Here is a 57671-nt window from a genome sequence, read left to right as displayed (position 1 = left end):
GACAATTTCATTGATAAAAGCTTTACGGTCATGGCAGACCTGATTCTTAAAGTTCTGCCAGCCAGCAAAAGCGCGAAAGAAGCTTTTGCCTATTACCGAGACGGCATGTCCGCCCAAGCAGATGGTGAATATGCCGAAGCACTGGCAAACTACGAAGAAGCATTGGGGCTTGAAGAAGACCCCTACGACCGCAGCTACATTCTCTATAACGTAGGACTGATTCATGCCAGCAACGGCGAGCACGAGCGAGCGCTAGGACACTACAGGGAAGCACTGGAGCTAAACCCCCGAATGCCTCAGGCTCTCAACAACGTTGCGGTAATTTATCACTATCTGGGCGAACGCCAGGAAGAAGCAGGCAACTCTGAAGCGGCCGAAGAATATTATGATCAGGCTGCTGAATATTGGCAGCGCGCCATCCGAATGGCTCCCAACAACTACATCGAAGCTCAAAACTGGCTGAAAACCACTGGGCGGTCAAAAATGGACGTGTATTTTTAGTAAGGATAAAGCATGATTGACCGCGAACAAGTTCAAAAAGTCGCCCATTTAGCCCGACTGAATCTAACTTCTGAAGAGGAAACTCAGTTTACTGGACAGCTCAGCGATATTTTGGAATATTTTGAGCAACTGAGTGAGCTAGATACGAGTGAAGTGGCACCAACCACACGGGCGATCGATATGAGCAATGTCTCTCGCCCTGATCAGCTACAGCCTTGTGAAGACCGAGAGATTATTCTCGAAAGTGCCCCTGATCGGGATGGTGAGTTCTTCAAAGTGCCGAAAATTGTCAATGCTGAGTAAAACCCAGCTAGTGCAAACCACCTAGCCTATTCATCAGTGAAAGGGGCTTCAGCCCCTTTGTGGCTAGCGGCATTAGTTGCGGTGATTGTTGCTGTAACGTACTAGGGCTCCAGCCCATTGCAGCTTTTCGCGCAGCGTTTGGTAATAGGAATAGTTCTCTCGCAAAACAATGAAGTTGGCAGAGCAATCTGCCATGCGAATATCAACTCGCTGCCCTGGCCAAATTGAAGTTGCCAAAACGCCATCCATCCATAGCTTCGTCGTCAGTTCTCGGTCTGCCAAAGGCCAGATACTGACGACTGAGCGAGGAGGCAGCACAATTGGGCGACTGGAAAGACTCAGAGGGCAGATAGGAGTAACGGCGATCGCCTCCATACCAGGATGCAAAATCGGCCCATTTGCAGCAACGGTATAGCAGGTTGAGCCAGTAGGAGTTGCCACGATCAGTCCATCCCCCTGGTACTGGTCAACGACTTCTCCGTCGATTTCCATTTCCAGGATGGAGGTAATCATGCGATCGGCGGAACCAGGTTTAACGCACATCTCGTTCAGAGCGTAGTAGCGATCGCTCATTGGCTCCTGATTTTCACGCCCGCCTTCAAAGGTGCAGGCTTGCAGCATCATTCGTCGCTGCACTGCAAACCGATCTTCTAGCAGCCGATCCCAAAGCTGGTCAGAGTCTTTCAGGTGATCTGAAGACTCGGTTAAAAAGCCTAAATGTCCGCCAATATTGATGGCGAGAATTGGAATGCCTTCGGGCGCGAGGTGTCTGGCGGCTGCCAGAGTCGTTCCATCCCCACCAAACACCAGACCCAGATCTATCTTCTGCTGTACCGATGCCAGAAAAACCGGATAGGGGTTGTCCTTGGCACCGCTTGGGCCGACCAGGACGCGACACTTCCGGTTTTCCAACTGCTCAGCACACTGCTCTGCCCGGCGTTGGCTGAAGGAGTCTCCTGCTTTGTAGGCAATAATGACCTGATTTAGCTCCAAACCTTCACCACACTAGAAGCACTACCACTTGAGCAAATTAAACTGCTCCATATCTACCGTATCGCGGTTGCGATAGATCGAAAGCACGATCGCCAAACCGACAGCCGCCTCAGCAGCGGCGATCGTAATCACAAATACCGTGAACACCTGTCCCTTGATTCCGCTGGGGTCGAGGTAGTTAGAAAACGCCATTAAGTTGATATTAACGGCATTTAGCAGTAGCTCAATTGACATCAGCACCCGAATCGCATTGCGGCTTGTCACCAAACCATAGATTCCGATACAAAACAGGGCAGCTGCCAGGAGAAGAAAGTATTGAAGTTCCATAGAGTTTTGTCAATTTCAAATTTGCAGCAATTTCCAGGGAGCTACCTAAACATTGCGTTGTGTTGGAGAAGTTCCAAGGGTTCTGTCGGGGCTACCGGGTGCCGCTGAAGCCAGTTCACGAGGACGTTCGGGCAATGTCAACACAGGTTGTTGAGTCTCCTCTCGCTCAAGCGCATCGGGCAGAAACTCACGTCGTGCTAGAACGATCGCCCCAATCAGCGCCATCAGCAGCAACACCGAGGCTAGCTCAAACGGCAGCAAAAAGTCGCTAAAGAAATGCATACCAATCACAACAGTAGAGGTATCTCCTGCCACCGGAGCCGTAGAAATTGCCCAGGGAGTTGCTAGCACCATCGTTCCTAGTAGGGCAAACAAACCCAGGCAAACGGCTGCTGTTGTAATTTTGCCAACCCAGGCATTCCGCAGCGGCACAAAATTCTGACGCTTGTTAACCAGCATGATTCCAAACAGAATCAGTACGTTAACGGCTCCAACATAGATAAGTACCTGAGCCGCAGCAACAAAGCCCGCATTCAGCAGAATGTAAAGCCCAGCAATGCTAATAAACACGCCGCCCAGCAGGAACGCCGAGTAAACGATATTTTCTAACAGCACCACACCCAGTGCTGCACCTAGCATCATCAGCGCCAGCACGCCAAATGAAACAATTTGAACTCCATCCGCTAAGTTCACGTTCGCTAATCTCCATCAAGTTTTTACCACCAGTGGATCAGGCAGAAAAAGCTGAGATCTGCCTACTCCAACCTCCGAGCCTTACTTTGCGCCATTTTCTTCGGCTTCTTCCAAAATTTCTTCTGGTAGCTTACCAGCCCGACGGGAACCAGCAGGTAGCCCATGAGGGTAAAGCACGCCTTTGGGCAAGTACGCTAACTCGCGCATAGGTTGCACCATCGGGTCTTGCGTAACTTTGTAAGGGAGACGGCCCAACGCCACATTATCAAAGTTTAGTTCGTGGCGATCGTAGGTACACAGATCATATTCCTCAGTCATGGAGAGGCAGTTGGTCGGGCAGTATTCGACGCAGTTACCGCAGAAAATGCAAACGCCAAAGTCAATGCTGTAGTGGTTTAGCTTTTTCTTCTTGGTTTCTTTGTTAAATTCCCAATCCACCACAGGGAGGTTAATCGGGCACACCCGAACGCAGACCTCACAGGCAATGCACTTGTCAAACTCAAAGTGAATCCGACCACGGAACCGCTCTGAGGGAATCAGCTTCTCGTAGGGATATTGAACAGTAATCGGGCGACGCTGCATGTGGTCAAAGGTGACAGACAGCCCTTGTCCGATATATCGGGCAGCTTGGACTGCCTCTTTGGTATAGTCAGTAACTTGCTTAAGGAACTTCAACATAGTGTCACCTAACAAGGATCAGGAATGAGGGTTGAAAAGGGAGGATGAGGGGTGGGAACTTTTTGCGGATGAAGAGATTGCTACAAGTGCATTCATTCTTGATTCTCATCCTTGATTCTCATCTTCCAAAAGTCACCCGCCGAAGGCAAAGGGGAAGGTGAGCTTGAGAGCGGCGGTGAGCAGAAGATTTACTAGGGAAACAGGCAATAGGAATTTCCAACCCAGGTCTAGCAGTTGGTCAATGCGAACGCGGGGAAGCGTCCAGCGCAGCAAGATTGCCAGGAAAACAAGCAGATAGGCTTTGAGCAGAGTCATGATGATGCCCAGCGACCCGGTAAGTACCTGGAGCCAAGGGGTAGACTCACTTATGCTTAACCAACCTGCTAAGGATTCGATAGGAATGATGAAATTCCAACCGCCCAGATAGAGAACGGAGACAAATAGAGACGAAAGCACCAAGTTGACGTAGGAGCCAAGGTAGAACAAGCCAAATTTGATGCCCGCGTACTCAGTTTGGTAGCCTGCGACCAATTCTTCTTCTGCCTCGGGGAGGTCAAAGGGGAGACGTTCGCACTCTGCAAGGGCCGCAATCCAAAAAATCAAGAAGCCAATAGGTTGTCGCCAAACGTTCCAGCCAAGGATTCCATAACCAGACTGCTGCTGAACGATGTCGATGGTGCTGAGGGAGTTTGACATCATGACGATCGCCACCACCGACAGCGCCAGCGGAATCTCGTAGCTAATCGATTGTGCAGCAGCTCGCAGCCCACCTAACAGAGAATACTTGTTGTTTGAAGCGTAGCCAGCCATTAGCAAACCGATGGGTGCAATGCTGGAGAGCGAAATCCAGAGAAAAACACCAATACCCAAATCGGTAATCAACAGATTTTGTCCGAAGGGCACGATCAGGAATGACAGGAATACGGGAATGACGACGATCGCTGGTCCGAGCGTAAACAGCAAAGAATCAGCTTTGGCAGGAATAATGTCTTCCTTGACTAGCAGTTTCAGACCGTCGGCGATCGGAATGAGCATCCCCAGGGGACCAGCGAATTCAGGACCAATTCGCTGTTGGGCTGCGGCTGAAATTTTTCGCTCTAACCAAGTTGTGACCAACACCCCTAGAGTCGCGCCAACGAGTACTAACAGCATGGGGAGGGGCAACCAGGCGACCCTAGCTACCTCAGCAGGCAGCCCCAGATCAACGAGGAGCTGAATAAAACTTCCTTGTAAATCAATTCCTGAGTTCATGTTTCCTATTACGGGCAACGATTAGGACAACTTATCTAGCCGTCAAATTACCTTAATTCACTGAACCATTAAGCCAATTCAGCTGCTAGATCAACCGTCAGACTACCGCACAACGTAGTACAACGTCCGTCAGCTTGCAGGCTAAAAAGCCTCGTTAAATTTGTGAAGATTCTTCACGCACTCTATTGCATAGTATATCGCTGCCCGGTTTGCAGAACGGGGCGTATAGCATTCAAATCTGGGGTAAATCATGAGAAGTTCTACTGAACTGGATAAATTGTGCTTAAGTCAGTTCAGAATTTCTTGAAAGCCTCGACTGCTTACTATTTGAACCATAGAGGCTGGGCTATAGCAGCTCTGTCAGGGTAAATAATATAGCGATCGGAGTTATCCGAATGCCGGACCCACATGGTTTGATTCACCTCAAGAACAATTTTGAAAAAATGCCTCAGTTGGGCGTAACAGTTGGGTATAGTGGGAGCTATTCCTGGGAACGCGCTTACCAACCGATAGATTTTCAAATGTTATTCTTTACCAGGTGTATTTTTAGCCCTCTGTAAATCATTAGCCGTGCTAGTTCCAAATTTTCCTGAATGTAGTCACCCTCTCGTGAAATCGCTGTTTCACTACAGCGACCAGGAATTGCTGACGCTGTTTCAACGGCATCCTGATGCAGGGCAGTATTTTACAGCGATCTTTTGCCGATATAGTCCGATTGTGTACACGCTAATTCGACATTCGGCGCGATCGCCCGTTCAGGCAGACTATCTGTTCGCGATTACCTGGAAGCACATCTATCACGAGTTGGGTGGATTGGATCTGCACGCCGCTGCCGCTCCGAGTGCAGCATCCCGATCAGGGCTGTCTTTGCAGAGTTGGCTGATTAATGTAACCGCTGTCTGTATTAATGGAGCTGATTTGCCAGCGGTTGAGTCAATTCACTATTCTCTCAAAGCCGCTTCACCACCGCTGTGGTGCTACATCGAGCAAGCGCTGGATCAGCTTCCGCCTGTCCAACGGTTGATGATTGTAATGGCGCAAACCTTTCACTGGAGCGAAACCCGAATTGCAGCCTACTTGCAGGCAGAAGGCGAGGCAATTTCGGCGGCTGAGGTCAAGACACAGCTTCAAGATGGCTATCAAAAGCTAGAGGCTACCCTACCCGCTGATATCCGCGCTATTTATTTAGAAGGCAAAGGGCTGGCTCAGCCACAGGCAAAACCAGATACTGACCCTGTGCCAATGGAATCAGGGCTGGAATAAGGTTGCTGCAATTAGAGATGTTTAAGACGAAAAGGCACCCACTTCGCGAGGTGTCTTTTCATTTGTGACCCCAATTTATGTAAGAAGCGATCGCTTCTCTGCGAAACCGGCGATCGATTCTCTGCGAAACTGGCGATCGCTTCATCGTGTCGTGGTCAAGATTCGAGTGAATCCAAAGAACTCAGGGGCAACTCCGTTTAGCTACAGTGCTGACGAAGATTCAGCCAAATGTGGCTTCAATTCCCTAAACGATGCTTCTATAACGGTTTTCAAAACGACCTCAGCAATTCAGACCTGCTATCAAGTACGAAGTAACCAACAACGACAGCACTGGCTATGGATTGCTGTGGGACGGGGAAGGGGTCATGTATGCAGTCTTTTCCTCCACTGGAACACAGGGCAAATCCACTCAGGACTTTCGCCGCTTTGCCACTCGCCTCGTCATTACGGCAGATGCCTGGTTTTCTCCTCGTCATGCCAATGCATTGCCCATGACCTGTAGCAGTTCGTCGCCCTTTAGCTATCAGCTCAGATTCACTCCCAACTTACAGCCGTCGATGTTCTTAATGCTGCTTCAGCCAAGCTATTTTGGGTAGTCTTGAGAAAACTTGAGTAATCTTTGGAGAAGTCCATTCGGAAGGCATAATTCCAAACAACACTCCCAGAAACTTTACGGGTAGTGATGTTAATGTCATGAATTTTGGCAGAGCGGTCCAAGGCTGCATTCTCAGAAATCATGGCAAATAGAGGCTACCGACTCGTGAAATACTTTTTTCTCTCAGACGGTTGGACAGTTGGACGGGTATGGGAAATGGGTGGGCTGTGGAATGAGGTCGCCTGGCGACGCAAACCCGACATCCGCCGGATGAATCTGTGTATTGCTGAAAAGGGCGAGAAGCTGTGGCTCTACCGGGTTGAAGATGAAGTGATAATGGTAGAAGTCAAACCCGAAGCAGAATTTAATACTGAGTCTGCTAGTGCGATCGGTCAGGTGGTGCTGAAGCGATTGATCAGTGCTGATCAGGCGATCGAATTACTCTGTGCAGCAGAAGCCTTTTTTGAGCCTGCGTCCTTCGAAGGAGTATAGCCCAGTTATCTGAACCCTTATTCCTGAGAGTTTTAAGGCAACATGGAAAAGTGGATGCAGTACTTAATTCGATGACCCCGAATTTAACTCCGATCGCTTCTCAGTTTAGTTCACTAGAGCAGGCGCTCAAGCACTTTTTTGGCTATGATCGCTTCCGACTAGGGCAACAGCAAATCATTGAGGCGGCACTACAAGATCAAGATTTGCTAGTGATCATGCCCACCGGAGGCGGCAAATCTCTGTGTTTCCAACTTCCGGCACTGCTCAAACCAGGGCTGACGGTCGTGGTTTCGCCGCTGATTGCGCTAATGCAAGATCAGGTCGAGGCACTGCAAGATAACGGCATTGGAGCAACCTTCCTGAATAGCAGCGTAGGTTTAACGGAGGTGCGTCAGCGCGAGGCAGACATTCTGAATGGGCGGATTAAGCTACTCTATGTGGCTCCAGAGCGTTTGTTGGGAGAACGTTTTTTATCGCTGCTTGACCAGATCCAGGCAACAGTCGGGATTGCGGCATTTGCAATCGACGAAGCGCACTGCGTTTCAGAGTGGGGTCATGACTTTCGCCCAGAATATCGGCAGCTTCGCAGTTTGCGCGATCGCTACCTAGATGTGCCCGTGCTGGCACTGACGGCAACAGCAACAGAACGGGTGCGGCAAGATATTGTGCGGCAGTTGGAGTTGCGATCGCCTAACATCCACATCGCTAGTTTCAACCGTCAAAACCTTTACTACGAAGTTCGTCCAAAGCAAAGACATGCCTACGGAGAACTGCTGGAACAGGTGCGACAAACTTCCGGCTCTGGAATTATTTACTGCCTCAGTCGGCGCAAGGTAGATGAACTCACCTATCGACTTCAGCGTGATGGCGTTGAAGCGCTGCCTTATCACGCCGGACTCGGCGATAAGGAGCGATCGCAAAATCAGACCCGCTTCATTCGGGATGACGTGCGCGTCATGGTTGCAACGATCGCCTTCGGCATGGGAATCAACAAGCCAGACGTGCGGTTTGTGGTTCACTATGACTTGCCCCGCAACCTGGAAGGCTATTATCAGGAGTCGGGACGCGCCGGACGAGATGGCGAAGCGGCACAATGCACCCTCTACTTCAGCTATGGCGACATTAAAACGGTTGACTTTCTGATTGAACAGAAGTCTGACCCTGATGAGCAGCAAATTGCCCGCCAGCAGTTGCGCCAGGTGATCGACTATGCGGAGGGAACAGATTGCCGCCGCCGGATTCAACTGGCTTACTTTGGCGAGAGCTTTATTGGCAACTGCGGCAACTGTGACAATTGTTTGCATCCCCGTCCGACGGAAGATTGGACCGTTGAGGCGCAAAAGTTTTTGTCCTGCGTAGCTCGCTGTCGAGAGAGCTTTGGGATGAAGTACATCATCGACGTACTGCGCGGGTCCAAAGACAAGCGAATTCTGAAGAACGGACACGACAAGCTTTCGACTTACGGCATTGGGCGCGATCGCAGTGCCGATGCCTGGAAAGTGTTGGGGCGATCGCTCCTGCATCAAGGCTTACTGGAGGAAAGCTCTGATGGCTACTCAGTCTTAAAGCTGAATGCCGCCAGTTGGGACGTGATGCGGAGCCAACGCACGGTCGAGATTGTGTTGCCGCCACGTCTAGAAAGCCAGGCTGAGGAATCTCAACCCAGAGCAGATTCAGAAATGCTGTTTGAGCGGCTGCGAGTGTTGCGCAAGGCGATCGCCGATGAGCAATCTGTGCCGCCCTACGTCGTCTTTGCTGACTCCAGCTTGCGGCTAATGTCCCAGAAACAGCCCCAAACTCTAAAAGAATTCGCCAAAATTTCAGGTGTGGGTAGCCACAAGCGCGATCGCTACGGCGCTCGATTTACTGCTGAAATTCGGGCTTTTTGTGAGGAGCAGGGAATTCCCACTCGCTCAGAAGACGATAATTTCGGTTCAGAACAGACCGAACCCACTCCCTCTCCCTCACCCGAGGGAATGCTGTCCACCACTCACCTGCACACGCTAGATTTGCACCAGCAGGGCCTGTCTCCAGCCGAAATTGCCGAACAGCGCAACTTTCGCCTCAGTACGATCATTGACCACCTGGGAGTGCTGATGGAAGCCGGACAACGGGTCGATTTAGATTCGCTCGTTCCACCAGAGCGGCAGGCAACGATTGAGCAGGCGATCGCCATTACCGGCGCAGATTCCCTACGGATGATTCGGGATCACTTAGGAGAAACCTACAGCTACCCTGAAATTCGCCTGGTCAGAGCAGCCTGGAAGCGATCGCATTCCGATGACGAATGATTAGACGCTATTCGCCCTTCCAGTCAGGTTGGCAATCACTGCCATAAATTCTGCTGCATCAATCGGTTTGGGAATGTGAATTTGGAAGCCTGCTAACAAAAGCTGGGTGCGATCTTCTGGCCCAGCACAGGCGGTTAGTGCAACTGCGGGCAAAATCAGATTGCGATCGCGGGCGATCGCCCGAACTTGTCGAATCAAAGCATATCCATCTTCTTCTGGCATGTGGATATCGCTGACCAATAAATCGGGGGGTTGGGCGATCGCTCCCGTTAGAAAATCAACCGCCATTCGAGTAGATTCCAGAGCAATCACCGTTGCACCACACTGTTCCAAAAGCGTCTTGAGAAAGTCGCGGGTATCTGCCTCATCATCCACAACCAAAATACGTAATCCGGCTAGCTGGTCTGGCTGGTGACTTGTTTTTTGTCCCAAAACGGTTGGTGAGGTGAGTTCCGCTGCTTCTGCAGCTTCGGGTGGGGCAACCAGCGGCAGGGTAACGGTAAAGGTTGCACCCTGTCCCTCTCCCTCGCTCTCTGCCAACACTGTGCCACCGTGCAACTCTACCAGGTGCCGCACGATCGCCAACCCTAACCCCAACCCACCGTGAGAGCGAGTGATGGAGCTGTCTGCCTGCCGAAATCGATCAAACACATGCGGCAAGAATTTTGGGTTAATGCCTCTGCCGGTGTCGCTGACTTGAATGCTAACGGTACGATTGCTCTGCAATAGCTGCACTTCGACCTTGCCATTTTGCGGCGTAAACTTAATGGCATTAGACAGCAAATTCCAGATAACCTGCTGGATTCGTTCTGGGTCGCCAGAAATTGCCTGACTTCTAGGGTCGTAAAATGCCTGTAAGTCAATCATTTTGGCTTCAGCCGCCGGGCGAACTGAGTCTAGCGCTGCTTCAATCAGAGAAATGGGAGTGACGGATCGAATGTTAAGTCGCACCTTACCGCGAATGATCCGCGAAACATCTAAGATATCTCCAACTAGTTGAGTTTGCGATCGCGCGTTTCGCTCAATCGTTTCGAGTGCCCGGTTAACCGTATCTGGGTCAAACTGGCGAGTACGTAACAGTTGTGCCCACCCCAAAATGGCGTTGAGCGGCGTTCGCAGTTCGTGAGAGAGCGTTGCCAAAAACTCATCCTTCATCCGGTTGGCGGCCTCGGCATCGGCACGGGCAACCTGTTCGCGCACCAGCAATTCGTCCTTAGCCCGGTTGGCGGCTTCTAGCTGAGCAGTGCGTTCAACCACCCGCTGTTCCAGTTCAGCATTGAGCGCACGAATTTGAGCTTCAGCCTGTTTACGCTGGGTGATGTCGTGCATCACGACCACGGCTCCCAGCTTTGTCCCCTGGGGGTCAGCGATCGCCTGTCCGCTAGCTAATACCGTTCGGGCACTTCCCTGTTTCGGCACAATCATCATCTCCCGATTGTGGACATGCTCGCCTTGCAGTGCCCGAAACAACGGAATCTGCTCTTTGGTCAAAGGGGTTTGTCCGTCAGGTGAATACAGACTGTAATATTCTGCCCACTGCTCTGGCGCTAGGGCTTGTTCTGGTAGCCCATGAAATTCTCGGGTTGCCCGGTTGAACAAAGTCAACATGCCATCAGAATCGCAAGCGACAATCCCAGCATTCACATTGTCCAGCACGGCTTTGAGAAATTCCTGCTCGCGCACCAGGGCAGCTTTGGCGTTAGAAAGTTCTGCTGTGCGTTGCTCTACTCGTAGCTCTAACTCATTATGAGCCTGCTTTAGAGCGGACTCCGCCCGTTTCCGCTCCGTGATGTCCAGCACAAAGGAAACTCCGCACTGGTTTGATTCTTCTAGAAACGCTCCACCAATTAAAACCGGCACCCGGCTACCGTCTTTGCGAAAATACTCTTTCTCGAAGGGCGCAAACCTACCGGAATGACGCAACTCAGCGACGGTTTTTTGATCCAGATCATAGAACTCGGCCGGTGTCATATTTTTCCAGCTAATTCTGCCTGCCTGCAAATCTTCTTTGGTGTAGCCGACAGTCTGGAGAAAAGTGTGATTGGCTTCGGTGATGTTGCCCTCTAAATCCCAAAACATGATGCCGATCATGTTTGATTCGGCGACTCGTCTAAACCGAGCTTCGCTCTGCCGCAAAGCGATCAGCGCAGCCTGCAATTCTTGCTGACGGCTCGCAACACTTTCTGACAGCGTGAGTGTGTCCTTACTCTGAACGGCAAGCTCATGTTCCAATACATCTCGAAATTGCTTGACAGCGACTTGGTTAGAAACTCTTGCCCGCAGTTCGTCTACTGAAAAGGGCTTCATTAAATAGTCCTGTGCGCCATGTCGCAACAGATCGATTCTCAGATTGTCATCTGCTTTGGCACTCAACAAAATGATTGGCGTGCTGTTTAACTCTGGATAGGTTCGTAGGGTTTGCACCAGTTGATCGCCACTGATTTGAGGCATCATCAGGTCGGTCAAAATCAGGTCGGGCTGAAGGGCGATCGCCTGTTCTAACCCAGCTTGACCATCGGGAGCCGTGGCAATGCGATATTCCTGCTGTAAGGTTTCGCAGATGAACTGGCTCATATCAGGATTGTCTTCTACAACCAACACGAGCGGACGGGCTTCTTCTTCTGGAGAGTGGGTGAATGAGTCAGGAGTCTTATGACCATTGCCAACTTCTAAGGTTGCTAGCGTTTGTCGGACGATCGCCTCATCTATCTCTTGGATGGCATCTGCATAGTTAGAAGAATTTTCACCATTACTGCCAGCATTGCTATCAACTAACGGCAGGGTAACAATAAAAGAGGCTCCACCTCCTGGCGCATCTTCTACTGCAATCGTGCCTTTGTGTAACTCGACAAACTCCTTGGCGATCGCTAATCCTAACCCCGTTCCACCGTGCTGATTGGACTGGCGATCGCCCTGCTGATAGCGCTCAAAAATGATTTGCCGCAGTTCTGGTGACACTCCCGGTCCGCTATCTTGAACCGTTACGCTAACCTGTCTAGCAACCTCATCTACCCATGTTTCAGCAAAGCTTCCATTGCTCTGAAGCTGCAAAGTACAGCGTACCTCACCCCCCACTGGCACAAACTTAAACGCATTAGCCAGCAAATTTAAGAAAACCCGCTGTAGTTTCTCGGCATCTCCTTGAACCAGCAGCGCAGATGGCGTTTCAACAACAAAGTTAACCTGACGTTCTTCTGCCAATGCGCTGAATTGCGAAGCACTCAGCCGCAAGAGCTGTGCCAGGTCAAGCTGCACACAGCGTAACTCCATCCGATTTGCTTCTAGCTTCGAGATATCCAACAAATCGTTGACATATTTCAGTAAGGTACGAGCGTTGCGGTTGATGTTCTCCAGGCTGTGGCGAAAGGGTTGAGCAGCCTCTTCCCGCAGTAAACGCTCCGTCGGTCCCAATACCAGCGTCAGCGGCGTTCGCAGTTCATGGCTGACGTTGGTAAAAAACTGGGTTTTAGCCTGATCCATCTGCTTAAGCTGGTCATAGAGCGTGGCTAATTCCTGGTTGGCCATCTCCAGTTGCAGTCTACGCTCCTCCGCTAGTTTTGCACTGCGAACCAACTTCTGAACCTGAGGAATTAAAGGAGGCAGGGCAAGGGCTGTGATCACGGAGGCGATCGCCGTTACCAGCTTCACTCCCCCTGCCAACCAGTAAGTGGGGTGCCAGAGCGTCCATACCTCAATAAAATGGGTCGCCCCGCAGGCGGCAATAAACAGCCCAAACGCTAAAAAAATTCCGTGAAAGGGAAGCTGAATTTTACGAACTAGGTGAACCAGCGTTACCGAAATTGCAAAATAGGCGAGCCCAATTGATAGGTCAGAACCCACATGCAGCCCGACCAGTTCTGGCTTCCATAAATAGCAATGTCCGTGTGGAATAAAGCCATTGGAAGCAAACAAACTATTCAAAAATTCAGACATACCGAATCAACCAGGAAGGTTAGAAGTCGCCCGTACTAATACACACTAGGAGGGTTTCTCCCCCGAACCCTATTCCCTTCATTATATTTTCGAGAAACCCTATAAACCTCTTGCTACTGAGGCAACTTGTCATCAGGACTGTAACAATTTATGCCTGAACAAAAAATTTAGCGTAAAGGCAATGCCCTCACGCTAATAAAGTTGTTTGAAAAGTAGCAGACATCTCCGTAGAGGCGTAAATTTGGCAAGTAGACGCTGAAATAAACCGAGAATTTTTGCCCAAATGCCATGCCCCTACAGGCACTTGATATTAGTTAGACTGCACTACTTGTACTCCTATCGCTGAGACTTGTGAATTGGAGTACCACAAGGGTAGGTGGCAATAGGCTCACGCTTTTCGGAGGTTGGTGTACTTGCAACGGACGACACAAGCTCCCGGTCTGCCTGTTGCGCGGTTATGTAATCTTGCCGCAGTTGCTCCAACAGCTCTTCACGGCGATCATAGAGCCGCTTCAGCGGACGGGGAGGACACTGGTTGGTCACATAAGCAGTCAGAATCGGCAGTGCGATCGTGCTGTCGGTGTAGCAGACCACGGTGCTGGGTAGCTCATCGGGGTCAATTTTGCCCCAACTTACCGCCTCGGTAGGCGTTGCACCAGAAAGCCCACCCGTATCAGGACGAGCATCGGTAATCTGAATGAAGTAGTCATGACCGCGCTCTTCCAGACCCAACACCTCATGAATTTGGGGCTGGGTTTGCAGCAGGAAGTTTTTGGGGCTACCACCACCAATGATCACCGCAGCGCTCTTGCCCTCTACACCGGGAAGGTCTGAATTACGAGCACCATAGGCGATCGCCGCTGTCTCATTCACATCGAGCGAGGGGTCAAGCACCAGCTTCGATCCTTCCAATGCCAGTGCAGCTACATTCATTCCAATCGAACTGTCTCCAGGCGAAGAGGTGTAAATCGGTACGCCACATTCGTAAGCAGTTGAGAGCAGGCAGGGATGCTGCACGCCGCGTCTTTTCTCAACTTCACTCACGTATTTACCCAAAAGATAATGAAACTCAGCAGTTCCCATACGTTTCTGAAAGGGTTCAGAACGCAACAACTCACGGATGAAGGCATCGGTTTCTAGCAGCACATCATAGTCAAATACGATGTCATAAATCCGAATCCGGCCTTCCTGGCGGAGCTTCACATCATCCACGAAGGGGTTGCTAGCAAATAGGTCTAGCCCCAAACCGTAATGCATATCGTGATACAGATTTGCCCCGGTGCTGATGATGTAATCAATCATGCCGTTGCGAATCAGCGGTGCCAAAACCGATACGCCAAATCCGGCAGGGGTCATCGCGCCTGATAGGGTCAGCCCAACCGTGACGCCTTCACGCATCACTTCACGGCTAAGCAAGTGACAAATTTCTCTCAAACGCGCAGAGTTGTAGGCAGTGAAGTAGCTGTCGATCAAATCGACCACGCTAATTTCTTTGGGCATCGGAGCAGGTGCGATCTTGTGGCTGAGCGATTTAGACATTGGTACACTCCCAATTGTTAAGCATCAAGTGTGAAACGGTGAGGGTGCGCCTTTGGAGGATGAACCGCGTCTCTGCAAACTGCGGACTTGGGTTAAGTCAAAATTCAGCCTGATCTTGCAGGAGTTTACTGCCTGGACATGTTGCTCACACCAAGCTAGGAATCTAACCTGCAAGAAGTCTGAATGAGTTTTGATGAGTACACGAATGCGATCGCCCCTACTGCTTCAACCCGCGATAGGGCTGAAACTCCGGCAGCAACCATAGCATTCCCAACAATCGCCCTAGCTCAAAGCCTTAGCAATCACCAACTCAAAGCAGGAATAGACATTTCCTGCCTCAAGCTCAAAACTGAATTAACCCAAATTCTTCAAATCTACAGATATCCTGATCGACCCAGTTTGCGAATATGCCAGAGACGGCGCTATATCGTCATGGCTTGTGCAGACATGCACTCCGCAAACCTCTAGTTACAGGTCGATCAGCTTATACTGGGCCCCTCACAGCGGTCTGCCCAAGAGAGAGCTGGGTCACATCGCCGTCTCCGCTTTAGTTTCATTTCTAGATACCACAGGGGCATCCATGGATCCCCGGTGAAAGCAAGGAGTTTCAACGCTCTGTGCAACCTTTCTCAATAAAAGATGACTCTACTTTAACACTTATAGGCCCTCGCGCTATCCCATCAAAGGGGTACTTGGAAGTGCATAAAAGTCTTACCTAGACAAGTTGCTGTAGCATGAATCTAACCAAGCTTTTTTCCCAAGCTTATTTACTATGATCTTTGCTCGGCTCTTGTAAGGTTCAGTCTAGTAAATCCTGATTCAGGAGCTACTCACTTATGCCAGATTACATCTCCTCATCCACACTGAGCTGTGTGCCAAGCTCGACTCAAACTCAAGAGTCAACCTGGCAAACCTTTGAAGGCATCTTGCAACGACTTCACCAAGAAGGAATTTATATTGATGCTGAGCAACTCGCAGTTTTTTTCCTCTCTCACGGTTTACCGGTGCATTTGCGCTATGTACCCGATCGCCTAAAGCAAAGGGCGATCGCGATCAACCAAAATTACCAGGGCGACATGGCGCAACTCGTTGACGAAGTAGAATTTCACACACAAGATTGATGGAAACTAACGCTCCCGATCTCGATCAAAGCCTGGCAGCAGAAACCGCACCCGACCAGTCATCTGACCAGCCCCCCACAGAACTGACGGCTGAGCAATATCAGCGCAAGATGCAGCGACGCAAACAGGTTCAGGAGCAGCGGTTAGCCGACAAAACAAACCAGAAAGGTCTGGTCATTGTGCATACGGGCAACGGCAAAGGCAAGACAACGGCTGCCCTGGGAATGGTGTTGCGATCGCTAGGACACGGCTATCGAGTGGCGATCGTCCAGTTCATCAAAGGAGCCTGGGAGCCTGCTGAAAAAGCAGTCCTTGCCCCCTGGACAGAGCCAAAAGACGGCAGTTTACCTCAGCTAGAATTTCATGCAATGGGAGAAGGGTTTACCTGGGAAACCCAAGACCGCCAGCGAGATATCGAAAAAGCCCAGGCTGCATGGCAAAAAGCCCTGTCATTCATCCATAACTCAGACTTTAGAACCGTACTGTTAGACGAAGTAAACATTGCTCTCAAGCTGGGCTACTTGCAAGTTGAACAAGTATTGACAGGTCTAGAGCAAAAGCCTGAAAACTCTCATGTCATCCTAACTGGACGAGGCGCACCCCCAGCGTTAATTGAACGGGCTGACCTAGTTACTGAGATGACGCTCATCAAGCATCCCTTCAAAGAGCAAGGCGTTAAAGCACAAGCTGGAATTGAGTTCTAGCTCAAGGAGCAGGATTCTTACTCATCATCTGGCTAGGGCTACATATCTTAGTAAAGTTCTCTGCACCTTATAGAACTGAAGTGTAATTCTTATTTGAAGACTCAGTGCTGGTACTGGGCAGTACCAAACAAGAGCGGATAGCCTAGCTTTAACCGAGCTTAAAAACTTTTTGCGAACACCAGGAAGCCCAGGGTGTGCAGCCATCTCTGCAATGCAGAGTAATTTGTGCTGCTTTGAAATCTATCTGCATCATTTCTTTGCACATGAGCAGGGCAAAATCAGTATGTATAGAAAGAGACTCAGCATTCGGACTCGTTCACTTTTTGTGACGACTTCTCTTATCCTGACCCTAGTTTGGCTGCTTGGAGTATTTGCTTCAGCAGTGCTAGCAGCCCAAGAATATGTTCCTCCTGACGTTGGGCTGCCAGACCGTCGAGAATCAGGCGGCGCTCGCTTCTTGATAGAGCGTCAACCCGCCGATTTCTTGCAAGGCACTTCAGAAAGCTTCTACTAATCTGGATCTTGAGTATCGCCACGAACAGATTGAATCAACGGTATCGCTTCGGGTAACTGGCTGTAGCCTAGCCAAAGGGTACTACCCCCCAAAATCGTAATTGCCCCAATCAACAAACCAGTCAGCAACTTAACTTGAGAACGAAGCAGCTTGACTTCCTGTCTACGAGTCTCGGCATCTAGCAAAACAGCTTTAACATCTACAACTTCAGCTTCTAGCTTTTTAACGGCATTGGTTGGCGATCGCCGAAATGAAGCCTTTGAATATAGCCATTTCGTGATCAATTCAGGACAGTTTTTCTTAATCCAACGCATTGCAAAGAATCTGAATGCTGGCTTGGACATTGTTGAAATCCGCCTCATCAAGCCATTCAGAGAACGAGAGCGAAATTTTTGGTTGATCAAGTTTGCTGAACCCACGTCATAAAGACAGCTCAGAATTGCCTTAATCGTTACATCCTCTCGTCGAATCAGGTTATCCAACAACAGCAACACATCGCGCATCCGCTCTGCCTGCAAACGCTCTTCTTCTGCAGATGGCATATTCCGTATCGTGTTTTGGCGAGGAGGGCGCATGAGAAAGCTTTAGAGGCAGTAATTCTATTATTGATTGGGCATAAAGAAAGATGAAACCCACTTTCAGACAGAGATAACGATGTAACTAAGCTTACGTCTTCTAGCAAATTGTACTGCTGCAGAATGCAGCCTCTTAATTAGCGTCTTAATCGCAAACGGTGATTTTTAAACTTCTACTTGTGTTGCTAACTCTTAGTCACTCCCTAAGTTCACACTTTGGAAGACTTTGAGGGGTTTGCAAGCTCCTCAAAATATTTTTTTGGGGCTTTAGAGTACGCCCTAAGCCCCTTATAAACTCCTTATTGGCTTGACAAGCCGTTTACCCTGCTGGGTTAAATTCCATTGTTCACCTCAATGCCAGGTAGGCTGTTGAGTTGAGCGTCGGTGAGCGGATTGCCGCCAAAGTTGCCATACATCCGAGCTAACACACCTGTAAAGGCAGCATTATAATCGAGCGCAACTTCGTTAGAAATGTAATCGGTGCGGGCATCGGTGTAAGCATTGTCATTGGGGGCAGACGGACCACCTACCAGTGCACCATAAAGAATGTTGCGGTTGGCAGTAGGGTCACTGATGTTGGTTGTGCCAGAGGCTCCACGATGATGAGGATTCTTGGGTGACTTGTCCCCAAACCCAACCATGTAGCTCATTTTGTTGGGGTTAACGCCCAAAATGTAATCGACCTGGTCTTCTGTGAAGTTAGAATAGCGCCCTCCTCCGTTGTTGACCGTATCGCTGTAAATTCCTGATAGGAAAGCAGTATTAGCGCTGTAGCGCAGGGAACCCCACTGGTCAAGCCATGCCATGCCGCCTTCTGTATGTTTGACGCTGCCGGTTTTGCTGCTCCAGTTGTTGAGCCAGCCTTCTACATCGTTGCGGTATTTAACATTGCCTGTTTCCTGAGCCAGCAGAATGGCTGCACCGTGAGATTTGTTGTCCCAGTTGTGGGTCCAGCCTGCATTCACGCCCTGATAGTAGCTTTCAGCTTTGTTGAGGTAGTTTTTGTCGCCTGTAGCTTTGTAAAGCCAGGTCGCGCCCCAAACCAGTTCGTCGTTGTAACCGCTCCAGGAGTTATAGTAATTCGCGGCATCAGGAATGGAGTCAGAATATTTGCCCCGATAGGTGTCTGCGAACTGGAATAGCTGAACGGCGTTTTTAAGCAGGCGATCGGCGTAGGCAGGGTCAGATGAGCGGAAGACGATAGAGGCTGAGGCGAGGGCAGCAGCAGCTTCACCCGCTAGATCAGAACCGGGATTTTGGCGATCGATTTTATAGGCAGGGCGTTGCATTGTCATGTTTTCAGCAGATCCCCAATAGGCATGATCGAGGTCACCTCGTCCGACTTGTCCCCAAAATGCTTTAGTGCCGTTGCTGTCGGTGACGTGTGCTTTGAGGATGTAGTCTGTCCCCCAACGGATAGAATCGAGTGCCTCATCAAGCTGCCCGCTTTTTTGGTAAGCCTCGCGGTATTCAATCACACCCCAACTGAGCAGCGTCATTGAACCCGCCATGGGGAAGCCAAATTTGACGTGATCGCCTGCATCATAGTAACCACCCGTGAGATCAACGCCGACATCAGCTCCGTCTTTGAGTCCAGAGTTGCCACGCCATTCAATTCGATTGTCACCAGGAAGCGCTCCAGAGCGCTGAGCTTCGTAAAACAGCAGAGATTTTTGCAGTGCTTCTCCGTAGTTGGGGGCTCCGGAGGTGGGTGGGGGAAGAGGGGCGGGAGTCGGGGTGGGAGCCGGAGTCGGGGTGGGAACTGTGGATACGTCGTCGTTGAGGAGAGTGGCGATCGCCTGTCCATCTCGAATCGTAGCTTTTGTGGAGCTAGCCAGGTTGAGCTTAAAGGTTTCGTTTGCCTCGACCGTATTGTCGCCCTTGATAGTGACAGCAATCTTTTTGGAAGTTTCACCAGGCGCGAAAGTCAGGGTGCCAGAAGTAGCACCGTAATCAGAACCAGAGCTAGCAGTTCCATTGGCGGTGGAGTAATTGACCGACACAGAACTGGTGCTGGCTTGAGAGAGCTTAACGGTGAATGCGGCGTTGGTGTTGGTATTGAGAGTGCCTTCTTTAATGGAAAAGTCGTCAACCGAGAGCGTAGGTAGGGCGATCGGAGCAGGTGCAGGGGTAGGTGTCGGGGCTGGGATAGGGGTAGGTGTGGGTGTAGGCGTTGACGAACCCAACGATTGCCCATTCAAAATGTAATTACTTGGCTTAATGGTCGTTCCACTTGACTTATTGCCATTAAATCCAAAGGAAATATTTTGACCTGGGGAAATGCTGCCATTCCAGCTAACATTTCGGATCACATACCGATTTCCCGTCTTGCTGACGATTTCAGCATTCCAAATATTGGTAATTTCAAAAGGAGCCTCAAATTCTAGTGTCCATTGTTTTAGAGAACTGGTGCCACCGTTCGTGATGGACATTCCCCCAGTGAAGCCGCTACCCCAGTCATTGTTTACGGAAAAGGCGACAGTATTCATTCGTTGTCAATTTCCTTCTGTGAGTAAACAGCAAAAGCTTGGCTATTTTTTTGCTCAAAAAAAATAGTAGGTACTTCATTTCTGCGAGAGAAAATAGAAGCACCTACTGTGTTAATCGCTTTGTATATTTCGGGACTAAATCTGTTTAAAGATTGTTCCCAGTTCCTTAAAGATTAGTCTTTTAGTTCATCTCAAGCAAGGGTTTTAGGAGTAATAAACAGCTTAAAGAACCGGAATCATCAGATGTAAGCTACTTCATCGAATTTGAGGAACAGCATTTTTCCTCACTGCCACTCGTGCACTTATAAATGCCTCCTTTTCGAGCGGGCTGTTCTCGATTCGCGGAACAGCAATCGCTGAAATCTGCGGCTAATTTATCCAGCTCTTCTAGCGCAAACTCGTAGCGATCGGGAAGGCTATAGGGTTTGCCGTTTTGGTCTTTGACGGCAATGTTTAATCTCATAAAAAATCTCCTGCTCTGCTTAAAATGCCTACAATTTCGTATCCCACTAAGGATCACAGAGTAATAGCATCGCAATTGTTTATAGGAGTGAAGCTAGTAGTTGGCAGGTCTTGTGGTGCAATCCATCGTCCTGGCTTTGCCAAATTTGTCAGAATAGTGAGTCAGTGGCATCCAGGTAAAATAGGGCTGCATGGAAATTCTCTCGGTTACATTAAAAAACTTTAAGTCGCACAGCGATCGCCACTTCCAGTTTCAGCCTGGCACCAATGCCATTTGTGGCGAAAACGGGGCGGGGAAAACGAGCATTTTAGAGGCGATCGCCTGGACGCTGTTTAACTACAAGGGTTCGTACAAGAATGAAGACCTGATTCGCAATGGGGCAAATAGTGCTCAAGCGACAGTTGCTTTTGTGTCGAGCCGCGACACCCGCACCTACGAAGTGCAGCGCTGCACGACTAAGGGCTACACCTTGTACGACCCGCAACTGGGTCAGCGGCTCGACTACAAGCATATCGAAGAGGAAGTGATGCCCTGGATGCGACAGCATTTGGGAGTCGCTCCAGGAACCGATTTGGGGCGACTGTTTGCCAATACGATTGGCGTACCTCAAGGAACTTTCACGGCAGACTTTTTGCAAACAGCGGAAAAACGCAAGCCGATTTTTGACGCAATCCTCAAAGTGGAGGAATATCGGCAGACTAATCAGCAAATGCTGTCGCTGGAAAAGTACGGCAAAGCAGAAGTTGAGCGGTTGGAGGGGGCGATCGCCCAGTACGAAGACTCACTCAAAGACTGGGAAGCTTTGCGGCAGAGGCGACAGGAACTCAACCAGGAAATTTCTGCGGCAGAGGCAGCTCTTGAGCAATTGCAGACAGATCTGACAAAGCTGCAAGTTGAGAAGGACGCTTTGGCAGCCCAGGCGCGACAAGTGCAGCAGCTAGAAGCCCAGTTGCACAAGCTAGACGCGCAGCTTGAAAGTAAGCAGCAAGCAAACTGGCTATTGCAGCAGTCTGTCGAGCGATCGCAGCAAGCAGTCCAGACCTGTGAATTGAGTCGCGAGGGCTACCAGGTATTTCTGCAAGCTGAGACAGCCCTGAGAGAATTGGATCAGCAGGGGCGAAACCGTCAGAATTTAATCAAACAGCGGGATGCTCAGCAAAAGATGCTGCTCGATCAGCAAACGGAGTTAACTCGACTCACCGTACAGCTCGAAAATTTAAAGCAGGCTGAACTGGAAGCTGAACAGCTACAGCCGTTAATCCAACAGCAGCTTGACCTGGAGCAACAGCAAACCACAACCGTTGAACTACTCCAGCGGCTTCAAGCTTCTGAAACGGAAGCTAAAAACCTGACGAAGCAGTGGACAAAAATCCAATCCAGCCTGGAGCGGCTGACCCAAGAGATTGTTCAGATTCAGGCGCTAGAAACGGCGCTCAGGCAAATTCCAGAACTGGAGCAGCGGCGCGATCGCCTTCAGGAGAGACTCAGCCGCATTGCTGCTGCAAAACAGTTTGAAGCAGACTTGCGGCAGTTAATAACAGTGGGGACAGAGAAGGGCGATCGTCACCAGCTTCAGGCAGAAGAAGCATTGTCTACACTGGCGCAAATGCAGCAGATAGTACCGCTGTTGGCAACAGCTTCTGTGGATGCAGCTCTAGATGCAATTCGGGCAGGAGTTGAGCTAAACGACGAACTGTTGGATGCGCTGCAACGCATTTTGGCAGATCTGGAACAGCAAACTTCTTTGCCGCAGCTTGAGCAGCAGCTACGCGATGTGAGAAAGCAGCTCGATGAGGTTTACAGACGGCAAGCAGAGTTTGCCACGTTAGAAGCTCGTTTGGCGCAGCAGAGTCAATGGCAGGAGGAAGCTGAGCAAGTTCACAGCCGCATCAGCCAGCTTCAAACTCAACTGACAGCAGAACCAGCTTTAAAGCAACAGCGATCGCAGCTTGCAGCCAAGTTGGAGCAGTTGGGCGATCCGCGTGGACGCAGTCAGCTTCTCGCCCGACAGCTTCAGCAGCAGTCCCAGATTCAATCTGCCTTTGCTCAGCTTCAACAGGCACAGGCAGGCATTCAACAAAAAATTGCCGATTTAGAGGTGACTATCAACCAGTTTGCTGAGCTAGATGAGCAGCTAGATCAGCAAAAACAGTTGCGTCAAACCCATCAACCTGCTTACCTGACCTATCTCCAGCACCAAAAAGATGCTGAAACTCTGCCAGCTTTGCAAGCTGAACTGGAGGGGGCGATCGCCCAACTGCAAACGTTAGAAACCGAGCAGGTTGCCCTCAAAACTAACTACGATCAGACCATTCAAACCTACGATCCAGAACAGTGGCAGCAGGTTGAAGCCGTTTACAACACGACTCGCAGTCAGGCTGACCAAATCATGGGTGGACTGCCTCAGCAGCGCAAACTGTTGGACGAGCTAGATCACCAACTGACTACACTTCGGGCGTTAGCCGAAAAGCGCGATCGCGCCCAAATTGATTTGAAACAGCGAGAGCGAATTCGCCGCTTTATCACCTTTGCCCGCAAAGTTTACAAAGAAGCTGGGCCGCGCATTACCGAACGCTACGTGCAAAGCGTTTCCCAGGAAGCCGACAAGCTGTTTCGGGAATTGATGAACCGCCAAAACTTAGCACTGGAGTGGACGCGAGACTACGAAATCATGGTGCAGGAAGGCGCATTTTCTCGTCGCTTTATCAATCTCTCTGGAGGTGAGCAGATGTGTGCTGCGCTGGCAGTGCGTCTGGCATTATTGCGAGTCCTAGCAGACATCGATATCGCCTTTTTTGACGAACCCACAACCAACATGGATCGTCCTCGGAGAGCAAGTTTGGCAGAGGCGATCGCCAATATCAAAACTTTTCGACAGCTTTTTGTCATTAGCCACGACGACACCTTTGAGCAAGTCACCGAAAACGTCATCCTGGTCGAGCGAGAATAATTGTCGTCTTAGAGCAGGAAGAGCGCACCCTGCAGTGCCGGGTGCGCTCTTCCTAATTTTTAAACGGGAGTCCAGTTTCCCTAACTCCCGTTTGCCGAAGGGGCAGAATCTTGTCTGCCTGGTAGATGCAAGCTCGTTACAACCGCCACCTCATGCTTAGGTTCTTTACTGCAGGTCGGCTTGGCAGGTTGCTAAAATTCGCTCGTCATTTTCGCTCATTTGCTCAATCTGGTGATAGCCCTCTAAACCGACGGGGGCGATCGCATTTCCCGTCGTCGCGACTGATGAATTCTCGTTCAGTGCCACAACGTAGGGATGAGCTGTTTGTTCGTAGCTGTTAATTACAGTTAACTCTAGCTGATTCCTGCCAAACTGACCATTAAAACAGTCAAAGGAGGAATAGGGCATATAAAACGCACCCTCAACCTGGCTGTCGTTTACCTCAAAAACCATGTAAGCAGCACCCACCTGATCGGGTTCTGGAGACTGACCAAATAGGTAAACTCCATCTGGTAAAGCGCGAAGACTTCCAACATCGGCTGCTGCAGTAGCGACTGAGACGCGGCCCTCGCGGGCAGTTTTTGGAGCCTCTGTTGCCACTACAGCACCAGAACTACTAACTGCCAATCCGAGAGCGAGAAACAACCCAGCTAACGGCTGATTGATAACGTGTGTGAGAGTACGCAACGGCGAGAATGCGCGAAGAGATGAATTAAACACCGTAGTTTCCTCCCAAAAAAACTAAAAATCGAAGATCAGGCTGTTGTCAAATTTACTGGAGAAGCTATGTACAGCTATTCAACTAAGGAAAGACTTTGAACAACCGTTGGATAACCGTTAGGATGATTTGGCTTCCTGAGAACAAAGCTCTTGGTGCATAGCTGCAACCGTTACATTGAGCTACAACGGCAAATTTCTTGATTCCAGAAATTAATGTGGCAAATTCTTGGAATTGTCTGGGCGATCGCCCCTCTTCTGTAGCTTGCCCTTAATTTACGCCGAAATGCTGCTTCTTCGCTTCATCCGATTGATTCACCCGATTGATTCATCCAACTGATTCATGTGATGGACTGATCGGACTAGGATTCAACTGAAACAGCACCCGCAAAAGGTGCCTTCAGATCGCGAGGACAAGCCTTTGGGGTGCTGCGGAAGCTATTCGTCATAATTAAAATTGCCTCTCGTCAGGGGCACCGGGGATCAGCAAGCCAGAAGCCTGCTGCAACCTCGGTTAGCTTGCCAGGTAGCCTCCCACGCTGGCTTTGCGGCGACGCAGATGGTCAAGTGCCTGACGCTCAAGCTGGCGTACCCGCTCTCGGCTAATGTTCATCCGTTGACCGACTTTGGCGAGAGATAGCTCATTGCCATCTTCCAAACCAAAGCGCAGGACGAGAACTTCGCGCTGTTGGGGTGTGAGTTCAGCTAGCAGACCTTCCAGGTCTTGGCGCAGGGACTTCTGAGCAGCATAGGTTTCAGGCGACGCACCTTCGTCTTCTAGCAGATCCTGTAGCTCGGTGTCTTGGTTATCTCCAACCTTAAGGTCGAGAGAGACAGGTTGCCGCGCCATGATCAGGTATTCCCGAATTTGAGCGGGCTCCAGCTCCAATGCTTTGGCAATCTCGGCTGGGCTAGGGCTATGTCCCAATTCCTGAGTTAGCTCGCGCTGAACTTTTTTGATCTTGTTCAGCTTTTCGGTGATGTGAATGGGCAGACGAATGGTACGAGCTTGTTGAGCGATCGCCCGCGTGATGGCTTGACGAATCCACCAGTAAGCATAGGTGGAAAACTTATAGCCCCGCATGGGATCAAACTTCTCGACGCCGCGCTCTAACCCTAGCGTTCCTTCTTGAATCAGATCCAGGAACTCCAGATTTCGCTTTTGGTACTTTTTGGCGATCGCTACCACCAAGCGCAGGTTCGCTTCAATCATTTTCTGCTTAGCCCGCTGTCCCTGACGGACGACCTGATGCAGCTCAGACTCGCTCAGGTTGACTCGATTCGACCACTCTGTATCAGTGGGATCACGGTCTAGCTCCTGAGCTAGCGCTTCCTTAGAATCTAGAAGCGCCATCATTTGCTGCACTTGCTTACCGTAAACAATCTCTTGCTCGTGAGTCAGCAGGGGCACACGACCGATCTCATGCAAATATGTGCGTACCATATCTGCGGTAAACATGGGCTTAGCAGCAGCCTTGGTTTTAGTGTTTGCAGTTGGCATGGGTGATACGGTAAACTCCGTCAGATGAAACGTGGAACACAATCTAAAGAAAATAGAAAGAGGGTTAGGCTTTCAAAGGAAAGACTGTTTGGGAAATGGGCTAGATGAACCCAGATGCTCTAGCAAAAATCAAGCCTTCGAATGCCTATCCCAAATGAGGAGCAAAGGACAGGTAAATAGCCAGGTTAGCTGAGGCTTTAACTTTCCTCAGCCAATACCAGAATCAATTACAAACCCAACTAAGCGACGTACTTTGAGGACGCAGACTCAATCTCAACAACAAGCAAACAATTAGAATCGACCAGCTTTGGATCAACTAACAGCTTCTACCGGCACTCAAACTCCAAAATTAAACTCGGAGTCATTATGAGTTTGACTTAATTAAATAGTAGTACAAGTTTAGACTCCAGTAAATAGATGGCGATTCATCCTTTTGGATGAAATTGAAGACGGCTTTTGTAAACGCCGTGCACCTTCTAGGTAGACGATGTTTACAGTTAGACTAGATTTGTAAGCAGTTCAGGGAAGGGCATACAGACGTTCTCTACTTCTATAAGCATGGACTAAATTCCTATTGCAGAGGTAGTGAAAACCCAGAGTAATAACCGAACTGAGAACTAAGCTTAAGACTTTTTTAATATCTTGCTCAGATCGAGCTCAACTAAAACCCTAAATCTGCCTTTGCAGACTCAGCAGCCTTAAAAACACTCGCACTCGGCATTTCTTCCCAGGGGGTATCCCCGATCTCGGCGTAGAAGGTTTCGTCATAGGGGCGGGTGCGAACCACGACAGGCATCGGTACGGCATGACCCAAAATCAGCGCTTGCTGCTTGGAATCTAGCTTTGCCAACACCGATCGCAGGCTTTGCCCACCAGAAACCCCCGTAAAGATGGCATCAATGTCCTTCTCATCGTTGAGCAGAGCAGTGATGCGGGTACCGACCTGAGACATGACTTCATTGTCAATACCAGAGGGGCGCTGATCGACTACCAATAGGGTGACAAAATACTTTCGCATTTCGCGAGCAATCGTCCCAAAGATGGTTTGACGTACTGTACTAGGGTCGAGGAATCGATGGGCTTCTTCGATCGTGATCACGAGTTGGTGGGGGCGATCGCTTACATTCTTGGTCTGCAAAAACTTTTCCGCTTTATGCACATAGCTAGCGTGGATGCGGCGAGCAATGACGTTGGTTGCCAGCATGTAAGACAGCAGATTGGACTGAGAGCCAAACTCTACTACCACATGCTTTCCCGCTTCTAAAGACTCCAAAATTTGTCCAACATAGTTATGAGGGCAACTATTGCGGATGTATTTCAGCTCGTCCAAGCGGGTCAGCTTTCGCTGTAATGCCATGATTGACGACTTGCTGCCCATCTTGGTTTCGCAAAATTCCTGGATCTCCTCATTGGTCATTGCCAACAAGCGAGTAATCCAGGCTTTGCCAAACTCGTTGCGAAGAATAATCGCGTTTTCCAAACTGGCTTCTGAAAGGTTTAGCTCTCCTCTCACCAGCATCAAATCTTCTACGTCAATCTGATCGTAGCCAATGTAAAGTTCCTGCGCGTCTCGCACGCCTCGTCGTTTCGTCGATTCAGGATCAAGCGTGTAGATCTGCACCTGTCCGGGGAAAAGCTGGCGCAGTCCTTTCACGGTGCTGAAGCGTTTGCCCTCACTGGCTGCCTCCCAGCCATACTCAGAGTGCATGTCAAAAATCAGGTTAACGGCTGCTCGTTTGCGAATGATCCCAGACAGTAGCAGTCGCGTCAAAAAGGATTTGCCCGTACCAGATTTGCCAAAGATGCCGTTACTGCGTTCAACGAAGCGATCGAGGTCAAGGCAAATCGGCACATCCATGTCGATCGGTTGCCCAATCGCAAAGTTGCGCCGATGTGGGTCGTCTTCCCAACCAAACACGGCGCGAAAGTCCCGTTCGCTGGCATCAAATACTTGACTGAAGTGGCTGGGGATCGTTTTAACGGGCAGCAGTTCAATGTTGGCACTGCTTTGAGCTTGATGAGAGGCGATCGCCCTTCCTCCGCCGTTCCCCTCTAAGCTAACCCCATAGCTACCAGACTGCTTGGATTTACCTCTGCCATTCTCATCCTGCATTACCTCTTCTGGGGTAAACATCAGCATCGGGGTTAGGTTAATCGTGCCGTAAGTTCCAGTTCCAGCCAGCACTTCTTGCAAAAACGTGTTGCCGGGATCAGGGGGGTTCGCCATAATCCGCTGGCTGGCAGTTCCCAGAGCTACGTCCGTCAACATGCAGAAAAAGCGCGATCGCACCCCCTGCACCACCAAAAATTTACCAACCCGCATGTCTTCTACCAACACATCGGGATGCAGCCGTACTTCCAATCCTTGGCTGAGAGAACCCTGAATGACTGAACCCAAAGGTTTCTCTGTCATGGTATTTATCCCACAATCGCTCAATCCTTTGAGCTATCGTAACTTGAATATCCCTTAATTAATACATTCGTTCTCAATACATTCGTTCTGCTAACAGTTCTGAACTGAATTAGAGAAAAGTCACAGTGCATTTATCACACCTAATAATTGATAGATAATTGATAGTCAATGACTTTTAACCGAATGTTGACTTCTGATATTGTCTCAACAAAATGGTTTAGAGATGGAAAGGCACTCCGCGACGCGGAGTGCCTTTCCATCTCTAACTCAAACTCTTGGAGTTGGTGTTACTCAATGTTGATTGAGGTTGGGGCAGACGAAGAAGGAGGAACCGTTGAAACCGAAGATTTACGGTAGTCAGCATAGAGGCGATCGCGCCACTTAAAGAACGGCTCAAAGGTGCCAACATCGGCAATGCCGGGAACCCCTTTGCCCTTCAGATTCTCAGGAATATCAAGATAAGAACCCGAAGGAAACTTGACGTACATTGTTAATCCGGCAACAGCAAAATCTGCCAGGGTAGGAGAATCACCCAGTAAATAAGGCTGATCCATCAGAATGAAACAGAGCGAGGCTAGATCCCGCTTCATGGCATCCTGAGCAGTTTTGAGAGCCTCTGGGCCTAAACCTACACCCAAACCTAAAACACTAAAAATTTCATTGGGCACTGAACCGACTAACCCTCTGAGCAAATCAGGAGTCGTTGCAGGCAGAAAGGCTTTACGGAAAGACTGGTCTTGCCCCAATGCTCCTAACATTACTTTGCGGGCGTTCAGACCAATTGATTCGTCTGCCCACTGCTCCATTAGCAAGCACAACCCTCGCTGCTTGGAATCGGCTGGAATGATGGGGCGATTGGGATATTTACGGTCGAGGTATTCGGCGATCGCTGTTGAGTCTGCAATGACCTCACTGCCATCCTTCAACACAGGCACCTGGCGCTGCCCCGACAACCTGAATAGCTCTAGCTGTCCAATTCCTGGCGTAACTTCAATCTTGCGGTAGGCTAGCCCCTTGTAGTCCAGGATTAGCCGCACCTTTTCAACGTAATGCGATAGCTCAAATTGGTACAGTTCCAGCATGATTTACCTCCTGTAATGACTTTAATATCAGCGATGTTTACCTGGAGGACAATTGCACGATGGTTCTAATCAATAGACATACTGATGCCTATTTCCATCAGAAATGCTTCGCCACACAACTTAACGCTTCTTATATCTACCGAAGGGTGGAAAGTAATCGGCTCAATTTTGCTATTTCTGACCGAAATCATCCTCACCCATCCACAATTCTGATAATTGCGCCTGGAACCGGGACTTTAAGGAAACGTCATATTACTCAATAATGCTTTACAAAAACTTGGCATAAAGGAGAATAGTTTCCATGAGTACACGGGTCTCAGTCAAAAAAATCCTCGGCTTTGCAGGCATCAGTGCTGCTAGTGTCCTGGTTGCGCTGCCCGCACTGGCGCAGACGGCTAATCCACGTCCTAGCATCTTTAACGAAGCACCTTATAACCAGACTGGGGCAACCCCCACTGCACCTGCTGATCTTAGCCAACCTGCTCCGACAGAAATGGAAGCTCCAGCAGGAATGGAGACAGAAGCTCCGGCAGGAATGGAAACGCCCGCAGAACCGACCGCAGCGGCTGAAGCTGGCACTATCGTTGATGTAGCTACTGCCAACGGTTCTTTTGGAACGCTAATTGCTGCCCTAACTGCGGCTGAGTTGGATCAGGTGCTTCAAGGCGAAGGTCCTTTCACCGTGTTTGCGCCTACCGATGAAGCGTTTGCGGCTTTGCCTGAAGGAACTGTAGAACAGTTGCTACTGCCTGAGAATCGGGACTTGCTAGTACAAATTCTCTCTTACCACGTCGTTCCTGGTGAACTCACTTCTAGCGAGCTCACGTCAGGAGAAGTGCAAACCGTAGCAAATGAGCCTGTGACTGTTGAAGTTAGTGCAGATGGCGTAACGGTGAACGAAGTAACGGTCGTTCAGCCGGACGTAACGGCTAGCAATGGTGTGATCCATGTAGTCAATCAGGTGATCCTACCTCCAAGCCTGTAAGACTTTTGCCCCTCCTAGTTCACGTTTCCTTGGACATTTCCCCGTGCCGACTTACTCCGACACGGGGTTTTCTTTATACAGACCAGCGCTGTAATACTGGTTAGGTTGAGTTCTATCTTTTGCTTGTGAGTGAATTGGTGCAAACGATCAACTCAAGTCTGTTGCGGTTGGTTGCTCAGGCGGTTGAGTTTTTGCCTTCATTTATTCTGGCGATCGCCATTCTAATCATTACTCGATACGCGGTGAGACCGATTCGCGCAATCACCCAAACTGCCACAGATAAAGTCGTTAAAAGCCCTTCGCTGCGATCGCTGATTCTTCAAATCGCCTACGTCACCACCTGGATCGCCGGAATTTTGTTGGCTTGCGTTATTGCCTTCCCCGATTTGGGACTGGGTGACATTATCGGGCTACTCGGTTTGGGTTCTGTGGCGATCGGTTTTGCCTTTCAGGATATCTTTAAGAATTTTCTAGCAGGGGTTTTGCTGCTACTCAACGAGCCATTTAGGTTGAACGATCAAATTGTGGTGAACGACTACGAAGGAACTGTAGAGCAAATCAATATTCGTTCAATAGAAATTCGCACCTACCAAGGGGAGCGGGTTGTCATTCCCAATGCGACCGTATTTACCAGTTCCATCCGAGTTTTGACCGATCGCCCCTATCGACGCACTGATTTGGCGATCGGTTTGGATTACAACACGCCGCTTCCTAGAGCTGTGCAGGTTTTGCTGATGGCACTCACCGACGTAGAAGGTGTACTGTCTAATCCCTCAGCCGAGGTAGATGTGGTGAGCTTTGGCGATAGCTCAATTGATTTTGTTGTGCGTTATTGGACATTGCCCCAAAAGTTGCACGTGCGCCAAACTCAAACTCGCGTGATGATGGCTCTAAAGGAAGCCTGTGACCAGGCAAATTTCAGTATCCCTTATCCCATTCGCTCGGTTTACCTGTTTGATCAGCAGTTTAATGACTCTGTTCCGACGGCAAGTAGCACAACGCCGAATTAGGGATGAGGGATGGAGGAAAATTACCTTCATCCCTCATTCTTTAATTTGCCTGATGCCGCTGCTGATGCCACTGCCAGGCGTGAGATAGGATTTTGCTCAGGTCAGCATACTGCGGTTGCCACCCTAATATCTTGCTGGCTTTCTCACCACTGCCAACCAGAGCAGGCGGATCTCCTGGACGGCGATCGCCCTCCACCACCTTAAAGTCTCGCCCCGTCACCTGCTTTGCCGTTTCGATCACCTGCTTGACTGAAAAACCGTTGCCGTTCCCCAGGTTAAACACGTCTGTGTCGCCTCCTTTCAGCAGATATTCCAGCCCCAACACATGAGCGCTAGCCAGGTCAGCAACATGAATGTAGTCTCGAATGCAAGTTCCATCGGGGGTTGGGTAATCGGTTCCCAAAATTGAAATAGACTCTCGCTGACCCAAAGCCGCCAGCAGTACCAGGGGAATCAGGTGAGTTTCAGGAATGTGGTCCTCACCTAGCCGCCCCGCCGGATCAGCTCCCGCCGCATTAAAGTAACGGAAGCAAACTGACTTGAGCCCATAGGCTACACCAAAATCAGCTAGCACCCGCTCAACCATCAACTTAGTTGCCCCATACGGATTGATCGGATCTTGGGGATGATCTTCTGGAATTGGGACTGTTTTAGGTACGCCGTAGGTGGCACAGGTCGAAGAAAACACAAATTTGTTGACCGAAGCAGCCACCATTGCCTCTAAAAGAGTCAGCGTACCGATGAAATTGTTGCGGTAATACTTTGCTGGGTCAGTTACCGACTCACCTACATAGGCATAAGCTGCAAAGTGCATCACAGCAGCAATGTTGCGACTGGCAAAAAGCTGATCTAAAAGGGCGCGATCGCAGGTATCGCCAACGACGAGTTCTACCTGCAACACTTTCTCTACCAAGTCTCGATGTCCGTATACCAAATTATCGAGAACAACCACCTCATAGTCTGCTTGCTGAAGTGCCAGCACTGCATGAGAGCCGATGTATCCTGCACCCCCCGTGACTAAAATGGTTGGTCGAACTGGCGACATGTTGGACTCCTCAGTTGTGTTTTGTTGCTCCAGACTAACATCGCTTTAAAACTTTAAAAGTAGACATCAACCCCAAGCCCTAGTCAGCCTAGAGTGCGTTTATATTACAATTAGTAAAGTTTCTTAGGCGATCGCTCTACCCATGCTGACCGAACTTTTTCCCTTCCGGTTTGGACTGGATGCGACAACGCTAGCAGGTGTTGGTCTGTGGTCATTAGCGCTGTACTTGGGCTTTTCGCCCATCAGCGAATGGGTAATGGAGCAGCTAAACCGCTGGTTCAACTTTGCTGAACGGTTTCTCTACACTTCAGCAGAAGAGTTTGAGCGTACTCGCAAAGGCAGGGAATCTTTAAACGCCCTCTATGCTTCCCTGTTCAGCATCGTGCCGTTTTTGCTAGTGGGTGGATTGTTTAACTACGGCGTGGAAGTTGGGTTAGGACAAAGTTGGGCAATTAGCGTAGGCATTCTTGCGGCGATCGGTGGCGGTGTATATGAGTTGGGTCGCCGTGATGGTCGTGCGTCCCGCGAAGAAGATTAATATCGATTCAGATAGAATTTGGTGAAGCACAACAACGGTAGGGGCGGTTCGCGAACCGCCCCTGCGGAGGCAAAGGCAGGTTTACGGGGTTTCCCGCAGTTTGTCTAGAACGCCCATATCTTCTAGCGTAGAGGTGTCCCCAGAGACTGCTTCACCGCTGGCGATTGTTCTTAACAAGCGACGCATAATTTTACCGGAGCGAGTTTTGGGCAGGGCATCGGCAAAGCGGATCTCACCAGGGCGTGCGATCGCCCCAATCTCCTGCACCACATGCTTTTTCAACTCACTCTTGAGGTCATCGCTAGCGGTATAGCTGCCCTCCAGCGTGACAAAGGCAAATACGTCTTGCCCTTTCACCTCATCGGGCTTGCCAACGACTGCCGCCTCAGCCACAGCAGGGTGGGAAACCAGCGCTGATTCAATTTCCATCGTGCCAAGGCGATGTCCCGCGACGTTGATCACGTCATCGACCCGACCCATTACCCAGTAATAGCCATCTTCATCGCGGCGTGCGCCATCTCCAGCGAAGTAAAAATATTTCCCGTCTTTAGGCGGAATGTGTTCCCAGTAGGTACGTCGGAAGCGATCGGGGTCGCCGTACACGGTTCGCATCATGCCGGGCCAGGGATACTTCACCGCCAGGTAGCCACCCTCATTTTCCTTGACCGAATTGCCCTCTAGATTCACAATGTCCGCCAAAATTCCGGGGAAAGGACGGGTCGCAGAACCAGGTTTAGTAGGAATGGCTCCCGGTAGTGGCGTGATCATAATACCGCCAGTCTCGGTCTGCCACCAGGTATCGACAATCGGGCAGCGTTCGCCTCCGATTACACGGTGATACCACATCCAGGCTTCTGGATTAATGGGTTCGCCAACCGTGCCCAACAACCGCAGCGAAGACAGATCCCTCGCTTTAGGCAAGTCTTCACCCATTTTGATAAAAGCGCGAATAGCGGTCGGTGCAGTGTAAAACACATTTACGCCGTACTTCTCGATCACGTCCCACATACAGCCAGGGTTTGAAGGACGAGGCGCACCTTCGTACATCAGACTGGTTGCCCCGTTGGACAGTGGACCGTAGACGATATAGCTGTGTCCGGTGATCCAGCCTACGTCAGCGGTACACCAATACACGTCGTCATCGTGCAGGTCAAAAATCCACTTGGTGGTCATGTGGGTGTAGAGGTTATAGCCACCCGTGGTATGCACCACACCTTTGGGTTTGCCTGTACTGCCAGAAGTGTAGAGAATGAACAGCACGTCTTCGCTGTCCATCGGCTCTGCGGGACAGTCGGCTGACATCTGCGGCTGGAGTTCATGCCACCAATGGTCACGAGCACTTAGCTGCATCGGAACTTCTTGTCCCGTCCGACGTACGACTAACACATTTTCGACGCTGGGTGCATTGCCATCTGCTAACGCTTTATCAACCTGAGTTTTCAGCGGCACGATCGCATCTTTGCGCCAACCCCCGTCTGCTGTAATGACCAGTTTTACCTGCCCATCAACCAGGCGATCGCGCAATGCTTCAGCGCTGAATCCACCAAAGACGACTGTATGGGGCGCACCAATGCGGGCGCAGGCAAGCATGGCGATCGCCGCTTCAGGAATCATCGGCATGTAGATCCCGACGCGATCGCCTTTCTGCACTCCTAAATGCTTTAGCGCATTGGCAAACTGACAAACTTCTCGGTGAAGCTGGGCATAGGTGAGGGTACGTGAATCACCGGGTTCGCCTTCCCAAATTAGTGCTGCTTTGTTACGCCGCCAGGTTGTTAAGTGGCGATCGAGGCAGTTATAGGAAATGTTGGTTTTGCCGTTGACAAACCATTTAGCAAAGGGCGGCTGCCAGTCCAGCACTGTGTCCCACTTTTCAAACCAGTGCAGTTCCTTTTGCGCCAGTTCTGCCCAAAACTTTTCTGGGTCAGCCTCAGCCCGTTTATAAAGCTGCTCATATTCTTCCAGGCTTTTGATATGGGCCTGCTGAGAAAAAGCAGCAGGGGGATTAAATAATCGCTTTTCTTGAAGAATTGATTCAATCGTAGATTCTGACATAGTGCTTTGCTGTGTGTCTGCGGCGGCAACTTTCCGGTGGGTAATGGGGGCTACCTTCTCCAAACCATACTTTTTTTAGCCGCTAATTTGTACAGCAAGTATGTTTTCTTTAACTTTTACAAGACTTGGGAGGATGGAAGGCAGCGCTGATTAAGGTGTACCAATTCAAAAAATAATGGAAAGGCACCCCACTTGCAGATGCCTTTCCATTTATAGAATGCATAACCCCTGGAAGGGCGTAGCATTCGGGCAAAGACTCTATTTAGGTCCAAGAATTGCTGCCGAATGCTGCGCCCCTACCCGTCTGGTGGATTGCTCCAGATTGAGGTGTGTTGCAGGCTGCATTTAAGCAGGACAGGGTAGAAGCAAAGGTTTAGGCAAACCCTAGCTACCATCTCTACGCCCAACCCGCGCGATCCATAATCTGAAGCGCTTCTGGATTATTGCGTCCAAACACAGACGCATTAATGCTGTCTTCTCTAAATTCACCCAGAGCTGCAACCGTAGGATCAAGCTCAACTCCTTGCAAGACAGGATATTCGCTGTTTCCTTGGGCAAAGATTGCTTGAGCTTCAGGGCTAACCAAATGCTCCAGGAATTGGATGGCTGCTTCTCTGTTGGGAGAGTTGGCTAGTACGCCGCCACCGCTAATATTGACGTGGGTACCGCGATCGCGCTGGTTGGGGAAGAAGATTGCTGTTTGCTCAGCAGCTTCCCGCTCTTCGGGGTTCTCAGAGTTAAGCAAGCGCAAATAGTAGTAGTGGTTAGAGATTGCTACATCTCCGACTCCTGCCGCTACAGCAAGGATTTGGGGCGTATCACCACCTTCAGGGGGACGGGCAAAGTTAGCGACAATTCCTCTAGCCCACTCTTCGGTGTACTCTGGCCCATGTACTTCCAGCAGAGAGCCTGTGAGGGATTGGTTGTAAACGTTGGAAGATGACCTGACCAGAAGCCGTCCCCGCCACTTTTCGTCTGCCAAATCTTCGTAGCTAGATAGCTCGGCTGGGTTAACGCGTGATTTGTTGTAGACAATCACCCGCGCCCGCTTAGAAAGACCAAACCACAAGCCCTCTGGATGCCGCAGATTTTCTGGCACGGCTTGCTCCAGCACAGAGGAAGAGACTGGTTGTAAGATGCCTTCCTCTTCTGCCCGCCAGAGACGACCTGCATCCACCGTGATGAACACATCAGCCGGACTGTTTGCCCCTTCGCTCTTGATCCGTTCAATCAGTTGGTCAGCTTCAGCCTCGACCAAGTTGACTTGAACTCCAGTCCGGTTCGTAAAGCTTTGGTATAAGTCGTTATCAGTGTCATAGTGACGGGCTGAGTAAAGATTGACGACTCCGCCAGCCTGGGCAAGTCGGGTTGAGCGATCGCCACGGGGAGCAATTTGAGCCTGACCAGGGGCAGTTCTCCCTAGTTGCCCAGCCGCCACCGCAGCCATTGCTGCACCTGCGCCCATAAAGACGCGCCTTGTCATCTTCATAATCTGTGGTTTACTCCTGTGAGTTATTAAGTCAACAGATAGCTACACGCCATCCGTCTGTTCATGAGTTGGGTCAAGGCTGTATTGTACTATTAATGCAAGTAATTCCTAACTAGGAAGTTAGTTTTTTCAGCTATATGACTTTTTTGGTCTGCGAAGAATACAGAATTAGCTAAATTGCTTGTTCTGGAAGGCAGATCTGGTAAGCTTTTTAGAGCAGGAAAGATATTTTGATTGGGGCTGATGCTCCTATCAGGCTTTCAAATCTTTTGCAATACTCTCTGTGCTAGAGCCGTTTCTTTTGCAAAAGTTTTTAGAGCAGTTGCGTGTGTTGAATTGGCGATTAGCGCTCCGCGCAACTCCGCAGGAACCGCTCCACTTTCACATAGCCCTCATTTCCTTGATTTCTTCCCAACTTTTTGCGTTAAGTCCATGACCCAGCCGCGCCTTTGGAAAAGATTGCCCGCACCTCTACGTTTGCTGCTGCGACCCTGGTTTATCGTTTCAGTCGGGTTACATACTGTGGTGTTGCTGCTGCCGCTGCCTAATCACTCCACGTCTGAACTGCCCATCTCTGAAGAGCCAGTTCGAATTACCCAGCTTCCTGCTTCGCCTTCGCCTACAGTCCCTTCACCTGTAGCGGTTCCATCACCACCCATATCACCATCACCAACTGTTCAAGCTGCGCCTGTGGCTCCTCGCCCCACTGCACCTGTGGCTGCGCGTCCGACTGCGCCTGCGCCCGCTTCGCCAACTCCTTCACCCCAAGCATCACCCAGCCCCGCTCCTCAGTCCAGTTTGTCTGCTCCAAGCCCAACCCCTTCACCTCAGGGCACCCTAGACTCTACGCAGCCTTCTCCAACCGCTTCCCCCGCATCTTCCCCTACTCCTTCGCCAGAAATCACGGGTTCGTTTTCAGCAGAAATTCCCCACGCGGCGATTGGTGGGGAACCGGGCTGTGGCGGTCAGGAAAACTGCTGGCAAACTCAGGACACGCAGTGGCGAGCAGTCGCCAGGACACTAGAACAAGAATTGGAAAACAAGGGCTACGAGGTTGAGTCGCAGACGGATGACGAAGTTCCCGGCTTTAGAGTGTACGAAGTTTCCAGAAACGGCGAAACGGAATATCTCAATCTGCTCTCTACATTGCAGGGAACCTTCTATGTTCTAGCTGACCAGCCGATGACCCGTGACGAGTTAGAGCAGCTAACGGAAGCGCCTAACTCGTAAACTGGGTTTGGAGGCGGTTCCTGCGGAGTTGCGCGGAGCGCTAATCGCTACCCCACCTTTACCGCATCCGCAAAGCGAATCTTCAGGTAATCTTCTTCCATTTTGGCTCCAGCAGGCTGAAGTGCTGCTAGCGCTTGAGGCAGAACCAGATTGCGGCGATGGTTGCCAATGCGAATGTTTAGCTCATCTCCCGTTTTGGTTAGCTCAACTTGATCCTTGGGAATTCCCGGCAGGTAAACTTCTAGGCTGTATTGATTCTGGTCTTGCACTACCCGCAACGTTGTTTCTTTGTAGTAAACCTGCGTTGGGTCTTCATCGGCGTACAGCGTTTCTTTCAGCCGATTAAGTGCTTCCATGCCGCACATTTCCTCTGAGTAGAGCGGCACTTCTTTCACAGGCAGAGGGTGGAAGTTTTCGTGGATTTCGTGGCGATACTGCTGCTGATTTTCCTTCCACCGCTGGAAAAATGGATCAGTCACTTCGTCAGGAATGATTCGATTTGCCACAACCATATCGGTTGCCACGTTATAAAGGCTGAGGTAAGCGTGGGCACGGAGCGATTCTTTAATCACCATCTTTTCAGGGTTGGTGACTAGCCGTACTGAAGTTTGAGTATTGTCAGTCAAGACTTTCTCCAACGCCTCAATCTGTTCATAAAACTCGAAGGGCGCATCCATTACCTCTTTGTTGGGCAATGAGAATCCGGCGATCGGGCGAAACAGTGGCTCTACCAGCGGACGCAGCGCCACAGACATTGCTTGCAACGGCTTGTAGAATCTCCGCATATACCAACCCGCTACCTCCGGCAGGCTCAATAGCCGCAGCGCAGTTCCAGTCGGAGCAGAGTCAATAATGAGTACGTCAAATTCGCCCTCGTCATAGTGCCGCTTCATCCGCACCAGGCTAAAAATCTCGTCCATACCAGGGAGAATAGCTAACTCTTCAGCCTCTATGCCTTCTAGCCCTCTCGCCTGAAGCACTTGAGTAATGTAACGTTTGACAGCACCCCAGTTTCCTTCTAGCTCCATCAACGCATCCAGTTCTGCACCCCACAGGTTAGGACTCACCTCGCGGGGAGCGTGTTCTAGCTCTATGTCAAAGCTATCTGCCAGGGAATGTGCCGGATCGGTACTGAGGACGAGGGTGCGATAACCCAATTCTGCGCTACGCAGACCCGTCGCGGCTGCGACTGAGGTCTTGCCCACCCCTCCCTTACCCGTCATCAAGATTACGCGCATGGATAATCGAACCCACCTAAGAAACGACTTAAATATTTACGTTCTTTTAATCTATCGGTTTTTCTTCGGTGCGGTTCGCGCTGGGGGATTTGTCCTTTAGAAAAAAGTGTTGCTTCACGACATCCAGCCGGGAGCAGTGCCAGTAATCGATGTGAGCACAGATTAAGCCATCCTGGTTAATCTCCAGTTCACTCCAGCCTGCGATCGCAATTCTCGGCTTCCAGGGCAAAGGCGTATTCCAACTCAGCGTCCACTCAGTTCTAATCTGATTTCCCATTTGCTGAATCTGATGCAAATCCATTTTGGGATTGATGAACCAGGTGTCGATGAAGCCAATCATTAATTTGTAGCGATCGCACCCCCGAAACTGATTCATCGGGTCTTTGAAGTAAACATCTCCCGCATAAAGACTATAGGTTTGGTCTTTAGGAAACCTGCTGTAGTCATCTTTAAGCGTTTCAACAATATTCATCACTACTACTGTCCCTACTCCTGTTACAGCAAAACTTTGTTTTATGCATAGTTGTCCGTCTACTCCACCAAATCAACCAAAACCTCAATTACAAACGGATTCCCTTGAGTGATCACTGGATAAGCTGAGCAATTTCTTAAAACAACTCTCCCTTCCGTAGTAACTTGCGCCTGGATTGCGTAGAGATGATCAGAGCGAATTTGGTTGGGATTATAGAGTACTTCAAATGCAATGGGAAGTTGATCAGGATCAGTGATAGTTTGTCGAGCGATGATGCTGGATTCTACATCTTGTCGGGGCGATACGTCTAAGAGCGTGATGTAGGCGATCGCACCTTCAGGAAGTGCAACGCCTGGAGCAGAAATCAGGGTTCCACTCACTTTGTTAAGTTCTAATGGAAGTGAGTTTGAAGTTAATCCAATTAGCACTAAAAGACTTAGCGTAGTAGCACAAACTACTCCTAAACTCTGCATATCTAGCCCTTCATATACAACAATTTATACCTGGAAATCAAAAATCAGGAGCTTACTTTTTACTGGATCAAAACATAGCAATTTTATAGCACTCCTCTAAGTTCGAATGCTAAACCTTTGACTTTTCAAAGAAGTCAGAGATCTGATTTCTGAAGGTAAATCGTAATTGCTATGCGCCCCTATATAAACTTTTCATGAACTGTAGTAGAAGTTACGAAAGTATCTGCGAATGGAACTTAACTTCAAGCTACAGAGCATTTTTCTCCATTCAAGCTAATCTCTTCTCCTTAACTTTAACTGAATCTATCTTTAGAGGTACTCTTAAAAACTTCATTTATGATCGGCGTAAAATACCGTCCTAAAAATGTTTTCTGGAAGACTTCTAAAGAAGATCAAGATATTGCCTTTGAGCAATTGTTTTGTCATGGAAAAGTTGCGTTTAACCGAGTTAAACAGATTCAACTTGCTCACGTTACCTCAATTAATTCTTATCAGCCCCCGTTAAATCTGTAGTAATCAAGTGAGGATGTGATACTTAATGACTAGATGCCTTCAGAAAGCCGTTTTGGTGGCAACTCCATCTCTATTACTAGGACTCATTCCAATAGCCGCAGAAGCAGCAACGTTCTCGACTCCGCTAGATGAAGCAACAATTTTGGATGTGAGTGCCGCATTTAGTGAAGGAACGCTGACGAGCAGCGAACTGACGCAGATGTACCTTGACCGCATTGCTGAGTTTGACCAGGCTGGCCCCACTATCAACTCAGTTGCGTATCTGAATCCTGATGCCCTTGAAGATGCAGCAGCGTTAGATGAGTTGCGATCGCAAGGAACTGTATTAGGTCCGCTGCACGGCATTCCCGTTCTGATCAAAGATTCTTATGACGTAGAAGGACTACCGACTACTAACGGAGTCGAAGTTTTTAAGACACTTATTGCTCAAGATGATGCGTTTTCAGTGAGCCAACTGCGCGAAGCTGGAGCAGTCATTCTGGGTAAAGCAAACATGAGCACCTGGGCCTTTTCCTACGACGGCATCAGCGAAGCATATGGCCCAGTGATCAATCCCTATGCTCCTGATCGCACTCCCGGTGGTTCTAGTAGTGGATCGGGGGCAGCGATCGCCGCTGGCTTTGCCATGTTTGCAATGGGGGGTGAAACGGGCGGCTCAATTCGAGTACCCAGCGCTCACAATTCACTGGTAGGACTCAAGCCCAGCGCCGGACTCATCTCAGTAGATGGCACCTGGCCCTTGGTTGCAGAGCGAGACGCAGTTGGGCCAATGGCAAAATCGGTTGCAGATGTCGCCTTCGCAATGGAAGCACTGGTTGATTTTGACCCCAACAATATTTGGAACCCATACATTCCAGAAATTCCTGAATCGCCGGATTACAGTAGCGCTCTAGATGATACTTCCCTGGAAGGGGTGGTGTTGGGTTTGCCTCGTTCTTATATTGGTAAGGGCGATCCGGCTAAGGGTGAAAGTTTCCCGCTAGACCCCCAAATTTCTGAGGCATTTGAGCAAGCCAAACGGGACTTGAGAGCACAAGGCGCAACTTTAGTTGAGGTTGATATTCCAGCTCACGAAACCTGGTTTATTGACTACTTGGTGAATGGCAATCCACCTTACGACTATCCCACCGACAGTTCGCGTAACCTTCAAAGTCGAGCCTATTACTATGAGCAACTAATCAAGAGTTACGACGACGATGAGATTAAGTCCTTTGTTGATTTGCTCGACATTTTGCCAGAGGACTATGAATTCTACGATTACGTCAAACAGGTTGCCGATACGATCGCTGCGGGAGATGCTAAACCCTGGGAAGATTTGCCGCTTGTAGATCAGGCGTTGGAGGCGATCGCCAAACTACGAACTTTAGAATACGAAGACTTTATGGAAGCAAAGGGCATTGACGCATTCGTCTTCCCGACCCTCAACTACCTTGCACCGCCGCAAGGAGAAGAGGCAAACGAAGTTTATGCGACCTACGGTAGCCTTCCTGCGCGATTTGAAGCCAACATTTTAGGCTTACCAGGAATTACCGTGCCGATGGGCTATTCCAAAGAAGGAATTCCGATGTCGCTAGAGTTTATGGGCAACTATTTTGGCGAGGCAGAAATTATTGGCTATGCCTACGACTACGAGCAAGCCACGATGCTGCGCCGTCCGCCCGTCCTTGTGCCAGAGCCAGCTACGGTGTCTGCTTTGGTGGTAGTTGGGCTGAGTGCTTTTGGCTTGAAGCGTAAACGCAATTAGAATAATTTGGGAATAAGAAAGAACATCCTCTAACCCTTTGTTGTAGAAGATTTCTCGCAAACAAGATACCTGTAAGGGCAGGTTTAGCATTAAAGCTGTCGCTCAACTGCAGAGATTTTGGCAAAACCTGCCCCTACCTGAGGGTAAACTTTTTCTTAGCGATCTCCTTACGACTCAATCCTTTACTGCGATCGCCAACCCATCAACTACGAATTCTCACGAACTAGCAACACCGACTTAACCGATCGCACGACGCGATCGCCCGCTTCATCGAGCTTGCCATAAACTGCTTCACCATCAAAATAAAAGGACGCTGATCCGCCACCATCCAAATTCATTGCTTGCTCAGCGCCCAGATTTTTGAGGAAATTAGCTAATTCTTGCAGAGTCATTCCAGAATTAGCGGGTGCTTCAGGTTGTTGAGCTACCATTGCAAGAATAATGTTGCCTTCACGGGTGATTCCCACCGCAGATCTGGCATTGGGGCGTTCTATTCCTAATGGATCGCGACGAATCTCACCATCAACCACGTGCCAGAATCCTTCCTGCACAGAAGTGAGTTCTGGTAACAAGCGAGGTCCACCTCCCAATGCACTCAGTAATTCACAATCCGGTGGCACAGCTTGTTCGTGTAAGGACATGTCGTAGCGGACCGTTTGCCCACAGCGATATTGACGCAATTCAGTTCGGTTAAAAATTTTGTCTAAGTAAGGAATGAGTTGAGGGTTGCTGACTAGCAGCTCGTCATCTCGCGGATCGGCAACCTGTTCGCCATTCAGCACAACATATGAAGTCGATTTCAGATTTTCGGGGTCAAAGAAGCCGCCATTGATGGCAGCGATCGCCCCATATTCCACTGCAAACTCTTCGATCGTATTGGCAGAAGGGGCGACCGCCGGAACAACCGTAAACCGCTCCCCTATAGGAATCAACAGCGTATGCACAATGCTCTGGGGCAGCGTATACACCTCGTATCGCAGTTCACTCACCGGAATCGTAGAAGGGACGGGTTCCGACTGAGCAGCAAATTCTGGTTGCACAGCAGGTTGAGATGCCCACAGGTTTAGCGAAACAACCACAAACATCAGAAACCCAAAACCTGCCAGCGCTATTGCAGTCAGCCACTTTTTTCTCACATCTAACTCTAAAAATTGTTCCTGAGCTAATTGTTCTTTATTGCTCTCCTCCCAGCGGGAGGAACCCATGAAGGTATGCCAATCCTTCACCATAGAAGCTATGGAGCGGTTTTATCCTTCATCTTTACTCTCACCTTTCCACTGGGGGTTGGGTGGCTCTGTATGAGCTAACAGTTTTCCTCGGGAAATGACATAGCGGACGGTAGCACGACGACGGATAGCATCATAGCGATCGCCCGCATCCAGCACAATTAAGTTTGCGGGTTTGCCCACCTCAACGCCGTACTGATCTTCAATGTGCAATGTCTTTGCACCATGCCAGGTAATCATGTTGTAGCAAGCATCAATTTCTGGAGTGCCCGTCATCTGACAAACGTGAACTGCCATGCTTGCCACATCTAGCATGTTGCCCGTACCTAAGCTATACCAGGGATCTTGAACACAATCGTGACCCAAGCTAACGTTTTGTCCCTGCTGCCAGAGTTCCTTGACTCGCGTTACGCCACGTCGCTTGGGGTAGGTGTCTGCCCGTCCCTGAAGCGTGATGTTAATCAACGGATTAGCGATGAAGTTGATTGGTGTGCGCTGCAAAAAGCCCAATAGCTTGAAGGCATAGGCGTTGTTGTAAGAGCCAAAAGCAGTGGTGTGGCTGGCAGTTACCCGTGCCCCCATATCTGTCCGCAGAGCACAAGCAGCGACGACTTCCAAAAAGCGAGACTGGTCATCGTCAATCTCGTCACAGTGAATGTCAATGAGGCGATCGTACTTTTGCGCTAGTTCAAAGATGCGGTGAATTGATCGCACCCCATCTTCACGGGTTAGTTCGTAATGGGGAATGCCACCGACCACATCAACGCCCAATCGCAGCGCTTCTTCCATCAGTTCTTCGTTCTTAGACCCGTCGTACACGCCATCTTGCGGAAAGGCAACCACTTGCAGCGTGATCCAGTCTTTCACTTCTTCACGGACTTCTAGCAAACCTTTGAGCGCAATCAGGTTTTGTTCACTTACGTCAGCATGGCTGCGGACAAATAGCACTCCCTGCATCGCCTGCTGCTTGAGGGTGGCGATCGCCCGTTGCTTTACGTCTTTTATCGTCAACGATTGCTTGCGATCGCGCCAAATCTCAATACCTTCAAACAACGTGCCACTTTGATTCCAACGAGGCTCCCCCGCTGTCAGAGCAGAATCTAGGTGAATATGCGACTCCACAAATGGCGGACTGACCATTTGCTCCTGAATATCTAGCTCTAGCTGAGCCGACTGGTCAAGGTGAGGGGCGATCGCCACAATCCTTCCAGCCTGAATGGCAATATCAACCGTTTCAGCAGGCTGATCAAGATGAATTAACCGACAGCGACGCAGCAGCAGATCAAGGACTTGTGAAGACATAATTTCCCAGCTTCCAATCAGCCTGGTCAACAGTCAGACCAACCTCTTCACTTTAATCCACAACCTTCAACAGTCCGCTGCGCAGTCCATCAAAAACTCGGTTCACCTGAATCTGATCATCATGGCTGAGCCGTACTTTAGACAAAGCTGTAGACATAAAGCGGCGCTGGTCAGCCCGGGTGATCTTACGAGAGGAGAGAATCTTCTCAACCAATTGGGCAATGTCCGATTGAGGCTTAATTTGGGCAGACATAGGAATTAGGGGAATCAATATGAGAAGCGTTAAGGTATGTAACTAATATGTGATGTTGTACAGGATGACGAGGTGAGTCGACAGACAGAGATTGGAGGTAGCAGCGCTTAACCCTGATGGCAGACTGCTGGAAACGAGTGACTAATCTCAGCAAGAAGAGTGATCCTGGTCACTCTCTAAATTTTTGAATAAAGTTAAGTAAGCTACTGAATTTGTCTACCAGAAGCTAGATGCTCAATAAGCAATGATGTATATCAGGTTTTAGTGCGTTGGCTAGAGATTGGTGCAGTCTACCTCCGTTGTTTCTGCTTAAAGTGCGGTTAATGTTGGCTTCAAGCAATATGTTTGGGTGATTTGCGTCAGATCTTCGCTAGCTTTTTTCTCGTGCGCCCCTTTTTTTACCGAATTCACAAGCTATTGACACGCAGATTTCAAGATCCGATTCAGCAGAATGCACTCCTGCGTCGGATTGTCGATCGCATTCGCAATTCCCTGGAGCTTAAAGTTGTCCTCCAAACTGCTGTAGACGAGGTGGCAACGTTATTAAGCCTGGAGCGGTGCATCTTTTTCTGGTATGTCAAAGATACCCAGCGAGTTCACGTCGTCTGTGAACAAATGGTTGATGGTTATGCCTCTCAGTTGGGAAACTATCCACTCTCCCGATTTAGCTCTGTTGCACCGCTAATTGAAGCTGGAGAACTAATTGTCAGTGCTAGAAGTACCTCCGCGCCTCTGGGCTTAGCTTCAATTGCGAATTGGTTCTCACCTGGGCACCATCATTTCGCTCAGTCAAAACTGCAAATCTTAGGAGCACACGCTAACCTGCTGGTACCCGTGCAGGGACGAGAAAATTCAACTGGGTTTATCGCCTGCCTTGCCGATCGCCCTCGTCGCTGGTCCAAGTCCGAGGTTGACTTTATGCAGTCGATCGCCCAGCAGCTTGAGATTGCCATCCGTCAGGCGCAGCTTTACGAAAAAACCCAAAAGCAGGCACGGCGAGAACAGCTCGTTAATCAAATCACAACACAAACACGCCAGAGCCTTAAGCTAGAAACAATTCTGACCGAGGCGATCGCCCAACTGCTCGACGTTTTAGAAATCGATCGCTGCCTGGTACATCGGGTTGAAGACCTGGAGGAAGACCATAAACAGTCCGTCACCTCTCCTTCCTCTCCTTTAGAGTCAGATGCGACTGTTTTTAGACGCAAGCACCTGTTTGAGGTTTGCCGTCCACCTTTGCCTGCCTCTCTAGACGATTTTGATACGAATGGCCCGATTACCCAATGGGTCATTCAACATCGTCAGCAGGTCGTCATCTCAGATATCACCCAAGATGCCCGAATTGGCGCTGATAACCAGGAATATCAGCTTGCTCAAATCAAGTCGTCGCTGGTAGTTCCAGTCCAGGCAAATGGCACCCTCCAGGCCATTCTTTACCTCAATCAGTGTTCCCACATTCGCTACTGGTCAAGGGATGACCAAAAGCTGGCCCAGGCTGTTGCAGATCAGTTAGCGATTTCAATTCAGCAAGGGCACCTCTATGCCCAAACCCAGCAGCAGGCGATCGCCAGCGCCGCCCAAGCCGAACATCTCGCCTCACTGCTCCATGACTTACAGCAAACCCAGGCGCAGTTAATCCAAAGCGAAAAAATGTCTAGCCTGGGACAACTGGTGGCAGGTGTCGCCCACGAAATCAACAATCCGGTCAGCTTTATCTACGGCAACATTCCCTACATCGAGCGCTACATCAAAGATTTGCTGCGGCTATTGAGCCACTACCAAACCCGCTATCCCGAAGCAGACTCCTCACTTCAGGACTTAGCGCGAGAAATTGAACTAGACTTCCTATTACAGGACATGCCCCGCATTCTTGGCTCAATTAGAGCAGGAGCCACTCGCATTCGCGAAGTAGTTCTGTCACTCCGAAGCTTTTCTCGTCTAGATGAAGCCCACTGTAAAATAGCAGACCTCCAGGCAGGTCTAGACAGCACCCTTTTTGTGCTGCAAAACCACATCAGGTCTGACATTCAGGTAGTTCGACAATATGGCGATGTCCCTGCGGTTGAGTGCTACCCCAGATTACTCAATCAGGTATTCATGAACCTGTTAATTAATGCGGTCGAAGCACTGCACCAGGATCAGGCAGAGCCTAAAACCATCGTGATTAGAATAGAGTCCTTTTTGGACGAGCTAACGGGCGAATGGGTACGAATAGCGATCGCAGATAACGGCTGCGGCATCCCCTACGAATTTCAGCCCAGAATCTTTGACCCTTTCTTCACCACCAAACAAATCGGTCACGGTGTTGGGCTTGGTTTGACGGTCAGCTATCAAACTGTAGTCAACCAACACCAAGGACACCTAAGATTTCACTCGCAGCCAGACAACGGCTCTGAATTTATCATCGAGATTCCAGTCAAGCACTCTGCCTCACTAGTACGCACCCGCAATCTTTATCTTCCCACTCAGTCTGATCAGTCAAACACTGGTGAAAGGTTAACTTCCGCAATTCAGAATACACACTAATCTTCAGTCATGTGGGGCAACGTGATGACATAGCGATAGCCTGCTTCTGCAGAACCCTGAAGCACGATTTGCCCACCGTGTAGCTCAGCAAGTTGACGAGTCAGCATTAATCCCAAGCTATGACGACTGCTAGTTCGATGGGACTGGTCGAATGCTGATTTTAAATCGCTAGCTCGATCGCCAACTACCTTGGGATTTGCAGAATCAAGAATTTCTTCCATCCCATCATTAGGAAGGCGATCGCCTTTCACCAATTTTGGCTCCTCTCCCTCCAGAGAAATTAACTCATTAAAATGCAATTCCGTCTGAGGCAGTCCATCTCCCAGCCACGGATGAGAAGTCCAAATTTTGATCACCAGTTGGTTTAACTTGCGGGAAACGTGAATCCGCAAGATGCTTTCAGTACTAGCAGACTGAATGATGCCAAATATCAAGTGATAGAGCATTTGGCGCACTTTGTCTTTGTCTAGCACCCAGATGCGATGTCCAGGCTCTACCGTTAATCGAAGCTGTTGGTCGCGGCGCTGCGCAACCTGCTTTAAAGTGTTAATGACTTGCTGACACAGCATTTCGATATCTACGGATGTAAGACTCAATCCCTGATTGCTGTCATCTAGAGCACCTAACTCTAAAATCTCGTTAACTAGCGACAAAAGGTACTGTCCACTGTGATGGACAATATCCATATATTCCTTTTGCTTGTCTGTCAAAGGTCCGTAAATTTCTCGATTAAGAACGCTGGCCATTCCCAAGATTGAAGTCAGAGGGGTACAAAGCTCCTGCGTCATTTGAGCAATCAGGTTGACTTTAACCGAATTTGCCAAAGGGTTAGTCGCCACTGAAGATTTAGGAATCGCACTTGCAATGGGCTGCTCAAGTTGTGCCCCAACAGCGGGCCGAGCCAGTTGCATTTGTTTCAGCAAATGATTTCGCTCAAACTCACTCACACTCCAACGAGCAATCAACTCCAAAAATTCAATTTCTTTAGTTGTAAAGTGACGGGGCGCTAACTCCATAACTGCCAGCGTCCCTAAGCAGTACCCCGTAGACATCAGCAACGGCACACCCAAGTAGGCTCGAATGCCGTACTGCTGAGCGAGTAGGCTATTAGCAAAAGCAGAATGGGTTAGGGTATCGTGAATGACTAATATTTGATGGCTGTCTACAACATGGGTACAGAAAGCCTCTTCGCGAGGAAGCTGGCGAGAAGATGCCAGACTATTCATCAAGCCAATTCTAGACAGTCCAATAGCTGACTTAAACCACTGGCGATCGCGATCTATCAATCCTAAAATGCAAATCGGTGCGTTCAAAGAATGCGCCGCTGTTTGGGTAGCTTCCTCAAAAATTGGCACACTTTCAGCTTCTAGCAAACCCATCTCCGTCAGAATAGCGAGACGCTGCTGCTCTCTTTCGGACTCTGGTGTGCTGTCCAGACGACAAGACAATCTATTTTCAGGGTTTGTCATGCCAACCCCTTCCCTCGCAGGCATTATGTGAACCATCTATTTAACAAGCGGCTGTTCAATATAGACATCATTCCCTAACTTTTGTAGCAGCGAACGTTGTCTAAAAAAGATTCTTCAATGCCTGAACCGTACAGTTTGCGAGGAAGCAAGCTAGCCAGAGAGAATTGGTAGATACACTGATACTCCCTATCTAATCGATTTTTTATTAACTTTTTGAAACAGCACTCTTGCTATCATAATTGCTTGAAACAAGCTTAAAGTGACTGCAACAAAATAGTTATAGATGCATTTTTTTGGAGCGCAGTTTTCTACAGGATTTCTCTTCAAAAAGTAGGTAAATTGTTTGTTTCTAGTTCTGTGCTGAATTTCACACTGAATTAAGAAACTGCAAATAACTATTGCTTAGCTCCTTGACTGCCAATTCGTAAAATTGTCTGCCGTGTTCTGGGGTTGCCAGATTAGGGTTAGAACCCATACGCCCATCGGGGTAACGCTGTCGAAAATTAGCAGCCCCATAAATGGGATGTCCAGAGGCAACTTCGGGCGACAGTTCAGCTTGCTTGATTGCTTCAGGGTAAACGTATTGGGTCAATGCAACTTCGCTAGGAGTAGCGTGAGAGCCTTCCTGTGAACCATATAGCTCTCTGGCCAAGTGCTGCACTGAGCTACAAGTAAACCAGTTAGTAAGGCGGCACTGCACCTGATCGGCATTCGGTAGATTTAAGTCTGACAAAACGGCATAGCTTTCAGAGAAAGCAGCCTTGAGCGTAGCGATATTACCACCGTGTCCGTTAATGAAGAAGAACTTTGTAAACCCCGCTCTGGTCAAACTGATCAGGTAGTCTCGGATTACTAGAATCAGGGTGCTGGGGCGTAGACTGATACTGCCTGGGAAAGCAGTGTGATGCAGTGCCATGCCTACATTGATAGTTGGGCCAACTATCGCTCGAGTAGAGTCTCCTACGCCACGAGCGATCGCCTCAGCACAAATTGCGTCCGTGCCAATCAGTCCACTTGGTCCATGCTGTTCCGTTGAGCCAATCGGCAAAATGATGCCTTGAGATTGGGTCAAGTAGGCTTCTACTTCAGTCCAGGTGCTGAGATGCAATAACATGTTTTTTTCGGTCCGTTGTCTTCAATCAAACAAATGAGCTAATCCTAATTTCTCAGAGCTTCAAAGTTTGCAGCTTTATATAGGAATATGAACGGTCTAAACCTGCAACGCAAAAATTTCAAATAATGTCTCAAAAATTTCACTAAATCTTGACTCAGCTAGTTCTATGCTAGCGTTGTAGCTTCTAGCCCAGATTCTGGTCGATTGATCCCCAAACTTTGCTCAACAGTCGCTAGAATGATGGGTAAAGTTAGATGTTTTAAACTTAGCCATTAGGCGTGAACTCTAGCAAATCGGCTTAACCGTGTTCTAAGCGCCTAACCCTGAAAGCTAACACATCTGGCAATTTGTCCTCATATTATCCCTAGAATGCAAACTTGCCCCCTTCACAAGTCATCCAACTCAAGCTTTAATTGCCTTAAATTCGGTTGCGATCGCCTTGAGTTGAGTTCCCTAAAATTTTACTAGCTCTATGATGATCACTTTAACGGCTGCTTGTGATTCTGGAAGAAGCCCTGAGAGCGTTTCCTACCGCTTGATCCAAGCTCGGCTTCCCGACGCAACCAGCACGCTATCTGTGAGCGACACCTCGTTATTGAGTGCTACCTCATAACACTATTTCGTTGAAAACGGGTTGTTAGCAGCCTACCTGTTTAGAAATTTCTATTTCTGGTCAAAATTTCATTAAGCCCCATTTGACATGGCCAACTAGACCAGATTTGCTGCAAGACTTGAAAGCTATATTCAGTAGTTCAAGAGTCGCGGCTTGGTCAAGTATTTGAAAGTTACCTGCTCAGGAGGAGCGATATATGCTACACCGCAAGATCTACCAACTCTGTTGTGATGGTCGCGAGGTCTGGATTTTCTTGCGGGATCAGCAACGCTGGATTGAACGTGCCCGCATCCTTGATATTGAAGGAGATCTGGTCACGCTCCGCTACGAGACGGAAGAAGAGGATGAAAGCTGCTCTTGGGAAGAAATGGTTCGACTAGAGAGCATTGGAGCAGTTACCCAAAAACTAGCCACTGTTCCTAGAGGTGATGTTGAACCAATGGTTTCTGATGATTGTCCTGAAGCCGAACAGATCCGCAATCGTCATCCAGAATCCAACCCAGAATAACCAAGATTGAGTCATCTTTCGGGGTATAAAGCCCTGTGTTCTTCTAAGTCAAGTTTGCTGTTCTCGTACAAATAAGGAATGGGGTAAGGTTTAGCCTTACCCCATTCCTTTTGCTTTGGCGTGAGCAAAGCTTCTCAGGCTTCAAGCTTAGTTTTCTGCGTCGTCGAGCATTCCTTCTATGGCTGAGGGGCTAAATTCGAAGGCAGGACAGTAGCCTTCTGGTGTGACTTTAAAGCCAAACAAGGGAGAAGCTTGATTCCAGCAACGCTGTCCCCGATAGTGGAGGCAATTTTGACAGCACTCGATGCTGACGGAGACTTTTGTTTCGCTATCTCGGCTAAGTAGCTCTCGCTGGGATAGCCCACGTAAAACCAGTTCTTCGCCTTGCCAGCGGGCTTCTACTAAACCTGTATCAGCAAAATTTTGCCAGCGTGGATCAGAAGTTAAAGCATCGGGCAGCGTTACCATGATTGCCGTTTCAAGTTCAGTTAACTCTCCTTCGTAGTGGGTTTCTGGTGCAGCAGGTTGCAGGAAGGTTTCACCCACTGGCAACTCGACTCGCACTCCAGCAGCAGGAGAGTGCAGATGATAGCGATTTTGTAGCTCCTCCAAACTAGTCAGATCTGACAGATAGGTTGGAGAACCATGAACAAAAACAATATGTTGAGGGCGCAGGTTGTGAATTAGCTGAGTTGTGCCGGGACCATCACAGTGATCGCCCAGTAAGTAGGTATCTACGAGCAGTTGTCCTGCCTGAATTTGAGATTGCAGAGATTTGGAGGTTTGCAGCTTCTGCACGATGAAAGATTCCACTGAATCCACGCGACCTGGGTATTGGGGCAGCAGCAGCAGCCAGGGTCCAGTGTCGGGGTGGCAATATTGGCTGAAATTTGCTGACTTGTGAGTGAGGATGATACAGGGATGATTGAGTTGAGGTGCCGTTTTGCCATTATTTGGTTCATGGCTCAGCCGTCGAACCCGAGGACGAATGCGCTCGTCCCAAAAGAGCGGTTGATGGCGAGCAAAGTTCTGAACAGCGCTAGGGAAATAGGACAGAAGGTCAAGGTAAGCATCACAGCCTGCTGCGACAGTGTTATCGACCCAGATATCAAGATTGCGACCGGTAAAGTGGTGGTGGCTTCGCAACAGCATCAGCAATTCTTGTCCTAACCCCAAAGTTGGAGTGGGCAGCAAAACAGATTGCTGCTCGGCGATCGCCCGATTAATCCTCTCGGCAAGCTGGTTTTCTTGCTGACGGCGATGAGGGTGGCGGGCTGTGCCATAGGTGCCTTCAACAATTAGAGCGTCGGGTTTAAGCCCGCGCAATTCTTCTAGGGGAAGTCCCTCAACCAGGCGGGAGCTAGAGAGCAAGAAATCTCCCGTGTAAAACAGGGTATAGGGGCGTTCAGAGGTGGTGTAGGTGAGCAGCAGCGCAGCAGCCCCGGGTAGGTGACCGGCGGGGTAAAGTTCCGCACTTAGCCCATCTAGAAACTCGACGGGCGATCGCCAGGGTAATGCATGGCAAAACATCGGCACGTCTTCACCCAACCAGTTGAGCGAAAGCAGTTGGGCCGTGACCTCACTGGCATAAATCGGTAGTTTTGGGAAAGTCCGATGCAGCGCTAAAAGCCCTCTGGCATGATCGGGATGAGCATGGGTGCAAAGAACCAAATCTGCTGGAGGTGCCTGCTTGGAGCTATCTTTAAACAAAGACAGATCTTCTAACCCACAATCTAGCAGGACTCGATAGGGTCCCATTTGCACCAACAGGCAAACCCCTTCATCTGCATGACCAACTGCATAGGGCAAGCATTCTAGTTCTGTCACGGTAAAGCCTCCCTGCCATTGTCAGGGCACCAAACGTGAGGCTGTCCTCGCCGTCTAAAGACTAGTGAGCGGAGCCGTTGCCGTGATAGTTGTCGGTATCGTAAAAACCGTTGCGTGTGCCAAAAAACAGACAGGACAAAATGAAGATAGGGGTCAGCGCCAATAAAATTAGTTTGACATCCATGTTTTTCTTTTGCGTCTCGCTTATACAAGGGGTTACACAAAAAGCTGAGTGACACTCAGTCAGCGTGAGCTAACGGAGCAGCAAAATCGAGCAATAGCCAAATTTATGAGAATTTGAGCAATTAAAGAATTTGAGTTAGATGTTTAAACGGTCTGATTAGACCTGTTCCAATCCTATCAAGTTAAAGCGCGATCGCAAAATTTGTGAATTCAATTCTGCCACAGCCATCCTCTGAAAATTCGGCTCAAAATGCTCGTCAACCCATTACCCCTGAGTGGTTGTCCCGTCCCTCGACGGAAGTTGCTCCAGATTTACTGGGCTGTACTCTAGTTCGTCAGGTTGAATCTGGACAGATTTATCGGGGATTGATTGTTGAAACAGAGGCATACGCCCCTGGCGATCCAGCTTGCCATGCTTACCGACGACCGACCAAGCGCAATCAGATAATGTTTGGGGCTGCTGGCATGACTTACGTTTACCTAATCTATGGAATGTATCACTGCCTGAATGTAGTGACCGATTTGGATGGGGTACCCAGTGCGGTATTGATTCGGGCGCTGGAATTGGAAACGGTGCCGCCCTGGAGCGATCGCCAAACAGAACGCAAACTCAACCGGATTGCAGCCGGTCCTGGTAAACTGTGCCGTGCCTTCAACATTGACTTAAGCCTAAGCGCTCAGGCGCTTTCACCTCGACAACCGCTTTGGCTAGAGCATCGCAGCCCGACCTTTGAGCACAAGTTGGAGCAGGGGGCGATCGCCTTTGTCCAGACAACTCGCATTGGGCTAACCCAAGGTACAGATATTCCCTGGCGGTGGTATATCAAAGACTGTCCAGCAGTCTCCAAGCTTTAGCAAAGCTACTACAGGGCTGACCTCCTACATGAATCACTCTTTAAAGCATGAATGGCAGCGCGGCTCCGCCGTGCTGCCATTCACCCCAGAAATCCGTTGTCAGGCAGGCAATAGGCGTAGAATTTTTGCTACGACTGCCAAGCTTTCCTCATACAGCATGTCTCGCCCCCAGCGCTGTAGCTGCTGGCTGAGTAAAGACTCTGCCCGTTGGTCAGACATCGGAGTTACCTGCTCGGTGCGACAGGCTTGAGCGCTTCCTCCAGCCTCCATTCGCATACAGCCCGTTGTTTCAGAGCAGAGAATGGTGCAGCAATCAGCATTTAGGTTGGTCGAAGTCAAACGCAGTCCAACCATATCACCGGGAATCTCTCCCCAATCAGCCGTAGGAATAGCCGCCAATTCTGCTTCTATCTGCCGACCGTTAGAACCGTTGAACTTGACGTGTTTCAGGTCGTAGTCGCCTCCCTCTTCAGTGAAGGCAACGGGTTCCCACTCTAGCCGACTAGCAAGCCAACCTAAGAACATCAACGCCTGAGCCGCGTTTCCTTTTTCGTAGTCAATGGTGACTCGATCGACTTCTCCCAGGGCAGCTCGTCGCTCTGGGGGGTCAAATGCAGCAGCCGTGAGTTCTTGCCAGGAAGCAAGCCGATGCCAGTTCAAGTCAGCAATATAGGTTCTTGCTTCAATCAGCTCCTGCATCTTGAGAAATTCGGATTCTGGATCGCTGAAATAACAGGAATCAAGAATGAGGCACTGGCAGGACGTTGACAGCCGTTTGAAAAGTTCCTGCTCAGGATTGGGCGTTGCTTTCCACCAGACAAACTTGGGCAGTTCGGGGATCATCAGAGAAGCAACGAGATCAGTGACCCGTTCCAGTGCTGCTTTAGTGCCGCGCAGGGTAATGTACTCACAGCAAATCAGATTGCTAGCGCTACTTTTTTGAATTGGACAGTAGGCAGACACTTGAGCAGTCACACCCTCATCTTCTCCTAGTACCGGAGAGAGAGTAATGATGCGACAAGGGTTTTGAGCAGCGATCGCATCACTAATGCTAAATCCTCTAGCGTTAATATTTGGAATCTCTATCCGCTCGGCAGGCTGCTTGGCAAATTCTTCGCGTAGCCGTGCCAAGGTTTCAGAATCAACCCGTCCAGTCACCCGTAGCCCATAGATTTTCTGAGCTTCTGTAATTGCAGTTTTGGTGAGTGGTCCATGAATGCCATCAATGGGCCCATCATAAAAGCCAAGAGCTGCCAAGAGCTGCTGAAATTCTTCTGGTTCATAGACGACCATGCTAAACGTAGCGGCACGAGTGGCACCACCACCGCTCTGGCTACGCCAAATTTTGCCAAGCTCTGCCTCAATCTCGTCGAGGGAGATATCCTTCGGTTTTTGTAGGGCGACGATTGGGGTTGTCATTTGTCTCGTTTAGGTTAGTGATGAGTTGTAATAAATTGAAATACTGAACTGGAACTGTTGACAAAAGCAAAATCAGAGATAGAGCCAGTGAGATCAAAATCCTCTAACTTTCCCCCAGCCTCTCACCTAAAGCCTACGCCAGTTTCGCCCGTCCCGGTTCAGCAGCATTTCAGCTTCAACGGGTTCCCAGGTGCCAGCCTCATAAAGGGGAATCACTTCTGCAGGAGCAGGAGCATCCCAGACTTCTAGCAGCGGCGTGAGAATACGCCAGGATGCTTCTACTTCGTCACCCCGAGTAAATAGGGTTTGATCCCCTAACATACAGTCAATCAGCAACCGCCCGTAAGCGTCTGCATTTGCCTGACCAAATGCCGTGTCGTAGCGGAAGTCCATATCGACAGAGCGAGTTCTGAGTGAGTTGCCCGGAGTCTTCACCTCAAACCGCATTGAAATTCCTTCATCAGGTTGAATACGCAGAGCTAGCACGTTGCGATTCACCTGCTTTGAGGCAGACTGAAACATCAGGTAAGGAACCTCCTTGTACTGGATGGCTATTTCAGTCACCTTTTTAGGCATCCGTTTACCCGTTCGCAGGTAGAAAGGCACTCCCTTCCAGCGCCAATTATCAACGTAGAGCTTGAGAGCAGCATAGGTTGGAGTTGTGGATTTAGGATCAGCACCTTCCTCATCCCGATAGCCAGGGACAGATTTTCCTCCCATCCAGCCTGCGGTATATTGCCCTCGAATAGCTGAAAGTTCCAGATTTTCTAAATCTGCCAGGTGGGTCGCTTGCAGCACTTTCACTTTCTCATTGCGAACACTGTCAGCATCGAGAGAGTTAGGAGGCTCCATTGCTGTCAAGCAGAAAAGCTGCATCAGGTGGTTTTGCACCATGTCTCGCAATGCACCTGCTGATTCGTAGTAGCCTGCTCGTCCTTCTAAGCCAACGGTTTCAGCAACAGTAATCTGGACATGGTCGACAAATTGACGGTTCCACAATGGCTCAAAAATCGCGTTAGCGAAGCGAAAGACCATCAGGTTTTGAACCGTTTCCTTACCTAAATAATGATCAATCCGGTAGATCTGTTCTTCTGAACAAACCTGACGTACCACTCGATTAAGGACCTGAGCCGAACCCAAATCTCGACCAAATGGCTTTTCGATCACCAAACGCTGCTTGTGGGGCTCGCTTAACATCCCTGCATTACCAAGCTGTTGGGCCGCTTCTGCAAAGAACCGGGGCGCGACCGACAGGTAAAAGACCCGATTTCCTCGGGTGCCTCGTTTTTCGTCTAACTCACTTAAAAAGGCTTTGAGCTTCTGATAGCCTGCCGGATTGTCAATGTCAGAGGCACAGTAATACAGCCCTTTGGCAAAGTCTTCCCAGGCTGCCTCTGCGCCGAGTCCACCGCCGAATTGTTCGACCCCTTCTCGAAGATGTTCTCGAAAGAAGTCGTGGCTCCACTCTCGTCGGGCAACTCCTACGATGGTTAACTCGGGGGGTAGCTTACGCTCCAGCTTCATCTGGTAGATAGCAGGAACAAGCTTACGCTGAGTCAAATCGCCAGATGCACCAAAGATCACGAGAATTTGGGGTTCCGGAATCCGGTCTTGCTGTAAGCCAACGCGAAGGGGGTTTTCGAGCAGAGTAACCATAGAAGGAGGGGAAGTAGGAGTTTGGAGATTTGAAGTAGAAGTTTAGAGGCTTGAAGTATGAGTTTTGAATAAAGAGCACTTAGCTCAAGATTCAAAACTCATACCTTAACTAACCTTTCTATGAGACGGGAGCGAGGTGATCGACTTTCTCCTGAAGAGATTTCATCAGGGACTCAAAGGGCTTGACGAATTTGTCGATTCCTTCGGTTAGCAGTTCGTCCATCACTTCGTCGAGGTTGATGTCGATGTCTGGGTCTTTGAGGCTTTCGATCAGGTTGTAAGCTTTGTCAACGTCAGTTTCAATGCGGCTAGCGACATCGCAATGATCTGCACAGGCCTCAATTGTAGCGGGAGGTAGAGTATTGACTGTTTCGGGCCCTACCAATTCGTCTACATACATGACATCGCTGTAGTCGGGATTCTTGGTGCTAGTGCTGGCCCACAGGAGCCTTTGTACTTTTGCGCCCTTGGCGGCTAGTGCCTGCCAGCGATCGCCCCCAAAAATCTTTTTGTATTCCTGGTAAGCAATTTTGGCATTGG

Annotated in this window: 49 protein-coding genes (2 of these 49 cut by a window edge); 19 read left to right on the top strand and 30 right to left on the bottom strand. The window is 49.5% G+C overall.

What is annotated here, in order from left to right:
- Both H6F88_RS28545 and gatC read left to right on the top strand, forming a co-directional pair.
- Positions 1-501, top strand: partial view of a photosystem I assembly protein Ycf3 gene (locus H6F88_RS28545; RefSeq protein WP_190646194.1) — the 3' portion only. Its footprint begins 21 nt before the window's first position; 501 of the gene's 522 nt are visible here — the last part of the coding sequence; its start codon lies beyond the left edge, outside the window; its stop codon occupies positions 499-501.
- Between the two features lie 12 nt (positions 502-513).
- Entirely contained in the window at positions 514-804 is a 291-nt protein-coding gene (gatC, locus tag H6F88_RS28540) for an Asp-tRNA(Asn)/Glu-tRNA(Gln) amidotransferase subunit GatC (protein ID WP_190646193.1), read from the top strand.
- Between the two features lie 72 nt (positions 805-876).
- Here gatC and H6F88_RS28535 read toward each other — a convergent pair whose 3' ends face one another.
- From H6F88_RS28535 to nuoH, 5 genes are all read right to left on the bottom strand, one after another.
- Positions 877-1797, bottom strand: a complete 921-nt coding sequence (locus H6F88_RS28535; protein ID WP_190646192.1) for an NAD(+) kinase — start codon at positions 1795-1797, stop codon at positions 877-879.
- 21 nt (positions 1798-1818) lie between these two features.
- Positions 1819-2124, bottom strand: coding sequence for an NADH-quinone oxidoreductase subunit NuoK (gene nuoK, locus H6F88_RS28530; protein ID WP_190646191.1), 306 nt, complete (start codon positions 2122-2124; stop codon positions 1819-1821).
- Between the two features lie 45 nt (positions 2125-2169).
- Complete coding sequence (locus tag H6F88_RS28525; RefSeq protein ID WP_190646190.1) at positions 2170-2817, bottom strand: NADH-quinone oxidoreductase subunit J; 648 nt, start codon at positions 2815-2817, stop codon at positions 2170-2172.
- 81 nt (positions 2818-2898) lie between these two features.
- Positions 2899-3492 (bottom strand): NAD(P)H-quinone oxidoreductase subunit I, encoded by a 594-nt coding sequence (gene ndhI / locus H6F88_RS28520; RefSeq protein ID WP_190646336.1) that lies wholly within the window; start codon positions 3490-3492, stop codon positions 2899-2901.
- A gap of 135 nt (positions 3493-3627) precedes the next feature.
- On the bottom strand, positions 3628-4746 hold the full coding sequence (gene nuoH / locus H6F88_RS28515; RefSeq protein ID WP_190646189.1) for an NADH-quinone oxidoreductase subunit NuoH: 1119 nt from the start codon (positions 4744-4746) through the stop codon (positions 3628-3630).
- Between the two features lie 570 nt (positions 4747-5316).
- Here nuoH and H6F88_RS28510 point away from each other — a divergent pair.
- The 4 genes from H6F88_RS28510 (at position 5317) to recQ (ending at position 9387) form a co-directional block, all read left to right on the top strand.
- The gene (locus H6F88_RS28510) at positions 5317-6009 is read left to right on the top strand and encodes a sigma factor-like helix-turn-helix DNA-binding protein (protein ID WP_190646188.1); all 693 of its coding nucleotides are present in this window, start codon (positions 5317-5319) and stop codon (positions 6007-6009) included.
- 365 nt (positions 6010-6374) lie between these two features.
- Positions 6375-6605 carry a hypothetical protein gene (locus H6F88_RS28505; RefSeq protein WP_190646187.1) on the top strand — a complete coding sequence of 77 codons (231 nt, stop codon included), beginning with the start codon at positions 6375-6377 and terminating at the stop codon, positions 6603-6605.
- Positions 6606-6769: 164 nt separating this feature from the next.
- The gene (locus H6F88_RS28500; RefSeq protein ID WP_190646335.1) at positions 6770-7096 is read left to right on the top strand and encodes a hypothetical protein; all 327 of its coding nucleotides are present in this window, start codon (positions 6770-6772) and stop codon (positions 7094-7096) included.
- Positions 7097-7167: 71 nt separating this feature from the next.
- Entirely contained in the window at positions 7168-9387 is a 2220-nt protein-coding gene (gene recQ / locus H6F88_RS28495; RefSeq protein WP_190646186.1) for a DNA helicase RecQ, read from the top strand.
- Here recQ and H6F88_RS28490 read toward each other — a convergent pair whose 3' ends face one another.
- Both H6F88_RS28490 and speY read right to left on the bottom strand, forming a co-directional pair.
- Positions 9388-13320: an ATP-binding protein gene (locus H6F88_RS28490; RefSeq protein WP_190646185.1), complete on the bottom strand. Its 3933-nt coding sequence runs from the start codon at positions 13318-13320 to the stop codon at positions 9388-9390. It lies immediately after the preceding gene.
- A 336-nt stretch (positions 13321-13656) separates the two neighbouring features.
- Entirely contained in the window at positions 13657-14859 is a 1203-nt protein-coding gene (speY, locus tag H6F88_RS28485) for a deoxyhypusine synthase (protein ID WP_190646184.1), read from the bottom strand.
- A 183-nt stretch (positions 14860-15042) separates the two neighbouring features.
- On the opposite strand from speY, the gene H6F88_RS28480 reads away from it, so the two are divergent.
- The 4 genes from H6F88_RS28480 to H6F88_RS28465 all read left to right on the top strand — a co-directional run bounded on the left by H6F88_RS28480 (position 15043) and on the right by H6F88_RS28465 (position 17198).
- Positions 15043-15327, top strand: a complete 285-nt coding sequence (locus H6F88_RS28480) for a hypothetical protein (protein WP_190646183.1) — start codon at positions 15043-15045, stop codon at positions 15325-15327.
- Between the two features lie 368 nt (positions 15328-15695).
- Positions 15696-15980, top strand: a complete 285-nt coding sequence (locus H6F88_RS28475) for a hypothetical protein (RefSeq protein WP_190646182.1) — start codon at positions 15696-15698, stop codon at positions 15978-15980.
- A complete protein-coding gene (gene cobO, locus H6F88_RS28470) occupies positions 15980-16684 on the top strand; it encodes a cob(I)yrinic acid a,c-diamide adenosyltransferase (RefSeq protein WP_190646181.1) in 705 nt (234 codons plus the stop codon). Before H6F88_RS28475 ends, cobO begins: the two co-directional genes overlap by 1 nt.
- A 325-nt stretch (positions 16685-17009) precedes the next feature.
- Positions 17010-17198 carry a hypothetical protein gene (locus tag H6F88_RS28465; protein WP_190646180.1) on the top strand — a complete coding sequence of 63 codons (189 nt, stop codon included), beginning with the start codon at positions 17010-17012 and terminating at the stop codon, positions 17196-17198.
- Here the strand turns inward: H6F88_RS28465 and H6F88_RS28460 are convergent.
- The 3 genes from H6F88_RS28460 to H6F88_RS28450 all read right to left on the bottom strand — a co-directional run bounded on the left by H6F88_RS28460 (position 17195) and on the right by H6F88_RS28450 (position 20725).
- Positions 17195-17740: a hypothetical protein gene (locus H6F88_RS28460; protein ID WP_190646179.1), complete on the bottom strand. Its 546-nt coding sequence runs from the start codon at positions 17738-17740 to the stop codon at positions 17195-17197. The two genes, H6F88_RS28465 and H6F88_RS28460, sit on opposite strands and share 4 nt — an antisense overlap.
- 365 nt (positions 17741-18105) lie before the next feature.
- Positions 18106-20262, bottom strand: a complete 2157-nt coding sequence (locus tag H6F88_RS28455) for a glycoside hydrolase family 9 protein (RefSeq protein ID WP_190646178.1) — start codon at positions 20260-20262, stop codon at positions 18106-18108.
- A gap of 250 nt (positions 20263-20512) precedes the next feature.
- Positions 20513-20725, bottom strand: a complete 213-nt coding sequence (locus tag H6F88_RS28450; RefSeq protein ID WP_190646177.1) for a hypothetical protein — start codon at positions 20723-20725, stop codon at positions 20513-20515.
- A gap of 190 nt (positions 20726-20915) precedes the next feature.
- On the opposite strand from H6F88_RS28450, the gene H6F88_RS28445 reads away from it, so the two are divergent.
- Positions 20916-23675, top strand: a complete 2760-nt coding sequence (locus H6F88_RS28445; RefSeq protein WP_190646176.1) for an SMC family ATPase — start codon at positions 20916-20918, stop codon at positions 23673-23675.
- A gap of 165 nt (positions 23676-23840) precedes the next feature.
- Here the strand turns inward: H6F88_RS28445 and H6F88_RS28440 are convergent, their stop codons facing one another.
- The 4 genes from H6F88_RS28440 to H6F88_RS28425 form a co-directional block, all read right to left on the bottom strand.
- A complete protein-coding gene (locus tag H6F88_RS28440) occupies positions 23841-24395 on the bottom strand; it encodes a hypothetical protein (protein ID WP_190646175.1) in 555 nt (184 codons plus the stop codon).
- A 511-nt stretch (positions 24396-24906) separates the two neighbouring features.
- On the bottom strand, positions 24907-25893 hold the full coding sequence (locus H6F88_RS28435) for an RNA polymerase sigma factor, RpoD/SigA family (RefSeq protein ID WP_190646174.1): 987 nt from the start codon (positions 25891-25893) through the stop codon (positions 24907-24909).
- Positions 25894-26554: 661 nt separating this feature from the next.
- On the bottom strand, positions 26555-28306 hold the full coding sequence (locus tag H6F88_RS28430) for an ATP-binding protein (protein WP_190646173.1): 1752 nt from the start codon (positions 28304-28306) through the stop codon (positions 26555-26557).
- A gap of 287 nt (positions 28307-28593) precedes the next feature.
- Entirely contained in the window at positions 28594-29388 is a 795-nt protein-coding gene (locus tag H6F88_RS28425) for a glutathione S-transferase family protein (protein WP_190646172.1), read from the bottom strand.
- Between the two features lie 301 nt (positions 29389-29689).
- Here H6F88_RS28425 and H6F88_RS28420 point away from each other — a divergent pair, with 301 nt between their 5' ends.
- Complete coding sequence (locus tag H6F88_RS28420; protein WP_190646171.1) at positions 29690-30373, top strand: fasciclin domain-containing protein; 684 nt, start codon at positions 29690-29692, stop codon at positions 30371-30373.
- A 125-nt stretch (positions 30374-30498) separates the two neighbouring features.
- Positions 30499-31383: a mechanosensitive ion channel domain-containing protein gene (locus tag H6F88_RS28415; RefSeq protein ID WP_190646170.1), complete on the top strand. Its 885-nt coding sequence runs from the start codon at positions 30499-30501 to the stop codon at positions 31381-31383.
- Positions 31384-31423: 40 nt separating this feature from the next.
- On the opposite strand, the gene galE is transcribed toward H6F88_RS28415, so the two are convergent.
- A complete protein-coding gene (galE, locus tag H6F88_RS28410) occupies positions 31424-32428 on the bottom strand; it encodes a UDP-glucose 4-epimerase GalE (RefSeq protein WP_190646169.1) in 1005 nt (334 codons plus the stop codon).
- 142 nt (positions 32429-32570) lie between these two features.
- On the opposite strand from galE, the gene H6F88_RS28405 reads away from it, so the two are divergent.
- Positions 32571-32966 (top strand): hypothetical protein, encoded by a 396-nt coding sequence (locus H6F88_RS28405; RefSeq protein ID WP_190646168.1) that lies wholly within the window; start codon positions 32571-32573, stop codon positions 32964-32966.
- A gap of 81 nt (positions 32967-33047) precedes the next feature.
- Here H6F88_RS28405 and acs read toward each other — a convergent pair whose 3' ends face one another.
- Both acs and H6F88_RS28395 read right to left on the bottom strand, forming a co-directional pair.
- Positions 33048-35021 (bottom strand): acetate--CoA ligase, encoded by a 1974-nt coding sequence (gene acs / locus H6F88_RS28400; protein ID WP_190646167.1) that lies wholly within the window; start codon positions 35019-35021, stop codon positions 33048-33050.
- A gap of 397 nt (positions 35022-35418) precedes the next feature.
- Complete coding sequence (locus H6F88_RS28395; RefSeq protein WP_190646166.1) at positions 35419-36510, bottom strand: Fe(3+) ABC transporter substrate-binding protein; 1092 nt, start codon at positions 36508-36510, stop codon at positions 35419-35421.
- 432 nt (positions 36511-36942) lie between these two features.
- Here H6F88_RS28395 and H6F88_RS28390 point away from each other — a divergent pair, with 432 nt between their 5' ends.
- Entirely contained in the window at positions 36943-37740 is a 798-nt protein-coding gene (locus H6F88_RS28390; protein WP_190646165.1) for a hypothetical protein, read from the top strand.
- 47 nt (positions 37741-37787) lie between these two features.
- Here the strand turns inward: H6F88_RS28390 and H6F88_RS28385 are convergent, their stop codons facing one another.
- Genes H6F88_RS28385 through H6F88_RS28375 form a run of 3 tightly spaced genes read right to left on the bottom strand, consistent with a single transcriptional unit; the run spans position 37788 to position 39830 of the window.
- Positions 37788-38978, bottom strand: coding sequence for a TRC40/GET3/ArsA family transport-energizing ATPase (locus H6F88_RS28385; RefSeq protein WP_190646164.1), 1191 nt, complete (start codon positions 38976-38978; stop codon positions 37788-37790).
- Between the two features lie 46 nt (positions 38979-39024).
- Positions 39025-39450: a DUF2358 domain-containing protein gene (locus tag H6F88_RS28380; protein WP_190646163.1), complete on the bottom strand. Its 426-nt coding sequence runs from the start codon at positions 39448-39450 to the stop codon at positions 39025-39027.
- Positions 39451-39509: 59 nt separating this feature from the next.
- Complete coding sequence (locus H6F88_RS28375) at positions 39510-39830, bottom strand: YbaY family lipoprotein (RefSeq protein WP_190646162.1); 321 nt, start codon at positions 39828-39830, stop codon at positions 39510-39512.
- Between the two features lie 631 nt (positions 39831-40461).
- Here H6F88_RS28375 and H6F88_RS28370 point away from each other — a divergent pair.
- Entirely contained in the window at positions 40462-42180 is a 1719-nt protein-coding gene (locus H6F88_RS28370; protein WP_190646161.1) for an amidase, read from the top strand.
- A gap of 206 nt (positions 42181-42386) precedes the next feature.
- Here the strand turns inward: H6F88_RS28370 and H6F88_RS28365 are convergent, their stop codons facing one another.
- The 3 genes from H6F88_RS28365 to H6F88_RS28355 are packed head-to-tail and all read right to left on the bottom strand — an operon-like array spanning position 42387 to position 44961.
- Entirely contained in the window at positions 42387-43409 is a 1023-nt protein-coding gene (locus H6F88_RS28365; protein ID WP_199333841.1) for a phosphodiester glycosidase family protein, read from the bottom strand.
- 18 nt (positions 43410-43427) lie between these two features.
- Entirely contained in the window at positions 43428-44708 is a 1281-nt protein-coding gene (codA, locus tag H6F88_RS28360) for a cytosine deaminase (protein WP_190646160.1), read from the bottom strand.
- 52 nt (positions 44709-44760) lie between these two features.
- Positions 44761-44961, bottom strand: a complete 201-nt coding sequence (locus tag H6F88_RS28355; RefSeq protein WP_190646159.1) for a hypothetical protein — start codon at positions 44959-44961, stop codon at positions 44761-44763.
- A gap of 417 nt (positions 44962-45378) precedes the next feature.
- Here H6F88_RS28355 and H6F88_RS28350 point away from each other — a divergent pair, with 417 nt between their 5' ends.
- Positions 45379-47487: a GAF domain-containing protein gene (locus H6F88_RS28350; protein ID WP_199333840.1), complete on the top strand. Its 2109-nt coding sequence runs from the start codon at positions 45379-45381 to the stop codon at positions 47485-47487.
- Here H6F88_RS28350 and H6F88_RS28345 read toward each other — a convergent pair.
- A complete protein-coding gene (locus H6F88_RS28345; RefSeq protein ID WP_190646158.1) occupies positions 47484-48956 on the bottom strand; it encodes a GAF domain-containing sensor histidine kinase in 1473 nt (490 codons plus the stop codon). The two genes, H6F88_RS28350 and H6F88_RS28345, sit on opposite strands and share 4 nt — an antisense overlap.
- Before the next feature lie 367 nt (positions 48957-49323).
- Positions 49324-50070 carry a creatininase family protein gene (locus H6F88_RS28340; RefSeq protein ID WP_190646157.1) on the bottom strand — a complete coding sequence of 249 codons (747 nt, stop codon included), beginning with the start codon at positions 50068-50070 and terminating at the stop codon, positions 49324-49326.
- A gap of 809 nt (positions 50071-50879) precedes the next feature.
- On the opposite strand from H6F88_RS28340, the gene H6F88_RS28335 reads away from it, so the two are divergent.
- A complete protein-coding gene (locus tag H6F88_RS28335; protein ID WP_190646156.1) occupies positions 50880-51191 on the top strand; it encodes a DUF6679 family protein in 312 nt (103 codons plus the stop codon).
- 147 nt (positions 51192-51338) lie between these two features.
- On the opposite strand, the gene H6F88_RS28330 is transcribed toward H6F88_RS28335, so the two are convergent.
- Together H6F88_RS28330 and H6F88_RS34210 are read right to left on the bottom strand one after the other, a co-directional pair.
- Positions 51339-53018 carry an MBL fold metallo-hydrolase gene (locus H6F88_RS28330; protein ID WP_347277757.1) on the bottom strand — a complete coding sequence of 560 codons (1680 nt, stop codon included), beginning with the start codon at positions 53016-53018 and terminating at the stop codon, positions 51339-51341.
- A 61-nt stretch (positions 53019-53079) separates the two neighbouring features.
- Complete coding sequence (locus tag H6F88_RS34210; protein ID WP_277881944.1) at positions 53080-53202, bottom strand: hypothetical protein; 123 nt, start codon at positions 53200-53202, stop codon at positions 53080-53082.
- A 263-nt stretch (positions 53203-53465) separates the two neighbouring features.
- Here H6F88_RS34210 and H6F88_RS28325 point away from each other — a divergent pair, with 263 nt between their 5' ends.
- Positions 53466-54056 carry a DNA-3-methyladenine glycosylase gene (locus H6F88_RS28325; RefSeq protein WP_347277760.1) on the top strand — a complete coding sequence of 197 codons (591 nt, stop codon included), beginning with the start codon at positions 53466-53468 and terminating at the stop codon, positions 54054-54056.
- A gap of 99 nt (positions 54057-54155) precedes the next feature.
- On the opposite strand, the gene opcA is transcribed toward H6F88_RS28325, so the two are convergent.
- The 3 genes from opcA to tal all read right to left on the bottom strand — a co-directional run.
- Positions 54156-55475, bottom strand: a complete 1320-nt coding sequence (gene opcA, locus H6F88_RS28320) for a glucose-6-phosphate dehydrogenase assembly protein OpcA (RefSeq protein WP_190646155.1) — start codon at positions 55473-55475, stop codon at positions 54156-54158.
- 126 nt (positions 55476-55601) lie between these two features.
- Positions 55602-57131, bottom strand: coding sequence for a glucose-6-phosphate dehydrogenase (zwf, locus tag H6F88_RS28315; RefSeq protein ID WP_190646154.1), 1530 nt, complete (start codon positions 57129-57131; stop codon positions 55602-55604).
- Positions 57132-57249: 118 nt separating this feature from the next.
- Positions 57250-57671, bottom strand: partial view of a transaldolase gene (gene tal / locus H6F88_RS28310; protein ID WP_190646153.1) — the 3' portion only. It continues 730 nt past the right edge of the window; only the last 422 of its 1152 coding nucleotides appear in the window; its start codon lies off the right edge, out of view; its stop codon occupies positions 57250-57252.

The sequence above is a fragment of the Oculatella sp. FACHB-28 genome, assembly GCF_014696015.1.
Classification (GTDB): domain Bacteria; phylum Cyanobacteriota; class Cyanobacteriia; order Elainellales; family Elainellaceae; genus JAAUTN01.
The sequence above is the reverse complement of the archived record's forward strand: the minus strand, read 5'-3'. Positions and strand labels throughout refer to the sequence as shown.

Coding starts and splice junctions, on each gene's coding strand:
- gatC (WP_190646193.1), top strand. CDS start 514: ATGATTGACCGCGAACAAGTTCAAAAAGTCGCCCATTTAGCCCGACTG.
- nuoK (WP_190646191.1), bottom strand. CDS start 2,124: ATGGAACTTCAATACTTTCTTCTCCTGGCAGCTGCCCTGTTTTGTATC.
- nuoH (WP_190646189.1), bottom strand. CDS start 4,746: ATGAACTCAGGAATTGATTTACAAGGAAGTTTTATTCAGCTCCTCGTT.
- H6F88_RS28505 (WP_190646187.1), top strand. CDS start 6,375: ATGTATGCAGTCTTTTCCTCCACTGGAACACAGGGCAAATCCACTCAG.
- recQ (WP_190646186.1), top strand. CDS start 7,168: ATGACCCCGAATTTAACTCCGATCGCTTCTCAGTTTAGTTCACTAGAG.
- H6F88_RS28490 (WP_190646185.1), bottom strand. CDS start 13,320: ATGTCTGAATTTTTGAATAGTTTGTTTGCTTCCAATGGCTTTATTCCA.
- speY (WP_190646184.1), bottom strand. CDS start 14,859: ATGTCTAAATCGCTCAGCCACAAGATCGCACCTGCTCCGATGCCCAAA.
- H6F88_RS28480 (WP_190646183.1), top strand. CDS start 15,043: ATGAGTTTTGATGAGTACACGAATGCGATCGCCCCTACTGCTTCAACC.
- H6F88_RS28475 (WP_190646182.1), top strand. CDS start 15,696: ATGCCAGATTACATCTCCTCATCCACACTGAGCTGTGTGCCAAGCTCG.
- cobO (WP_190646181.1), top strand. CDS start 15,980: ATGGAAACTAACGCTCCCGATCTCGATCAAAGCCTGGCAGCAGAAACC.
- H6F88_RS28460 (WP_190646179.1), bottom strand. CDS start 17,740: ATGCCATCTGCAGAAGAAGAGCGTTTGCAGGCAGAGCGGATGCGCGAT.
- H6F88_RS28455 (WP_190646178.1), bottom strand. CDS start 20,262: ATGAATACTGTCGCCTTTTCCGTAAACAATGACTGGGGTAGCGGCTTC.
- H6F88_RS28450 (WP_190646177.1), bottom strand. CDS start 20,725: ATGAGATTAAACATTGCCGTCAAAGACCAAAACGGCAAACCCTATAGC.
- H6F88_RS28445 (WP_190646176.1), top strand. CDS start 20,916: ATGGAAATTCTCTCGGTTACATTAAAAAACTTTAAGTCGCACAGCGAT.
- H6F88_RS28435 (WP_190646174.1), bottom strand. CDS start 25,893: ATGCCAACTGCAAACACTAAAACCAAGGCTGCTGCTAAGCCCATGTTT.
- H6F88_RS28430 (WP_190646173.1), bottom strand. CDS start 28,306: ATGACAGAGAAACCTTTGGGTTCAGTCATTCAGGGTTCTCTCAGCCAA.
- H6F88_RS28425 (WP_190646172.1), bottom strand. CDS start 29,388: ATGCTGGAACTGTACCAATTTGAGCTATCGCATTACGTTGAAAAGGTG.
- H6F88_RS28420 (WP_190646171.1), top strand. CDS start 29,690: ATGAGTACACGGGTCTCAGTCAAAAAAATCCTCGGCTTTGCAGGCATC.
- galE (WP_190646169.1), bottom strand. CDS start 32,428: ATGTCGCCAGTTCGACCAACCATTTTAGTCACGGGGGGTGCAGGATAC.
- H6F88_RS28405 (WP_190646168.1), top strand. CDS start 32,571: ATGCTGACCGAACTTTTTCCCTTCCGGTTTGGACTGGATGCGACAACG.
- acs (WP_190646167.1), bottom strand. CDS start 35,021: ATGTCAGAATCTACGATTGAATCAATTCTTCAAGAAAAGCGATTATTT.
- H6F88_RS28395 (WP_190646166.1), bottom strand. CDS start 36,510: ATGAAGATGACAAGGCGCGTCTTTATGGGCGCAGGTGCAGCAATGGCT.
- H6F88_RS28390 (WP_190646165.1), top strand. CDS start 36,943: ATGACCCAGCCGCGCCTTTGGAAAAGATTGCCCGCACCTCTACGTTTG.
- H6F88_RS28385 (WP_190646164.1), bottom strand. CDS start 38,978: ATGCGCGTAATCTTGATGACGGGTAAGGGAGGGGTGGGCAAGACCTCA.
- H6F88_RS28380 (WP_190646163.1), bottom strand. CDS start 39,450: ATGAATATTGTTGAAACGCTTAAAGATGACTACAGCAGGTTTCCTAAA.
- H6F88_RS28370 (WP_190646161.1), top strand. CDS start 40,462: ATGACTAGATGCCTTCAGAAAGCCGTTTTGGTGGCAACTCCATCTCTA.
- H6F88_RS28365 (WP_199333841.1), bottom strand. CDS start 43,409: ATGGTGAAGGATTGGCATACCTTCATGGGTTCCTCCCGCTGGGAGGAG.
- codA (WP_190646160.1), bottom strand. CDS start 44,708: ATGTCTTCACAAGTCCTTGATCTGCTGCTGCGTCGCTGTCGGTTAATT.
- H6F88_RS28355 (WP_190646159.1), bottom strand. CDS start 44,961: ATGTCTGCCCAAATTAAGCCTCAATCGGACATTGCCCAATTGGTTGAG.
- H6F88_RS28345 (WP_190646158.1), bottom strand. CDS start 48,956: ATGACAAACCCTGAAAATAGATTGTCTTGTCGTCTGGACAGCACACCA.
- H6F88_RS28340 (WP_190646157.1), bottom strand. CDS start 50,070: ATGTTATTGCATCTCAGCACCTGGACTGAAGTAGAAGCCTACTTGACC.
- H6F88_RS28335 (WP_190646156.1), top strand. CDS start 50,880: ATGCTACACCGCAAGATCTACCAACTCTGTTGTGATGGTCGCGAGGTC.
- H6F88_RS34210 (WP_277881944.1), bottom strand. CDS start 53,202: ATGGATGTCAAACTAATTTTATTGGCGCTGACCCCTATCTTCATTTTG.
- opcA (WP_190646155.1), bottom strand. CDS start 55,475: ATGACAACCCCAATCGTCGCCCTACAAAAACCGAAGGATATCTCCCTC.
- zwf (WP_190646154.1), bottom strand. CDS start 57,131: ATGGTTACTCTGCTCGAAAACCCCCTTCGCGTTGGCTTACAGCAAGAC.